The sequence below is a fragment of the Methylovorus mays genome, assembly GCF_020531915.1.
GTDB classification, from domain to species: Bacteria; Pseudomonadota; Gammaproteobacteria; order Burkholderiales; family Methylophilaceae; genus Methylovorus; species Methylovorus mays.
On the sequence record NZ_JAJAVG010000008.1, the window covers coordinates 286419 to 342501 of the forward strand.

Sequence of the window (56083 nt, forward strand, 5' to 3'; positions counted from 1 at the left end):
AGGCAGATTCAAGTCGCGCTGAATACGATAAGGACGGGCATTTTCCATTAAGCCTTTATCGTAAATTGGACGGGATGGTGGAGTCTGCCCCACAACACCGATAATGCCTTTACGCAAATCAGGGGAGTCCCAATCCGTGATATTGAGGTTACTTTCCTTACGTGTAACAAAGACATACCCTGAGCGGTAGTAAGGCTTTGACGTCAGCACCATATCATTGCCAGCCACGGTTCCCATGATGACATCGCATCGATGTGCATTCAGAGTATTACGGATATAACCCATGCGGTCATACCAGAACTGATACGATAATTTCTTACCCAGATCCTGGGCAATAAGTTGTGCAATCTTGTTCTCAAAACCTTCTTGTCTTGAGTTTGAATAAGGCAAATTATCCTGGTCTGCACAGACCTTGAATTCTGTTGGATCATCAATCCGGGAAGGTTCGCCACCACGGCCAACGTTTGGATCGACTTCCAGAGTATTATCATCTGCGGCAAATGCACCATTTGCCAGGGCAGTGAAGAGTAAAACCAGCGATACTTTTTTCAAATTAATCAGCATTACCTTTGTCCTCGTGTCTGTTAGCGGCCTATTTTATCTTCTTATAATAATAAAAAGCACCCCGCCGAAGCGGGGTGCTTATGTGACACACTAACTAACGGTTAGTTCTGTAAATATTTGAATTTCTTCAACTATTACAGGCTGAACACGTTCAGTGCACCGCCGCCAGGAGCAGCGTTGTACTTGGTCAGTTCCTTGTAGCCACCAGCTGCACCCAGTGCATCGGTGTCATTGGTCATACCAAGGTTCATCGCCACGCCAGCCCAACCGCCGATACCGGACAGTACGCCAACGTATTGCTTACCCTTGTGGCTGTATGTGAAGGCATTGCCGATCACACCAGAACCCACTTGGAACTTCCACAACAGCTTACCAGTTTGTGCATCAACTGCCTTGAAGTCACGTTCCAGTGTACCGTAGAACACCAGGTCAGAAGCAGTAGTCAGAACACCACCCCATGACGAGAACTTCTCTTTGTTGTACCAAACTGCTTTACCCTTCAATGGATCCCAGGCTTCGAAACCGCCCATTACGCCATCTGGACCAGCAAACATGGTCAGAGTAGCGCCAACCCATGGTTGACCAGCAACGTACTTGGACTCAACTGGCTCGTAAGTCATACATACGTGGTTCAATGGGATGTACATCAGACCAGTGCGTGGCGAGTAAGCCATTGGCTGTTGGTCCTTAACACCCAAAGCTGCTGGGCAGATGCCCTTGGCATTGTAGTCTTGGTGAGTAGAAGCCTTAGCATCCTTATGAGGAACGCCAGACTTCAAGTCAACATGGGTAGCCCAGTTGATGAAGGGGTGAGCTTTTTCAGCAACCAGCAGGGTGCCGTCAACAGCGTCAAATGTGTAGTTGAAACCGTTACGGTCAGTGTGGAATGCGTACTTCTTGCCACCCTTTTCGAACAGAACAACTTCGTTGATGCCGTCATAATCCCACTCATCGTGAGGAGTCATTTGATAACCCCACTTGGCCATACCAGTGTCCAAGTCACGTGCGAAAATAGTCATGGACCACTTGTTGTCACCAGGACGTACGTCTGGGTTCCAAACAGATGGGTTACCAGTACCGTAGTACACCAGGTTCAACTTAGGATCATATGGCCACCAGCCCCATACGGAACCGCCGCCGTGTTCCCAGCCGTTTTTAACAGCTTGTGGCTTCAACCAGGTCTTAACGCCCAGGTCTTTTTCAGGGAACTTCAGTTGGTCCTTGGACAGAGCCTTGAAAGAACCGCCTTCTTTGTTACCACCGTTTACGTCTTGGTATACAGACAGAGCGCTGTAGTGTGGGTTAGCGCTGTTGAAATCAGCACCAATCAGCACTTCGCTGTCAGGACCAGTGGAGTAGGCCTTCCATGCCAGGGAGCCGTCTTTCAGGTTGTAAGCAGCGATAAAGCAGCGAACACCGAATTCAGCACCGGAGCAACCGGTCAGAACCTTGTCCTTGATAACATGAGGAGCGTTGGTGTTAGTAGCACCGACCTTAGGATCAGTGTTCTTAACATCCCAAACCTTGGCGCCAGTCTTAGCGTCAAGAGCAACCAGCATGCCGTCATTTTGTTGCAAGAAGATCTTGCCGTCGCCGAAGCCCAGACCGCGGCTTACGTTATCGCAGCACAGAACAGCTTGTACGGATGGGTCTTGCTTAGGGAAGTACGACCAGATGATCTTTTGGTTGTCGTTCAGGTCCAGAGCGTAAACGTTGTTTGGGAATGCAGTGTGAACATACATAACACCGTTAACAACGATTGGGGAACCTTCGTGACCACGGTTAACACCGGTAGCGAATGTCCAGGCAGCCTTCAGGTTCTTAACGTTACCCTTGTTGATTTGGTTCAGGGTACTGTAGGCTTGGTTGTTGTGCTGACCGCGGGGGTGTGCCCAGTTGTTTGGGTTGGCCATCGCAGCCTCTTGGTCTGCAGCAGCAGAAGCAACCATAGGAAGAGCCATGCTCATACCGATTGCCACGCCCAGAGCCAATTTAATCTTGCTCATCTCCATTTTAAATCTCCATAGTTGTTACTACTAAGGGTTTAATCAAAGCGCTAACTAGATAACTGCCACCTATTTATTGTTATAGGTTTTTACGGCATATTTAGTTGTTGCTCTCACTCACCTTATAAGTGAGTTGATCCGAATATTAGATCACTCCAAAATGTTTTGCAATACTCTATTTACATTTTATTTACAATTAAGTTTTTCCCTTGTGCAGAATGAGTTTTTCCCTAAATTACAAAATAATCATCACTAAATAAAACAAAGAGTTACCATAAACCACATGAATAATTCGCACACTTACAATTTGTTTCCAGAAATCCTCCCTTACCGTAGCGACTGGCTAAATGTATCTGCCAGGCATCAGATTTACTTTGAGGAGTGCGGCAATCCCGCCGGCCCTGCGGTGGTCTTTCTGCATGGCGGACCAGGCAGCGGCTGCAACCCGGCCCAGCGGCGCTATTTTGACCCAGCCTATTACCGCATTATTCTGCTGGACCAGCGGGGCTGCGGCCGCAGCCTGCCCCATGGCTGCACGGAAGAGAACACGACGGATCTGCTCGTAAGCGATATTGAGCAGCTACGCGAGCACTTGAGCATCGAGCGCTGGCTGGTATTCGGTGGCTCATGGGGCAGCACGCTGGCACTGTGTTATGCCATCGCACACCCTGACAAGGTTCGCGGCCTGATACTTCGCGGCATATTCTTGAGTCGCCCATCAGAGCTCGATTGGTTTCTGGGCGATGTGAAACACTTTTACCCAGAGGCATGGCAAAAGCTGCTTGCGTATCTGCCAGAAGAAGATCGTGGTGACGTGCTGCAGGCTTACGGAAAACTGGTCTTCAATGATGATCCGGCGATTAGTGCCCCAGCTGCCGTGCGCTGGAATGCGTTTGAAGGCAGCATCATGACACTGCTGCCCGGCAAGAACGAAAGCTCAGCCAGCAATGAAGTACACATTGCGCGCGCCCGGGTGCAGATTCACTATATAAAGAATCTGTGCTTTGTCGGTCAGCGGGATTTGCTGGAAGAAGCCAAAGCTCTGGCACACATCCCTTCCGTTATTGTGCAAGGGCGCTATGACATGGTCTGCCCGCCGATTAGCGCCTATGAACTGCATGCCGCCATGCCTCATGCATCGCTGCATATGGTGCCGGATGCGGGACACTCAGGCATGGAAGCAGGCACGCTTTCGGCACTGGTCGCTGCCACCGAAGAGTTTAAAAAGCTGTAAGCATGCCGAGCCAGCTTGTAGACTTGCGGCTGGCTCGCTATCTAAGGTTTAATGCAGCAGCACTCCCCCATTTAACTACGCTCTATTTAACTCACGAACTATTTAATTTGCGCAATATCCAGGTGGCGATAAAACAAGTTGGCGATCAAGCTCAATCAAGTTAAAGACATAGGCAACCACCCGGCACTTGCCATGCCGCTCAACGCCTACGCCAGGCGGCGTTATCGCACGCCCTTTTTCATCTTTCGCGAGACCCTGAGCGCATTTCAGCTGCATAACGGCTTCAGCATTTCGGCATCGTTATCCTTTTATGCCATGTTTGCGCTGATCCCCATGGCGCTGCTGATTTTTTTCATGCTGAGCCATCTGGTGGTGTCATCCAACTACGCCATCGTCAAGCTAGCCATCCTCACCAGCAACCTGGTGCCCAAGTTCAGCCACCGGATCATGATCGAGGTCTATAACGTTTCCAAACACCAGGCAGTGTGGGGAGCGTTTGGCATGTTCGCGCTATTCTGGATTGTGACGCCACTGGCCGGGGCCTTGCGCTCGGCCTTTCACACGATTGCTTCCATGGTGGAAGAACCCTCGTTCATCAAACGCAAGATCAAGGATGTGTTTGGCGTTCTCGGCATCTTGCTGCTGTTCTTCATCTTTACCCTCATGGGTCTGGGGCTGGAAAAAGTCATCGACTTCGTTAATCCGTCCGCACGACATACGCAGCTGATCGACACTCTCAGTTCCATTGCTATCTGCACCGTACTGATCGCCATTTTTTACCGCATCTTCTTCCCGGCGCGCATTTCGCTCAAAAACATCCTCATCGGTTCTGCCATTACCGGCATCATGTGGATCGCCATGCGTCCCGCCTTCGGGCTTTTTCTTTCGCTTAATCAATCTTACGACACCGTATTTGGCGGCATGAAAAACATGTTCATCTCGATTGGCTGGCTGTATTACACCTTTGCTGTGTTCCTGCTGGGCACCGAGCTGATCTCCACTCTGCATAAAAAAGACGTTTTATTGCTACGTGGTTTGTTTGGCGAATTACCAAAAGACAAAGAACACTACTTACAGGAACTGATGAATCGCTACGGCAAAATCTACCAGCGCGATGAATATGTTTTTCGTCAGGGCGAGCATGGCCTGGATCTCTATTACATTGTCATGGGCAAAGTGCAATTGATTTTCCCCGGCGGCACCATTCGCGAGATCGGCCCCGGTGACTACTTTGGTGAAATGGCCCTGCTAACCGATAGCCCGCGCGTGGCCGATGCCAAGGTGATCACCGACCATGCCGATATCGTGATTATCAGCGCCGACAACATCGAAACTCTGCTCATGGGTGAACCCAAGGTCGCCATGCGTTTTCTCAAGCACATGGCACGCCGTCTGCAACACAGCAACCACACGCTCTAAGCCTGCGATTTTTCAATAGAAATTCCGGTAAAATGCCGACCTTAACCCGCCAAACCATTTAACCTTGTTTCAAACATGGATTATCATAGCGGGATTACGCAGGAGACCTTCGCAGTGCCCGATATTATTGTTGCCGCCCTATACAAATTTGCCCCGCTGGATGACTACCAAACCATGCAGCCCGGCTTGCTCGATCTATGTAACGCCCAAGGCCTGAAAGGCACATTGCTGCTCGCCGCCGAAGGCATTAATGGCACCGTCGCCGGTAGCCGTAAAGGCATAGATGCCATGCTCGCCTACCTGAAATCAGACCCACGCCTGGCTGATCTGGAGCATAAAGAATCCTTTGCCAACGAAATGCCGTTTTACCGCATGAAAGTACGCCTGAAAAAAGAAATCGTCACCCTCGGCGTGCCTGGCATAGATCCCAACAAAAAAGTCGGCACCTATGTGAAGCCCGAAGACTGGAACGCGCTGATCAGCGACCCGGATGTCATCGTCATCGACACCCGCAACGATTACGAATACGACATCGGCACCTTTAAAAACGCGCTGGATCCGCACACCACCACCTTCCGGCAATTCCCCGAGTATGTCAGCCAGAACCTCGACCCCAGCAAACATAAAAAGGTCGCCATGTTCTGCACCGGCGGCATACGCTGTGAAAAAGCCAGCGCCTTCATGCTGGAGCAAGGCTTTGAGAACGTTTACCACCTGCAAGGCGGCATTCTCAAATACCTGGAAAACGTCCCCAAGGAAGAAAGCCTGTGGGAAGGCAAATGCTTTGTGTTTGATCAGCGCGTCGCCGTCGGCCATGGCCTGGCACTGAGCGAGTACGACCAGTGCTACGCCTGCCGCCACCCGATCTCGCCCGAAGAAAAAGCATCCCCACACTACATGGCTGGCGTGTCTTGCCCGCACTGCTACGACAAAATCTCAGACGAGAAAAAAGCCCGCATCCTGGAGCGGCAAAAGCAGATAGAGCTGGCAAAAAAACGCGGTGAAGCCCATATCGGCGACGCGGCCAAAACCAAGCTGGAGCAAATCAAGGCCAAGCCAGCAAAACAGGAAGGCTAAGTTGATCACCCCCGGCAGATTGAGCAACCCAGCCGGGTAAATACAAACGCCCCCTGAAACCTGGCATTCAGGTCAGGGGGCGATCCTTGTCAAGCTTGCTTATTCATCCACAAGCGTGGCGACTGTCAGACATACACATCCACGCCATCCCCCGTATCTTTCTGGCTAGCCTTCACCGTGGAAGACTCGACCATGCTTAGGGGATCCGCATCCTTATCCTTGTTTTTGCGCGCCTCCAGCTCAGCAATCTGCTGCAACACCATCTGAATTTTCTGCTCCAACAGCTGCTGCATCTTCTTCTTGGCCTCGGGATCCATACTCGTATCCTGCGCCAAATCCTTCACCTGCTTGTACAACTCCTTGAGCTGCGCCTTCAGTTCCGCAATCGAAGGAGATGCACTGGCGGAGGATTTACTGCTGCTGGCAGACTGCGACACCGTCGAACTTGCCGGGCTTATATACATATCTGCTCTATCCATTTAACCAAGGCTCACTCTATTTATCGGTTTGCATTACCCAATCCTTTAATGCCTCAGCAGTATATAAAGCTGCCTGGCGCAGAACCACATAAATCACGGCGTAGTAACCGGAGGCGCACTCGGGTCGCTCGTCACAGGTGGCGCACTGCCATCCGGTGATGTCACCGGCGGAGCACTCCGAATAGTAGACGTCGGGGGCACTGTTTTACCCGACACCGGCGGCGCGCTAGTCCCTGAGACGGGAGGCGCACTTGCTGGAGCCTGATTGGAAGGAGTGGCCTTTGGATTGGCAGGTGAAAAAGTATCCGGTGAGGTAGAGTCTGTCCCGGGCGAACGCTGCGAGCCAGCAGGCGCAAAAGTATCGGGGGAAGAAGGCTCAGTACCCTGTTGAGTGCTTGCCCCCGTAGGGTCAACACTATTTGGCGAAGAGGGAGATGTCATTGGTGCCGGAGAAGTAGTCGTCCCTGTGCCAGCACCACTTCCACCAGATGGGGCCCCTGCCGCGCCACCGCCAGCTTGCAGGTGGGCGCCCCATATCAACATCATTGCAAAAGACCATATGCGAATCAACTTCACGCTTAGCTCCTTGAGGATTGGTTTCGTAAAAACTAAACCTGAAGCGGTTTGACGGGCATAAGCAGTTTACTGAAGTTGACGTCAGAAAGTTATTAGCACGAGAGAGACTTTTCACATCTAAATACATTGATAAATGCCCGCCACTCTCTGCTGAGGCTTATTTACTTTCTCAAGCAAAAAAAGATTAGAAATAACGCCATTCCCTTAACCTTGATGTGGCACCTCCGAGTCGAAACAACCAACGGAGAACGATCTTTACTGTGTATTCGAAGATTGGATCAATATCTTAGCCATATCTTTTGCATGCCGAATAGCACCTTTGCGATCCCCTGAGATGCCTGAAATCGAGGCTCCTTCAATTATGAGCTGCAGTTGCATCGCTAAGGCATCCGAATTCTTCAGACCCGCTTTTTTTGCCATATGAGCAAGTTTGGCTTTTAGATCTCTAGAGAATTCTTGGGAGGTTTGATGCACGATGCTTTCAATCTCCGGAAATTCAACTGCGGCATTGATCGACGCAAACCCCCTAAAGTCCTTCTCAGCGATCATATCCAACAGTGAATTCACAAAGCTTTGCAAGTCAGCAGAAGCATTTTTTTCGTGGGGTATTTCCTCAATACGTTTCCATAGTTTTGTATTGTGATCACGCAGATATTCAATAATCAAAAGTTCTTTTGACGTGAAATACTTATACAAGGTCACTTTGGCAATCTGAGCCTGAGCCACAATCTTATCTACACTGGTCGAATTAATCCCCTGACGCGAAAATAGATCACTTGCCACATCGAGTATGTATTGGCGCATGCGTGCTGACATTATTTGCTCATTCCTAAAACAATTTTTTGATTATTTTCTGTTTTACATTCCCTGGCCATGTATTTGTCATACCAGTTTAGAAAAGCATTCAGTTTTTCACTTTCATATGCAGATCTATCAGAAAAATTTGCGTTTACAACATTGATATACCCATTTACCCGATCTGGCGGCATGTTGATGAGTTGTGGCGCCGGACAAGCGCCTGTATCAAATTTGTCCTTAAGGGCGATACTACGTCCCATTAAATCAGGACTCATCGTTGAATAACTTTTTGGCTCAACGAAACTTTGGGTTACCTGCAATTGATGCGGGCCTGTGGTTGAGGTTGAGTGTGGAATTGGTGCCAATAAAGTTATCATGAGACAAAGCATACCGGCTGATAATACGAAGCCCGGCATTGATGAGTACTGAATTGCTCCAGAAGATTCAGATATGCGTACATCCATAATGCATTTAGCGGCATCACGAGCTTTGAGAAATGCACCAGAGCCTGGATGCCTGAGCTCCTCTGCGATGGCGCCCTGCACCAGTATTAGCATCTGCTCCACATAGATGGTTGGAGCATCAACCTTTGCTTTGTATGCTAATACAAGAAGATATGCAGGGAACTCCGGCCAGGAGTCAGCCAAAGGAATCTCAGGGGTGAAATTGTTAACGATGGTCTCACGTACACCAGGCGAGTTTAACCATATCTCCAAGCATGAGTATACGCACAGTAGCTTAGCTGCTGGTGAACATGCACTACTCTCAATCAGATAAAATAAGCTCGTACTATCAGCTTTCAGCATTCCTTCAAATCCAATCAAAGAGTTAACCTCTGTCATTCGTAAGATTAATAAATTTAACTAGCAAAATCAAAACATACTGTTTAGTATATAAATGTACTATTTAGTACATTTATATCAACAGGGTGTGCTGTATCCACATCTACTTTTACCAGAAGGAGTCTGTCATGAAGGCAGTATGGTTGATTTGCGGTCTACTTTTCAGCTTTGTAGCGAATGCCCAAGATTCGATTGAGCGTATGTATGCACAGAAAATGGAATCTTTTCGATCTGCGGACCTACAGTGGAAGGATGAACCCATTCTGCCTAAAGGAGCTAAGAGCGTTCTGCTGGTGGGCGATCCCACAAAAGCTGGAGTATTTATTGTTCGATTGAAGTTTCCCGCACATTATCCCATTCCCGCTCACACTCATCCTTTTACAGAAGTCATTACCGTGCTCAAAGGCAAGCTTGGAAACGGAATGGGAAATAAACTAAACAAGAAGCACGGTGAAATATTGAATGTAGGGGACAGCTTTGTATTACCCACTGATCATGCCCATTACGTTTGGACAGAAGATGAAGAGACAGAAGTCGAGCTAATAGCAACCGGCCCTTGGGATATTACATATATTGATCCCAAAGACGATCCAAGAAAAACCAAATAACGCGCAGCCCAACTCCAATAGGACTGAAGCCTTACTATGACTATGCGATATGCGCACTTATCTCCGGATCATCTTGAAGAGGCAAGGCGATTGAACCAATTGCTCTTTTGGGCCGTTGAACCTTCGTTGAACCTTTAATAAAAAAGGGGTTACGAATTATCGTAACCCCTTGATTTTTTGGTGGGCCTCCTCGGAGTCGAACCGAGCACCAACGGATTATGAGTCCGCTGCTCTAACCAGGCATGAGCTAGAGGCCCTGTAACTTAGGCGTTTAGTCGTTGCCGGTTTCGAGGAAGCTGCGCAGGCGCTCGGAGCGCGTTGGGTGGCGCAGCTTGCGCAGGGCTTTGGCTTCGATCTGACGGATACGCTCGCGGGTGACGTCGAATTGCTTGCCGACTTCTTCCAGCGTGTGGTCGGTGTTCATTTCAATACCGAAGCGCATGCGCAGTACCTTGGCTTCTCTCGCGGTGAGGGATTCCAGCACTTCCTTGGTGGCTTCACGCAGGCTGGCGTAGACGGCGGCGTCTACCGGGGCGAGCGTGGTCATGTCTTCGATAAAGTCGCCAAGATGGGAGTCGTCGTCGTCGCCGATCGGGGTTTCCATGGAGATAGGCTCCTTGGAAATCTTGAGGATCTTGCGAATCTTGTCTTCCGGCATTTCCATTTTTTCTGCCAGGGTTGCTGGGTCTGGTTCCAGACCGGTTTCCTGCAGAATTTGGCGGCTGATGCGGTTCATCTTGTTGATGGTTTCGATCATGTGCACCGGAATACGGATGGTGCGGGCCTGGTCGGCGATAGAACGCGTAATGGCCTGACGAATCCACCAGGTGGCGTAAGTTGAGAACTTGTAGCCCCGGCGATATTCAAATTTGTCCACGGCCTTCATCAGGCCGATGTTGCCTTCCTGAATCAGATCTAGGAATTGCAAGCCGCGGTTGGTGTATTTCTTGGCGATGGAAATCACGAGACGCAGGTTGGCCTCAATCATCTCGCGCTTGGCACGACGTGCACGGGCTTCGCCGGTGGACATCTGCTTGTTGATTTCCTTGAGTTCCTTGATGGGGATACCGACGCGGTCTTGCAGGTCGAGCAGGCGTTGCTGCTGATCGACGATGGAGTGCTTGAAGCGCTCCAGACGCTCAACGTATGGCTTGTTGACAGTCAGCTCGCCAGCGAGCCAGTCCAGATTGCCTTCATTGCCAGGGAATACCTTGATGAAGTGCGCACGTGGCATGCCGGATTTGTCGACGCAGAATTCCATGATCTTGCGTTCGTGGCCGCGGATGTCTTCCACAATGGTACGCACCTGGTCACACAGGGCTTCAACCTGCTTGGCAGAGAAGCGGAACGCGGTCAGCTCTTCCAGAATGGCGTTTTGCAGGGCTTGATATTCTTTATCCTGAGAGCCGCGTTCTTGCAGGATGATCGTCATTTTCTGGTGTGACTGACGGATAACGGCAAAGCGGGTCAGCACTTCTTCCTTCAGCTTGGCCAGTGCCTCAGCGGAGATGGCAGCAGCCTTGGCGCCGTCTTCGTCGCCGTCGTCTTCTTCGTCCTCTTCCGCCTCTTCTTCTTCGGTTTCAGCCGCTTCAACCGGGATGTCTTCTTCCAGGCCGACGTCGGAGTCAATCAGGCCGTCTACCAGGTCATCAACACTGAGTTCGTCTTTTTCAACTTTTTCCACCATGGCCAGCAATTCGGCAATGGTGGTAGGACAGGCGGCAATCGCCTGCACCATGTGCTTGAGGCCATCTTCAATGCGCTTGGCGATCTCGATTTCGCCTTCGCGGGTAAGCAGATCTACCGTGCCCATTTCGCGCATGTACATACGCACTGGGTCTGTAGTTCGGCCAAACTCGGAATCCACAGTAGAGAGGGCCTGCTCGGCTTCTTCCACGGCATCTTCATCCGCAACTGGCGGTGGAGCATCCGACATCAGCAGCGCTTCAGCATCAGGGGTCTCTTCGTACACCTGAATACCCATATCGTTAATCATGCCGATAATGCCGTCGATCTGTTCAGAATCCTGAACGTCGTCCGGCAAGTGGTCATTGATTTCAGCGTAAGTCAGGTAGCCGCGTTCTTTACCCAGAACGATCAGCGACTTAAGCCGTGTACGACGTATATCAGCATCGCTGATCTGCGTTTCTACTTTATCGTTGACCTTATCGTTTTGCTCATTAGCCATGCTTGACCTCAAATCCATTAAACCTGTTAAATGCGGTTACGGAAAAACCCGGCATTATACCTTAAATCACGACCTATTTTTAGTCGCGCCTACCATCGCTTTCAGTAATTCCTTTTCCTGCTCGGTCATCTCACTGATTTTCTTTTCCTGCATGCGCGCCAGTAAAGTTTTGCCTTGTCGCTCGGCGTACATATCCCTTAATTGCTTGCGCGCGCCCTCAAATTCAAGGGAGTAATCGACTTGCTCATCCAACAAATGAATCTCGCGCTCCAGCTCGCGCATCAGCCTGGCGTCCACCCGATTTTGCAATTGCAGCAACAAGCCTGCAGGCTTTGCACTCGGGTAGGCGATCGCGGCTTCCAGCGCGTGTTTTACCAGGGCATCTTCTTCACTCTCATGCAGAACCCATGCCAAGTCATCGGGGCTCACCAGCGCGGGCTGCATCAGCACCATCAACACAAAGCGGCGCTGCAATGAGAGCGTGCTGCGTGTCTGCCGTGGCTGGCTGCGACGGGGGCGCTGCACCTCGGGCAAGCGGATCATGCTGCGCATTTCTTCATCCGAAAGCCCGGCCAATTCAGCCACGCGCTTGCGCAATAACAGTGCAAGCCGCGGTGCCTGTATCTGCGCGAGAATGGGTTCTGCCTCATTCAAAAAGCGCACCTTGTCTTCCTGCGATTGCAGTCCGTTATCTTCACTCAAATGCTGTATGAGGTATTGCGACAAGGGCAATGCGCTTTGCATTGCCGCCTCAAAGGCTTCTTTGCCGTATTCACGCACATAGCTGTCCGGGTCATGCTCGGCCGGCAAAAACAGAAAGCTTAATCGCAAGCCATCCGTCAGCGCTGGCAAGGCATTCATGGCAGCGCGCCAGGCAGCTTTACGGCCGGCGGCATCGCCATCAAAACAAAACACGATTTCGTCCGTCTGCCGCATGAGCTTGGTGATGTGAACCGGCGTAGTAGCGGTGCCCAAGGCAGCGACGGCATACTCAATACCATATTGGGCCAGCGCAACCACATCCATATAGCCCTCCACCACCAGCACACGCCCTGCATCGCGAATCGCACGACGGGCCAGAAAAAGGCCATATAACTCCTGACCCTTCTGAAACAAAGGAGTTTCGGGAGAATTCAGGTATTTGGGGCCATCATCGTCACCTTCAGTACCCAGCACCCGACCACCAAAGCCTATCACCTGGCCTTTTTGATCATGGATTGGGAACATGACGCGATCCCGAAAACGGTCATAGCGCCGCCCTTGCTCGTTTTCAATGACCAGCCCGATGGACTTCAACACATCGTCCTGATAATCACTGAACACTTCCTGCAAATTTTGCCAGCCGGATGGGGCATAGCCCATCTGAAACCTGGCGGCAATCTGGCCACTTAATCCGCGCCCTTTCAAATATTCAATGGCGCGCTGGGATTTCTTGAGCTCGCCACGGTAATACAACACGGCCTGCTGCATGGCTTCCACCATGCCGGGCACGGCTTTTTTCTGGGGAGCATCCGCATCGCGCTCACGCGTCTCTTGCGGCACGATCATCCCCACTTGCTTGGCCAGCTCGTTGATCGCTTCCACAAAGCTGAGGCCTTGATACTCCATCACAAATCCGATGGCAGAGCCGTGCGCCCCACAACCAAAGCAGTGATAAAACTGTTTGGTGGGACTTACCGTAAATGAGGGTGATTTTTCGTTATGAAAGGGGCAGCAGGCAGAATAGTTGGCCCCGGCTTTTTTGAGCGGGACACTACGGTCGATGACATCGACGATATCAACGCGATTGAGCAACTCTTGGATAAACGACTCAGGAATCATTTAAAGACAATCAGCACCCAAAAACCGTAATGCAGAAATCATAGCCTAAACCCATTCCATTAAAAGCAAAAAAGGAGCCAAAGCTCCTTTTTTAAATTACCAAGCTGTCAGGGTCAGGCACTTAATCTGGATTTGATCAACCCGGATATCTTGCCCATGTCGGCGCGGCCTACAACCAGCGGCTTCACCGCGGCCATGACCTTGCCCATATCCTTGATGCCAGATGCGGATGTCTCCGTCACCACCTGCTCAAGTATCGCCTTGATCTCGTCTTCGGTCAGCGCTTGTGGCAGATACTCCTGCAGCACGCTTACTTCAAACTTCTCGACATCTGCCAGATCATGCCGATTGGCTGCCTCGTACTGGGAAATGGAGTCGCGACGCTGCTTCAGCATCTTTTCAATCGCCTCGATGACTTGCATGTCATCAAGCTCGATGCGTTCATCCACTTCGCGCTGCTTGATAGCAGCCTGCAACAGACGAATGGCACCCAGTCGCGCGCTATCTTTGGCACGCATAGCCGACTTCATATCCTCGCTAATGCGAACCTTCAACGACACAACAGTCACTCCCTATAAACCAGTACAACCAATGCTACACAGCACACTATAAAACTCATAGCCGAATATACGGCCCAAGAATCTTAGTAGAGCTTAGGTGCCAGAGTCTGGTTGCGAATACGACGATAGTGACGCTTAACAGCAGCTGCAGCCTTGCGCTTGCGCTCCCAGGTAGGCTTCTCGTAGAACTCGCGAGCACGCAAGTCGGTCAACAGACCAGTTTTTTCAATCATGCGCTTGAAGCGGCGGAGAGCCACGTCAAACGGCTCGTTTTCTTTAACACGTACGCTGGACATTAGATCACTTTCCTTGAGAAAGGGCGAAAAAGTCTGCTATTCTAGCGGCACATTCCGGTTTTATCAATCGTTATATTGTATTTTTGCCTCAATCTCAGCCCCTTATCCCAGCGTACTGCAAGCCCAGCCCACTATGATTATCCTCGGCATTGAATCCTCCTGCGACGAAACCGGCATTGCCCTGTATGACCAGGAGCATGGCCTATTGGCCCATGCGCTTCACTCGCAGATAGATATGCATGCCGAGTACGGCGGCGTGGTACCCGAGCTGGCATCGCGCGACCATGTGCGCCGCACATTGCCGCTCATACAACGCGTGCTGGATGAAGCCAAACTGACGCTGGCGGATATTGGTGGCATTGCTTACACGCAAGGCCCTGGCCTGGCTGGCGCGCTTCTGGTCGGCACCAGCATTGCCGAATCACTGGCGTTCACCCTCAATGTACCCACCGTAGGCGTGCATCACCTTGAAGGCCATTTGCTGGCTCCGTTGCTGGAAGCCAATCCACCTGCATTTCCGTTTGTAGCTCTGCTGGTTTCTGGCGGCCACACGCAATTGATGCGCGTAGGCGGCATAGGCGATTACACCTTGCTGGGCGATACGCTGGATGATGCAGCAGGCGAAGCTTTCGACAAAACGGCCAAACTGCTGGGCCTGAGTTACCCTGGTGGCCCGGCAGTATCGCGCCTGGCAGACCGCGGCACGCCAGGACGTTTCAAACTACCGCGCCCCATGCTGAACAGTGGCGATCTTAACTTCAGCTTCAGCGGACTTAAAACCGCGGTATTGACCCTGGTAAATGACCACAGCAATGCCGACGGCATATTGGATGAGCGGACCAAGGCAGATATTGCGCTGGAATTTCAGGAAGCCGTCACGGAAGTATTGACCGCCAAATGCATGGCCGCTTTGCGCGAGACTGGGCTGGATCAACTGGTGGTTTCTGGCGGCGTAGGCGCCAACAGGCAGTTGCGCGAAAAACTCACGCGCGCCACCAAACGACGTTTATGCCATGTGCACTACCCGCGCTTGGAATTCTGCACCGACAATGGCGCCATGATTGCCTTCGCTGGCGCCATGCGCATGCAACACGAGAGCAATGGCGACCATGGTTTCAGCGTGCGCCCCCGCTGGGATCTTGCCAGCTTGCAGCGCCCACCCGCCTGAGCTTAAAGGCTATTTTTTGCCGAACCCTGCTTCGGTACCCGCCAGCAACTTGCTGATATTGCTGCGATGGCGCCAGATCAGGAGCAGGGCCAGCACTAGTGCAGTCCATACATAACTCTCGCTTGGCAATAGGTACCACGCATACAGCGGCGCCATCGATGCTGCGACCAATGCCGCCAACGAGGAATACCGCCAGATGGCAAACACAAGCGCCCAAGTCACCAGCACCGCCAGCCCCAACCAGCCCGAAAATGCCAGCAGCACACCCAGTGCCGTTGCTACGCCCTTGCCGCCCTTGAAACCGTAATACACGGGGTAAAGGTGGCCGATGAACACTGCCAGCGCAACAAGACACACCATCTCTGCATTCAACCCCCACTGCTGCGCCACGAAGACTGCAATCCAGCCTTTGGCCGCATCGCCCAGCAGGGTAAGCAGCGCTGCCAGCTTTTTACCGCTGCGCAATACATTGGTCGCCCCCGGATTGCCTGAACCAACCGTGCGCGGGTCGGGCAAACCAAACAGCTTGCTGATGACAATGCCAAACGAAACTGAACCCAGCAAATAGGCTGCCAGAATAAAAGCGCTATCAATCATCATAAATACTTTAAAATTCCTGAAATTTTACGGTGCCAGTGCGCATGAACCACGCACAAAAGCAGGAATATACTGGATTCCCGCACCGCCGTGAACGCAAACCTCGATGCAACAGCCTGAACCGGTGCCAGATTCGCCAGAAACAGGCTGGAATCAACCAAGGAAACCTCAGCATGGATATGATTTTCTTAAGCGAAGTCAAAGTGCAAACCAAACTCGGCGTGCCGGAGTGGGAACGCATGGTCCCGCAGACCATCTTGCTGGATCTAGAAATCGCCATGCCGCACAACCGCTCTTGCCAGACGGACGAAATCGACGACACCATAGACTACGGCATGGTGGTGGCACGCATACGCGAAACCCTCAGCGAGAAGTCATTCAAACTGGTAGAGGCACTGGCCGAGCACATCTGTCAGATTGTGCTGAATGAATTCGGCGCCCCCTGGGTCAAGATCAAAGTTGCCAAGCCTGGTATTTTGCCGGGACTAAAAGCATTGGGCGTTGTGATTGAGCGAACGAAATAGTATTAAGCCAGCCCAAGGCTCAAGCTCAACCTTATACTTCATCATGTTTATGTCCACCCGACTTACCAATATAGGCCTGCTATTCTGCCTCGCATGCCTGTTATCGTTCACCGCACTCGCAGCGCCCATGCCGACACGACTGGGACCTGCGAATCTTGCCGTGATTGTCAATGAAGCCGACGCCAACAGCGTGGAGGTCGGCGAGTATTATCTCCAGGCCCGTCAGACTCCCCCACAAAACCTGATCAAGGTAAAACTGCCCACCGGCAAGGTCAAATTAAGTGCCTGGGAATTTGCCGGTTTGCGTAGCAGCATCCTGCCCCGGCTTGGGCCGGAGATACAAGCCATGGTACTTATCTGGACCACCCCGTACGCGGTGGAGTGCAACAGCATTACGTCTGCCATGACCTTGGGCTACGACGCCGATCAGTGCAAGAAGACCTGCGACCCTGGCAAGCCCAGCCCCTACTTCAACAGTTCTGTCAGCCAACCCTACACTGCTCTTGGCATACGCCCCACCATGCTGCTGCCAGTCGAGTCTGTGGAACAGGCAAAAGCCCTGATTGATCGTGGCGTATTCAGCAGTTTCCGCTTGCTGCCCAGTAGCGCGTATCTATTGACGACTTCGGACCATGCACGCAATGCACGCGTACCCATGTTCCCCAAACCCATGCAGATTGCCGCCAGCCAGCTGACCATTCAGCGCATAGAGGCAGACAGCATCCAGGATCGCAAAGATGTGATGTTTTACTTCACAGGCAAAATCTCCGTGCCGCATCTGGATACGCTGACATTCAGGCCAGGCGCCATTGCCGACCACCTGACATCAAGTGGTGGCGACCTGCTGGGAAAATCTCAGATGTCCAGCCTGCGCTGGCTGGATGCAGGTGCCACTGGCAGCTACGGCACAGTATCCGAACCCTGTAATTACTGGCAGAAATTCCCAGCACCCAGCATTGTGATGAAGCATTATCTTGAGGGCGAAACCCTGATCGAAAGCTACTGGAAAAGCGTGGCATGGCCAGCACAAGGGCTCTTCATCGGCGAACCTCTGGCTGCCCCTTATGCCAGAACACGAGGCGTACCCAACCCGTGAAGCCCTTGCCATGCCCTTGCCATAGTGGCGCGAACTACCATGAATGCTGCCAGCGCTGGCATACGGGCAAGCGTGAGCAACAAACGCCTGTAGAACTGATGCGATCCCGTTATGCGGCTTACGCGCTGCTGCTGGAAGATTACCTGCTGGCGACCTGGCACCCCGAGACTCGTCCTGCCCGACTTGGGTTAAGCAACGAAGTACCCACCAAATGGATAGGCCTGCGCATCTTGCGCGATGCAGTGCAAGGGGATAATGCGATCGTGGAGTTTGATGCGCGCTACAAGATCAATGGCAAAGCAGAAAAGCTGCATGAAATCAGCCGCTTCATCAAGCTGAATGGTGACTGGTACTATCTGGATGCAAGCGGCGAGTAACACCTGAATTACTTCGGGAGCACACCCTAGCCGCGCGGATGGTGCATGGCATGCAGCTGTTTCAGGCGCTCACGCGCCACATGCGTATAAATTTGCGTGGTTGAAATATCCGAGTGCCCCAGCAGCATTTGCACTACCCGCAAATCCGCTCCGTGATTCAACAAATGCGTGGCAAAGGCATGGCGCAACACATGGGGCGACAAGGGTTTGTGTATGCCGGCCTGCAAAGCATAGCGCTTGATCAGGTACCAGAATGCCTGGCGCGTCATCGCCTCGCCGCGTTGCGTGACAAACAGACTATCCGACACACGCTGCTGCAGAATCTGCGGCCGGCCTTCGCGCACATACCGCAACAACCAATCGACGGACTCTTCCCCCAAAGGGACCAGGCGCGTCTTGCTGCCTTTACCCGTCACCCGCACCACCCCCTCATTAAGGCTGACCTCGGTATAGCGCAACCCCACCAGCTCAGAAACGCGCAGACCACAGGCATACAAGGTCTCAAGCATCGCCCGATCGCGCAGGCCAATGGCCTGGGCAATATCCGGTGCATTCAACAAGGCAACTACCTCGTCTTCATTCAGGCTTTTTGGCAATGAACGCGGCAGCTTGGGGGTATCAATCAGCAGCGTGGGATCCACGCTAATCTGCCCCTCACGCAAGCCATGGCGATAAAATCGCCGCAAGCTCGCAATCAGGCGGCTGACACTGCGCGGCTTGCTGGTTGGAAAGCGGAAGGCGAGATACTGCTGAAGATCGCCCTGGTCCGCCTGATTAAGCAACTTGGCATGTTCAGACCATAACCAGTCAGCAAACAAGGCAAGATCGCGCCGGTAACTTTCCAGGGTATTTCTCGCCAGACCATCCTCCAGCCAGAGATGATCCACAAATCTATCCAGCAATGCTGCATTCGCTGCACTCATGCGAAGCCCTCATGCGCCAGCAGCCATTGCTTGATGGCAAGACCTTGCGGATTGCCCTGCATGAAGCCACCCAGGCCACTCTTGGCGATCACGCGATGGCAGGGAACCAGCAAGGGTACCCTGTTCGCCCCGCATACGTTAGCGACGGCCCTGGGACCTGAGCTGACGCGTTGGGCAAGCTGGCTGTAGCTTAAGGCTGCTCCCGCGGGGATATCGGCAATGGCGCTCCAGACGCGTTGCTGAAACAAGGTGCCACCTGTGACATAGGGGAGATCGATCGTGAGCCTTGCATCTCGTAGATACCGCTGCAGCTGATGCACGGCGTGCTGCACAAACGGTGTGGGCGCGGCATATGTCGAGCCGCTCTCACTTAACAATTTGATGGCAACCACAAAGTCATCCTGAACGCGCAGGCCTATGGCGCCAAACGGTGCGGCAATCAGAGCATCGTAATCGCGTGGGCTGGATTCGGAATTCATCAGGCTATGGTAACGCAATCCTTTAGGGCGTATCCAGTTCGCTCGCCATGGGCTAGACAAAAAAGCAAAAAGCCCCTTGCGGGGCTTTTTGCAGACAGCTCAGGCTGAATTTATTCAGCGCTAACTGGCTTTTCGCGCAGCTTGAGCTTTTCCTTGATACGTGCAGACTTGCCTGAACGCTCACGCAAGTAGTAGAGCTTGCTGCGACGTACGTCACCACGGCGCTTCACTTCGATAGAAGCGATCAGTGGGGAGTATGTTTGGAATGTACGCTCAACGCCTTCACCGGAAGAAATCTTGCGAACGATGAAAGAAGAATTCAGGCCACGATTGCGCTTGGCAATCACAACACCTTCGTAAGCCTGTACGCGCTTACGTGTACCTTCAACCACGTTCACACCAACGATGACGGTGTCACCAGGTGCAAATTCAGGGATATTCTTGCCAAGACGGGCAATTTCTTCCTGTTCCAACATCTTGATAATGTCTGCCATTTTTCAGTTCCTTTTAATTATGAGGATTCTTGTTCCTGCTTCAGCGTTTGCTCAACATCAAGCTCCGCCAGCAGCCGAGATTCCTCTTTCGTCAACGACCTTTCGGCCAGTAAATCCGGGCGTTTAGCCCTTGTTTGCGCTAGCGACTGCTTGAGCCGCCAACGCTTGATCTTTGCATGATGCCCGGACATCAGAATCTCGGGCACCGCCACGCCTTCGTATACTTCCGGGCGGGTATAGTGGGGGCAATCCAGCAAGCCATCCACAAATGAATCCTCGAGTGCGGAATCCATATCGCCCAGACTCCCGGGCAATTGGCGCACAATCGCATCTATCAACACCATGGCGGGTAACTCACCGCCCGATAGCACATAATCGCCTATCGAATATTCTTCGTCGACCACACGGTCAAGCAAGCGCTGGTCTACACCTTCATAGCGGCTGGCCAGCAAGATCAAGCCAGGCTCCTGCGCCAGCTGCATCACTGCAGCATGGGTGAGCGGCTTGCCTTGCGGTGACATGTGTATCACCTTGGGCACAGCCACTCCGGCTTTCTCTTGCCTGACCCTGGCAGCACCAATCGCTTTTTCCAGAGGCTCGGCCAGCATCACCATCCCGGGGCCGCCACCATATGGTCGGTCATCCACTGTACGGTAATTGTCGCTGGTGAAGTCGCGCGGATTCCATACATGCAGGGCATAAATGGCTTTTCCCAGTGCCCTCGCCGTAATGCCAAACTGACTGACGGCTTGAAACATCTCCGGAAAAAGGCTGACCACGTCAAACTGCCTGGTGGCGCATTGTGTGGCTGCAGGCTCCTGCACCGACATTAAAACTCCGGATCCCAATCCACCAGCATGGTGCCTGCCTCAACATTCACCTCAGGCACGGCTTCTGCGGTAAACGGCACCAGACGCTCACGTCCGGCATCATCTTTCACCACGACCACATCATTGGCACCGGTTTCGAACACATCCACCACGGTGCCAAAATCTACCTGCTGCAAATTGCTGACGCGCAAACCAATCAGATCGGACCAGTAATACTCGCCCTCTTCCGCTTCCGGCAACTGCTCGCGCGGCACTGACACCTGTTTGCCTTTGGCTGCAAATGCCGCATCACGATCGTCAATGCCGACCAGCTTGACCAGCAAGGTCTTGCCATGCACTTTCGCTGCTTCGACCGGATATTCCTGCCACTTGGGGTCACGCCCCAACCACCAGTTATCGTAATCGAACAGGCTATCTATGGTCTCGGTATCCGGCTGAATTTTCAGCCAGCCATAAATGCCATAAGGGGCGACAACGCGCCCCATGACGACCATATCCTTCACAGTTGTTATCGCCTGCTAAAAGGCGATACCCCGCTTAGGCAGCTGCTTTGGCAGATTGCTTGACCAGACGTGCAACGCAATCAGACAGCTGTGCGCCATTGCTTTGCCAGTGAGCAATACGCTCACCGTTCAGGCGCAGGCCTTCTTGGCCTTCTTTAGCCAGAGGATTGTAAAAACCTACACGCTCAATGAAGCGACCATCGCGACGATTGCGCGAGTCAGCTACCACTACGCTGTAAAAGGGGGATTTCTTCGCGCCACCGCGTGCGAGACGAATGATCACCATAATAGTTGTTCTCTTTTAATTGACACAGAAAGGCGCGGATTTTACGTTATTTATGAGGGGCTTGGCAAGGGGAATATCAGATTATCTGCATTCTTGCGCTGTCAGCCCCTGCTATGCGGGCTGGTAGCGTGTAGGGTCCGCGAGGCCCGCCGCCAGAAAACCATCGCGGCGGAAGCGGCATGAATCACACTTGCCGCAAGCCCTGCCCTCTTCATCGGCCTGATAGCAGGAAACCGTCATACCATAATCAAAGCCTAACGCACTGCCGCGCTTCACAATATCCGCCTTGGATAAATCAATCAGCGGGGCATGCACGGTAATGGTGTCGCCTTCGACGGCAGCCTTGGTCGCCAGATTGGCCATGGCCTGAAACGCGCGTACATATTCGGCTCGGCAATCAGGATAACCGGAATAGTCCAGCGCATTGACGCCAATAAAAATATCACGTGATTTCAACACCTCGGCCCAGGCCAGCGCCAATGACAACATGATGGTATTGCGTGCTGGCACATAGGTCACCGGTATGCCTTCCGTGGGGGACTGTGGGACATCAATCCGATTATCGGTGAGGGCAGACCCGCCAAACAGGGAGAGATCCAGTTGCACGGTCTTGTGCTCCGCTGCACCCAGACATTCGGCTACACGCTGTGCCGCCAGCAGCTCGGCAGAATGACGCTGATGGTAATCCAGGCTAAGGCAATAGCACTCATAGCCCTGGCTACGTGCAATCGCCAACACAGTGGCGGAATCCAGTCCACCGGATAACAGCACAACCGCTTTTTTACTCATATCAAACTCCGGGCCTTTCGCCCCACAATATCTTGTGCAATTGCACCTGCATGCGCACGGGCAACTTGTCAGCCAATATCCACTCAGCCAATTCTGTCGGATTCACCTGACTGTAAACCGGCGAGAACAGCACACTGCAGGTACGATGCAGAGGCTGTTTATCCAGCAGTTCTTTGGCCCAGAGATAATCCGCATGATCGCAAAGCACGAACTTCACTTCATCCTGCGGCTTGAGATGCGCAAGGTTGCCCCACAAATTCTTTTCCAGCTCGCCTGAGCCTGGGGTTTTAATATCCAGGATGACGGAAACGCGTGGATCGACGTTGGCAATATCCATGGCGCCGCCAGTCTCGAGCGACACGCTATACCCCGCATCGCACAGACGCGTCAGCAGCACATGGCAATCGCGTTGCGCCAGGGGTTCGCCCCCCGTTACCGTCACATAATGCGCACCGTACTCGGCCACCTTCTGCATGATGTCATCAATCTCCATGCTGCCGCCGCCATGAAAGGCATAAGCGGTATCGCAATAAACGCAGCGCATGGGGCAGCCTGTCAGCCGCACGAATACCGTAGGCAGGCCAACGCGCGATGACTCGCCTTGCAGCGAATGGAAGATTTCGTGAATTCTAAGTTTCATGGCCGTATAAATGGACAATAGCCGACAACGAAATGTTGTCGGCCATCAATAGACGTTATTTTACTTGAAGTTAGGCAAGTTCTGGCGAATTGCCTGCGCGTTTAGCGCTTGATGGACTCCAGCACCTTCAGACGGCTTTGTGCGCGAGGAATGACATCGCTCTTGGGATACTGGCTGATCAGGTCGCGCAATGTCTTCTTGGCGCCATCAATATCCGCCAGTTGAATCTGGCTATTCGCAATGTTAAAGCTGGCTTCTGGCGCTTTGGCACTGTCAGGATACTGCTTCAGCAGCTTCTGCTGGGTAGCAATCGCAGCCTTGTAATTCTTGAGCGAGAACTGCGAAAATCCCAAGCCATACATCGCATCTGCGGCGTGAGTGCTGGCAGGATATGTCTGCAGAAACTTCTGGTAGGCATCAAATGACTCTTTGAACTTGCTGGACTGCAGCAAGGCATTGGCGGCGTCGAGATCTTTGCTTTCAGAGGTGCTGGCAGGTGCGGCAGATGTATCTGCGACAGCACCGGATGCTGGCTGTGTCGCATCGGTAGTGGCGGCTGGCGCCCCACTCTCCAGTTTGCGCAGACGACCATCGGTGTCTGCGTACAAATCCTTTTGACGCTGTTGCGTCATGTCAATATTGTGATTGGCCACTTCCAATTGGCCTTGCAGACGACTGATCTGCTGATTGAGCGCATCAATCTTGCCCAGCATGTCAGTCAGGCTCTGGGTGTAGCGTTGCTCCAGAGCCTGCTGATTTTTCTTCAACTCATCTATCGCAGCTTGCGTGGCCTGATTCTGGGTTTGCACCTGTTGCTGAAGGTCAGCAATTTTCCTGCGTGCCTCGTCATCCCCAAACAGCGCAGCATGCGCCACTTGAGAAACACCCATCAACAGCCCCAAACCTACTATCAAACCACGCATTGTCAATTACTCGCCTTGGTAAACGATGTCAGCACGACGGTTCTTGCTGTAAGCAGCCTCGTCAGAACCAGCAGCTTGAGGCTTTTCTTCGCCATAGCTGATGGTTTCGATTTGCTTGTCAGAAACACCTTGCAGGTTCAGCACTTGCTTGACAGCAACAGCACGACGTTGACCCAGCGCCAGGTTGTACTCACGGGTGCCGCGTTCGTCGGTATTGCCTTGCAGGATTACCTTGGCATCTGGATGCTCAACCAGGTACTTGGCATGGGCATTCACCAGATCACGGTATTCAGGCTTGACTTCATCCTTGTCGAAGTCGAAGTAAACACTGCGCTTGGACAGGATGTTGTTTGGATCAGTCAGCGGGTTAACCGACATGCTGCTGTTTTGCACGCCGCTGGTAGAAGCAGAGTCAGAACTTTGGCTGGTAGTGGTTTGCGCTGGACTCTTGTCTTCAACAACAGGGGCATTCTTTACAGGCTTGCTTGAGCAAGCAGCCAGCATCATAGCCAGCAATACGCTTGTTACTAAACTTTTATTCATGTTTTTCTCTCCTTAAAAATCAATAAAATACAACCAAAATTCACTACTAAAAAATCTACTCCATCACAAAACGGCTAATTCGCTGCGGGCCCCCAGGCGGGCTCACGCACATCGCCGCCGGTTTCGCTCAGACGCTGCTTGACGCGACCATCTGCAGACACGGCAGCCAATGCACCACGCCCACTGATACTAGTTGCATACAAAATCATGCGGCCATTGGGAGCAAAGCTGGGAGACTCATCCTGCGCAGTATCACTCAGAACCTGCACCTGGCCGCTGGCAACATCCTGCACCGCTACGCGGAACTTGCCGTTATCCTGCTTGATGTATGCCAGCGTCTTGCCATCAGGCGAGATGCGCGGGCTTACGTTGTAATTGCCATCGAACGTCACACGCTTGGCGTCGCCACCGGTGCTGGCCATGCGGTAGATCTGCGGGCCACCACCACGGTTGGAGGTAAAGTAAATGGCAGATCCATCAGGCGTCCAAACAGGTTCCGTATCAATGGATGTTGTATAGGTCAGCTGCTTCAATCCGGTGCCATCGGCATTAATGACATAGACCTGCGAGTTGGCGCTATGCGTCAGCACAATGGCCAGGCGATTGCCATCAGGCGACCATGCCGGGGCGCTATTGTTGCCCTTGAAGTTTGCAACCACATTACGTTGACCGGTCACCAATGACTGCACAAACACGATGGGTTTCTTTTTCTCGTAAGAAACGTAAGCCAGTTTCGTGCCATCGGGAGACCAGCGTGGCGAAATCACAGGCTCATTCGAAGACATGACGGTTTGCGGATTGAAACCATCGGCATCAGCCACCTGCAAGGCGTAACGCCCTGCGGTCTTGGTAATGTAGGCAATGCGCGTGGAGAACACACCCGGCTCACCGGTCAGCTTTTCATAAATGATGTCAGCGATCTTGTGTGCCGTGGCACGCTGCTGCGAAGCCGCAATGTTGAATTCAAGCCCTGCCAGCTGATTCTGTTTCAATACATCCAGCAAGCGGAAAGACACCTTCAGGCGACCGCCAGGCAAGGTTTCCACGGAACCGATGGTCAGTGCCTGCGCTTGAATCGCAGCCCATTCCGGATATTTCACCTCGGGTAGATCGTGCGGCTGATTCACCACACCACGCGTTTCCAGCACACGGAACAGGCCGCTGCGGCGCAAATCAGCCCCCACCACCGTGGCAATATCGTCCTGCGCTCCAGGCGTCTTGGCGAAAGGCACGACAGCAATCGGGATTTGCTGTGCAGCGCCGCCAACGATTTCGATTGTCAATGCGGCTTTACCGGCAAGCGGCAAGGCCAAGAGGAAAAAGCTAAGTAGTAGGCGTAGTTTGTTCATGGGTAATTAGGGTAAGTATGTGTTGCAAAGTTCCCTTATGCAAACTCCTGTCATTCTAGCAAACTTATGCTATTCGTTCGGCCTGAACTTGAGTTCCAGGTTACGAAATTGTGCAAGCAGGTCAGGCTGCGTAGGCAGGGGCAAGGGTTGAGACTGCAAAATGGCCCGCTCAACCGCGTCGTCACAGGCAGGAATGCCGCTGCCCTTCACCAAGCGCGGCGAGCCAATCAGCTCCCCGGTCGGCATCAGATTAAGATTAAAGGTTAACTCTGGCTTGCCGCTGCCGCACAATTGCGAATTCACATTGCGGCGGATCTTGTTCGTGATCAGGCCGATATATTTGGCGACTTCGCTAGGATCCACCTTGGGGGAAGCCGAAGCCGCTGGCCCTGTCTTTGGTGCGGCTGCCTGTGTCGCCTTTGCGTCCTCCTCCAGCATGGCCTGCTGCAGTTTTTTCAGCATGTCCTCTTTAGGTTTTTCGTCCTTCTTTTTAGGCTCAGGCTTGGGCTCTTCTTTCGGCTTTACCGGCTTTTCTTCCTTGGGTTTGACCGGTTCCTTTTTCACCTGAATCTCAGCCTTGGGCTGTGGCTCAGGCGCGGGATCCGGTTTAGGCTCTGGCTTGGGTTCAGGCTTTGGCTCGGGCTTGGGTGGCTCTGGCGTCGGCTCGGGCGTCGGCTCGGGCTTGGGCGGCTGCACCGCTTTTTCAGCGGGAATTGCTTCCCACAGCTCCACCTGAGCCACGCTCATGGGCTGTACGGTTTTCCAGTGAAAGGAAAACAGCAGCAACATCAACAACAGGCCATGCACCAGCACCGACAAGGCACCAGCACGTATGGCAAATGAATTTTCACGCTTGCGTATCATGCCAACCTATTTTGCGGGTTTGAGCAGCAGCCCAACCTTGTATTGCTTGAGGCCATCCATCAGGCTGACCACCTGGTCGTATTTCACATTTTTATCGGCGGCGATCACAATGGCCCGTTCTGGCGTTTTTTCCAGCATGGTGCGCACTTCAAACAGCAGTTGATCGCGCTCCAGCGCCTTGCCTTCAATTTCGACCTGATCATTGGCCTTGACCGTAATCACGAGTGGCGCTGCGGTTTGTTTGAGCGTCTGGCCAACCTGCGGCAACTCCACCACGCCAGGATTGGTCATGGGTGCCGTGACCATAAAGATCACCAGCAGCACCAGCGTCACGTCGATATAGGGAACGACGTTGATCTGGTTCATCATGCGCCGTTTACGGGTTCTCGCCATGATGCCCCCTTACTTGTTGCGCTGCAGGATGTTGGTGAACTCTTCCATGAAGCTTTCATAGCGCACGGCCAGCCTGTCCACCGCGGAGGCAAACCGGTTATAGGCGATAACAGCCGGGATGGCGGCAAAGAGGCCAATCGCCGTTGCCACCAGCGCTTCGGCAATCCCCGGCGCGACATGGGACAAGGTCGCCTGCGCCATATTGGATAGACCACGAAATGCATTCATGATGCCCCACACCGTACCAAACAGACCGATGTAAGGGCTGACCGAGCCCACAGATGCCAGGAAGGGCAGGTGCGAATCCAGATCATCCATCTCGCGGTTGTAGGCCGCACGCATGGCGCGCTGTGCACTTTGCGTCACGTCGCTGATTTCCAGGCCACCCTGGCGTTTCAGTTTGGCATATTCCTTGAACCCGGCCTCAAAGATGCTGGCCATCCCCTGCGCGTGCCGACGGCCCGCGTTCACACTGTCGTAAAGCTTGTTGAGATCTCCACCGCGCCAGAATTCCTCTTCAAATGCCAGCGCATCGCGCTCGGCACTGCGAATGCTGAACACTTTGATGAAGATGTACCACCACGACACCAGGGAGGTGAGAAGCAAGATGGCCATGACAATCTGCACCGGCACGCTGGCGCCGGAAATCAGGGTATATAGGGACATATCCTCGCTGAGGTTCATTACTGCTCCATTTTTTTCATTGACTGTTGGATGGGGGCTGGAATCGTCACCGGCGTGTAGTTGACCGCATCAATGCAGACGACTTCGATGCTGGCTTCGGTAAGGACTTGCCCGTCACGGAAAATTTTTTGTTCAAACACCATGCGGCTGCGACCCATGCTGGCAAGCTGGCTATGCACCATGATGGCGTCATTGAAACGAGCGGGCTTTTTAAATTTGATCTCGATATTACGCACAACAAAGATGATGCCAAACTGCGCGGTAAGTTCCGTTTGTTCAAAGCCGAGACTACGCAACCACTCGGTGCGGGCACGCTCCATGAAGTTGAGATACTGGCTGTGATAGACAATGCCGCCTGCATCGCTATCTTCATAGTAAACCCGGATCGGCCATTCAAACTGCTTCGCCTGCATGGTGTCGCTCACTCCTGCCATAAGCTTCCATTTTGCATACTGGCCGGGGTTGGCAACCCAAAATGCTGGTATGACTGCTGGGTAGCGACACGACCGCGTGGCGTGCGCATCAGGTAACCCTGCTGAATCAGATAAGGCTCGAGCACGTCCTCAATCGTGTCGCGCTCTTCGCCAATGGCCGCGGCCAGATTATCCAGTCCAACGGGCCCGCCACCGAATTTCTCCAGCACGGCGAGCAGCAGCTTGCGATCCATCACATCAAAGCCCAGTTTGTCGACATCCAGCATTTGCAATGCGGCATCGGCGATCGCCGATGTCACGATGCCATCGGCCTTGACTTGCGCATAATCGCGCACGCGGCGCAGCAAGCGGTTGGCAATACGCGGCGTGCCGCGCGAGCGTTTGGCAATCTCCAGCGCACCCGCCTCCTGCATGCTGACATCGAGCAGCCCCGCAGAGCGATGCACGATACGCGCCAATTCATCGGCCGTATAAAACTCCAGCCGGGACACAATACCGAAGCGATCACGCAGCGGATTTGTGAGCATGCCGGCGCGCGTGGTGGCACCCACCAGCGTAAACGGCGGCAGATCAAGCCGCACCGAACGCGCGGCCGGACCTTCGCCTATCATGATATCGAGGCGGTAGTCTTCCATGGCGGGGTAGAGGATTTCTTCCACCACCGGGGACAACCGATGAATCTCATCGATGAACAGCACATCGTTGGGCTCAAGATTGGTCAGCAGCGCAGCGAGGTCGCCCGCGCGTTCCAGCACCGGGCCGGAAGTCTGGCGCATGTTCACGCCCATTTCGCGGGCAATGATGTGCGCCAGCGTGGTCTTGCCCAAGCCGGGCGGGCCAAACAGCAGAACATGATCCAGGGCTTCGCTGCGGCCACGCGCCGCATTGATGAAGATTTCGAGCTGACCGCGAGCCTTTTCCTGACCGACGTACTCGTCCAGCACCTTGGGGCGCAGGGCACGCTCCAGCGCTTCTTCCTCCCGGCCCAGCGGCTCGGCGGCGATCAGTCTGTCGGTTTCTATCATGGGCCTGTCAGGCGGTCTTTAATCAGGATTTGGAAAGGGATTTGAGCGCCAGACGGATACCGTCGGCCACCACGACATCGGCTGGCAATTGCTTGACGGCTGCCATGGCTTCCCGCTCATTGTACCCCAAGGCGAGCAGCGCGTTGAGCACATCGCCACTGGCGGATTTTGCCTGACCTGCGGGCGCGGTAAGACCATCGACGCTGAACTTGTCTTTCAGCTCCAACAGCAAGCGCTCGGCCGTTTTCTTGCCTATGCCCGGTACGCGGGTCAGCAGCGCAGTTTCCTGCAAGGCTACCGCTTGCGCCAGATCATCTACCGACAAGCCACTGAGTATCGACAAGGCTGACTTGGCACCTATGCCATTCACCTTCAGCAACTGGCGGAATGTCTGCCGTTCGCGGTCGGTGCCAAACCCATACAGCAGCTGGGCATCTTCGCGCACGATGAACTGGGTCAGCAGCACTACTTTTTCGCCCAGGGCAGGCAGATTGTAAAAGGTGCTCATGGGCACCTCGCATTCATAGCCAACGCCATGGCAATCAATCACCACTTGCGGCGGTGCCTTTTCGATCAGGACTCCGCTGATTCGGCTAATCATGAACAAACTCCCACAGGTGTTGCCGCTGCAACACGATTAAATTTTAAATGCCGTGCCAGAAATAAAACATGACTCACACCAACCGTCCACCCCGTACGCGGAACCCGGCAGTTGCCAGCAACCCCAAGCCCTGACCGCCATGTGCATGGCAAATGGCACATGCCAGGGCATCGGCTGAATCCGGCTTGGGCACGCCAGGCAGCTTCAGCAGACGTTTCACCATCTCCTGTACCTGCTCCTTGGCGGCATGACCATTGCCCACCACTGACTGCTTGACCTGCAGAGCGGTATATTCCGCCACCGGCAGATTCTGGATCACGGCCGCACAAATGGCGGCACCTCGCGCCTGCCCCAGCAATAACGTGGATTGGGGATTCACGTTTACAAAGACCTTTTCAATCGCCACCTGCTCCGGCGCATAAGTGGCGATCACCTCGGCCAAGCCATCCAGTATGATTTTCAGCCGCGAGGGCAGATCTTCAATTTCGGCGCCCTTGCCCTGCGTGGTCTTGATCGTGCCACTGGCGACATAACTCAGCTTTTCACCGGTTTTTTCAATGACGCCAAAACCGGTCAAACGCAAGCCTGGATCAATGCCAAGAATGCGCATCAACAATGTCCTGTCGCCAATAACGGCGTCACTCTTCAATCACCGCCGTGGTGTAAACGTCCTGCACATCATCCAGGTCTTCCAGCGCATCCAGCAGCTTTTGCATTTTGGCAGCATCGTCGCCAGTAAATGCAGTTTCATTGAGAGGCTTCATGGTCACCTCGGCCAGCACAGCCTTGAGGCCTGCTGCTTCGAGGGCTTCTTTGACGGCGGTAAAATCTGCAGGCGACGTAATCACTTCAATACTGCCATCGTCATCGGTAATCACGTCTTCTGCACCGGCTTCCAGCGCGGCTTCCATTACCTGCTCTTCACTGGTGCCTGGTTCAAATACCAGAGTGCCGCAATGCTTGAACATGAAGGCCACACAGCCATCGGTGCCCAAATTGCCACCATTTTTGGACAGGGCATGTCGCACATCGGCCACGGCGCGCTGCTTGTTATCCGTCATGCAGTCGATGATGATGGCGGCGCCGCCAATGCCATAGCCTTCGTAGCGGATTTCTTCGTAGTTCACGCCTTCCAGCTCACCCGTACCACGCTTGATGGCGCGGGTGATGTTTTCTGCCGGCATGTTTTCTTCTTTGGCTTCCGCCACCGCAGCACGCAGGCGCGGGTTGAAGTTGACATCACCGCCACCCAGACGGGCCGACACGGTAATTTCCTTGATCAGCTTGGTAAAAATCTTGCCGCGCTTGGCATCCTGACGGCCCTTGCGATGCTGAATATTGGCCCATTTGGAATGACCTGCCATGACTAAATCCTCTAACCCTTTAAATTCGCCGGATTTTACCATAGCCAGGCCGGCTGCTGGCAGTCGCTAACGCAAGCAATACTCGATAAGACGGGAAGAAAGACGAGGCTAATCCTGCCCCATGGCGGGGTCTATGGTCTCGCGACTGCGCATGCTGCGCAGTGAAATAATGACCAACGCAACACCGATGAGCAGCATGCCGATAGCCTCACCTGAAGTCGGGCGTTCACCCAATTGCCACCAGGCAGCGAGTACGCCGATCACGGGCGCCAGCATGGAGGTCATGCTGGCAATACCGGCAGGCAGACGCTGCAAGGCATATAGCCACAGCATCCATGCCAGGGCATTACAGAGTATGGCATTGAAGGCCACGGCACCGATAAACTGAGGCGTCCATTGGATAGGTCCAGCGGGCACGATCAAGGCCACCGCCACCAATGGCAACGAGCCGAAAAACATCTGCCAGGCTGTGAGTGAGAGTAAATCAAGCTCCGGTGAGCGCTGATGCAGCTTCTTGGCGACGATCACCGACAAGGCCCAGAACACCCCACCGAGCACCGCCAGCGTCATGCTGAACAGGTCAGCGCCCAGATGCAACGGGTCCAGAATGAAGAGCAGGCCCATGATGGAGCTGGCCACCGCCAACCACTGAGTACCGCGGATTTTCTCACCGAGCAAAGGCCAGGCCAGAATCATCACCCAGAACGGCATGGTGTAAGTCAGCACGGCCGTCTTGCCGGCGCCGCCTTCCACCAGCGCCCAGATAATAAGGCCGGTAAATCCGCAGGTTTGCAACACGCCCAGCAACAGCAAGGTGGGAATTTGCCGTGGACGGATCGGCCGCCGCAAGATCGGCAGCAGGATCAGCAGACAGAGCGCGCCCAGGAATGTGCGGAGCGCGCCAAACTGGAAGGCGCCCGCATATTGCAAGGCATGCTTCATGACCACCCAGTTATACCCCCACAGCACCGCGAGCAGAAGCAAAGCCAGGAAAGCGCGCACCGTGGCGCTGACGGAGGTATTCATCTCTGCAAAATCAATTCCAGGTGTGGGTATACAGCTTCCAGCTGCCATCGGCCTGACGGCGATACAGCAAGTGCACATTGCCACTGAATTCCTGACGCTCACCCGCAGCATTCACGGCGGCAGCGCTCCAGCGGCCACGTTGAAAAGCGAGCGTTTCATCCGCGCCCACTTCCAGCAGTTCCAGCTTGTGGTCAACCACACCCTGGCCGATCAGGTCACGCCAGAAATCCAGAATAGCCTTGCCGCCCGTCACTTGGGCAGCACCCGATGGCAAAAGACTGGCTTCGTCGTCGTAAAAAGAGGCTACCAGGGCAGGCTGCTGGCTGTTGAAAGCCGAATCCCACGCCTGGTTCGATGTGGTGAATTGCGCCTTTAATGCGTCATTGGTGTGCATGGTATTGCTCCTTGGGTTAGTAACGAATCGAATTCAGCTAGTGTGAAATGTCAGGCCTGGACCATGGCGGGAACACCCGCCACGATCAGATGTAGCATCTCATGCAGGTGGTTGCGCCCGGCCTCATCGAGACCGGCCATACATTGCTTGAGGCGGCTATAGTAATCCGGCATCACCTGGTCCAGTTTGGCTTGGCCGGCTGGGGTAAGGCGCACGCTAATGTTGCGACGATCTTCACCGGCGTAGATGCGTTCAACCAGGCCATCACGCTCTAGGCCATCAATCAGGCCGGTCATGGTGGCGCGTGAAACGCCCGCCTTTTGCGCCAGCACCGAGGGCGTCGACGTCAGGGTTTCTTCCCGCATCAGCAGGATCAGCACCCACCAGCGCCCTTGCAGCAAGCCATGCCGACTGAGGCAGGTATCGAGCGCAATGGACAAGTCCGTGGCTACCCGCAACAAATGCAGGAAAGACGAAATCGCCGAGACATCAGCCTCGGGATAGCGCTGGGCAAATTTATCCAGCACTTCAGGGGTAGGAAGATCGCGTAGTTGCAACATGATTAGGGTCATTATAGTTAGCTGGCTAACTATGTCAAGGCCGTAATGGGATTTTAGGTTCAACTACGCAGCTGATAGGTGTATATTCAAATTTCGAAACAAGCCCTTGCGTGCATCAAGCGCGGGCCGAAAAAAAGAACAGGCAGTTTTAATAAGCCTTAAAAACGTTCGAGGAGGATGTATGAAAACAGTACGGCAGTTGCTGGAAGAAAAAGGTAATACCATCTTATCCGTCGGCCCCGATAGCCTGGTATACGACGCCCTCAAGATCATGGCCGAGTATCGCGTGGGTGCTCTGCTCGTCATGCGCGGACAGGCCCTGGTTGGTATTTTTTCCGAGCGGGATTATGCGCGGGAAGTCGTGCTCAAGGGCAAGACATCCAAAACCACGCCGGTCTCCGACATCATGTCGCATCAGGTGATTACAGTGTCTCCAGACCAGACCGTGGATGAATGCATGAACCTGATGTCAGGCAAGCGCATTCGCCACTTGCCGGTGATTGAGCATGGCCAGGTCGTGGGCGTGTTGTCGATTGGCGATCTGGTCAAGGCGACCATCGAATATCAGCAATTCCTGATTCAGCAGCTGGAGAGCTATATCCAGAGTTAAGCATCGCCCGACCAGAGCACCAGCCGGGCAAAGCCACGGCGTGAAACTCAGATGCGGTCTGTCTCAGGCCGTCCCACCTGCTCCCAGCCCTGGTTGATGCGTTCGCGCTTGTCATCACCCTGCTGCTCTTCCGTCAGGATACGGGTGAGGTCATTGCGCATGCGCAGGCTGTTGACCACTACTTGCTGCATGTCATTGCGTATCGGATGGCTCGCCCACATCAGCTTTTCATCGTGCTGACGGAAACGCCAGGCTGTGCGGTAGGCATGAAAACGGCTGTAGCCCAGCTCGGTCAGCACCTTTTCGCCCAGCTGCAAGGCGCCGGCAAAGGTCTCCCGCACAAAGTCCACTTCGAGATCCATATACTCAAACGCATAACTGCGATTACGGGCTCGGGCCAATATCGTCACCTGCGGATAGTGTTTGCGCACATAACGTGCCGTCTCCAACGCGTCTTCGGCATTATCAATCGCCAGTATCAGCAGCTTGGCCTTGGCAATGCCCGCCGCCCGCAATACATCGGGCCGGGTGATATCACCGTAATATGCCTTGTGCCCAAACTGCCGCATCAGGTCTATCTGGTTCGGGTCAAAATCAATCACGGTGGGCGGCTGGCCCACGCTGCTCAGCAAACGTGTGATCACCTGCCCGACACGTCCAAATCCGGCCACAATCACCGCGCGCTGCTCTTCAAATGCATCATGGCGGGATGATTTCCGGTTGAGCCGCTTGCGCTGGTAAATACCATGCAGCAGCATGAATAACGGCGTGGTCAGCATGGAAATCGCCACCACGGAATTCAGCAGGCTGGCCGTATTGTCCGTAAAAATCCGCGCATCGGCGGCCGCATTGAAAATCACAAAGGCAAATTCGCCCACCTGCGACAATGTCAGCGCAAACAGCAGCGCATCCTGCGACTTATGACCGAACGCGCGCGCCAGGCCAAACAGCAAGACCAGCTTGAGCAGCACAAACCCAAGTCCCAGGCCGAGCACCAGCCAGGGTTGCTGCATGATCAACGGCAGGTTAACCGACATGCCGACCGCGATAAAAAACAGCCCCAGCAGCAAGCCCTTGAATGGCTCGATATCCAGTTCCAACTCCTGCCGATATTCGGAATCCGCCAGCAGCACGCCGGCAATAAATGCACCCAAGCCCATGGACAGGCCTACCGAGGTCATGAGAATGGAGACGCCGATGATCAGGAACAGGGCAAAGGCGATGAAAATCTCGCGCAAGCCGGTATTGGCGATATAACGCAGAATAGGCCGCAGCAGATATTTGCCGCCGACGATCAATACCACCACCAACGCAATCGCCTTGGTAATGGCAATCCAGTCCATATGAAAGCCTGTGGCCGTTTCGGTACCGGGGGCAATCACCAGCAGCAGGATCATCAGCGGGATCACCGCCAGATCCTGGAATAACAACACAGCAAACGCCGAACGGCCCGAGGGCTGCGCCAACACGCCCTGCTCCGCCAGCACCTGCATGGCAATCGCGGTGGATGACATTGCCACGCCCATGCCCGCCACCAGCGCCAGACGCCAATCCAGATGCAGAAAGAGCCCCAGCGCGACCACCAGGCCTATGGTCAGCACCACCTGCAAGCCGCCCATGCCGAAAATCGGCGTGCGCAATTCCAGCAATTTATCCAGTTCGATTTCCAGCCCGATGAGGAACAGCATCATCACCACGCCAAATTCGGAAAAGTGCAGCACGGTTTCGGGCTCGGCAATCAGCCCCAGCCCCCATGGGCCGATGAGAATACCGGCGATGAGATAGCCCAGCACGGAACCCAGCCCCAGACGTTTGGACAAGGGTACGGCCAGTACGGCAGCGCCCAGATAGACAGCGCCCTGAATAAGCAGGGCCGGGATGTGCGCGTCAGCCATGCTTAGACTCCTGCCAGAAAATCAACTTGCGGTGCATGCGCGGTATGTACCACGGGCGGCAGATCACCATCCACCATACCCTGTATCCATTGTGCATACTGAGCGGCCCGTTTTTGCAGGGCGATTTCATCAAGCTGATTCACGTCCTGCGTTAAAAATGGCTGCAAATATGGCATGCCACACAAGGTGGCTGTCTGCTCAAAAGGACGCAGCAATTCGGCAATCGAAAACTGGTTGTATGCCATGCGCTGATAGACATTGGCGGCGCCACCGCTGGTGATGGCATGTACCCATGGCTTGCCATGCAAGGCATCGGCATCATCGCCATACGCCCAGCCAAAGGTCAGCACCGTATCCAGCCAGTTTTTCATCAGCGCCGGGCACGAATACCAGAACAGCGGATGCTGAAACACCAGCACATCATGCTCCGCCACCAGCGCCTGCTCATGCTCGACATCAATCATCTGCTCCGGATAGTGCTGATACAGGTCATGCACGGTGACATCCGGCAAGTCGAGCACGGCATTCAGCAAGGCCCGGTTCACCCGCGAGGCTTCGGCGTAGGGATGCGAAAACAGGATGAGGACACGTTGCGCCATCAAGGGGCTTCCTTCCTGGGCATTTCCATGCGGTAACTGTCATAGCTGCGATTAGCGGCATCCATGCAGTTCTGCCATTGAATCGGATCGGTGAACAGGCGGCACTCTGCCTGGCGGGTGGCTTGCGCGCTATCGTAAAGCTGGCGTCCAGTACAGCCAGCCAGTAGCGCAATGAGCATCAGGCAGAGGATACGCAGCATATCCGTTACTCGCCGATGATCTTGACCAGCACGCGTTTCTTGCGGCGACCATCAAACTCGCCGTAGAAAATCTGTTCCCACGGGCCAAAATCCAGTTGACCTTCAGTAATCGCCACCACCACTTCGCGGCCCATCACCTGACGCTTCATGTGAGCATCGGCATTGTCTTCGCCGGTGTCGTTATGGCGGTAATTGCGGATAGGCTCGTGCGGTGCCAGACGCTCCAGCCATTCTTTGTAATCGTGGTGCAGGCCGGATTCATCGTCATTGATAAACACACTGGCGGTGATATGCATGGCATTCACCAGCGCAAAGCCTTCGCGCACGCCGCTTTCCCGCAGGCACTCGCGGATTTGCGGGGTGATGTTGATAAAGGCAACGCGGGTGGGAGGGTTGAACCAGAGTTCTTTGCGGTAGCTTTTCATGGAAGCGCCTTTCTGCAATGGAGGATTATTCAAGCTGCATTATAGCCAGCGCTTCTGGCGAGTAAACACGCACAAGAGGCCAGCGCGGCCTCCTGCTTGTGTCTAACGAGGGAAACCCGAACGCTAGATTTTGCCGTCCAGGCCCATCTGGTAGTACTTGTGCACGATCTTTTCCTGGTTTTCCAGCAGCCAGTCGATGCTGGGTTCATTGCTCATGGCTTTATGGATGGCCTGGGCTGTCGCCTTGCGGTGCAGCTCAAACAACACCTTGTGATCAAGGTCATCCTTGTCCGCCACGCTGGGGTGCAGCCAGACCGAGACGATAATGCCGATGTCGTTCACCTTGTCCTTGGGGATATCGCCATTACGCACAGCATCCAGCACGCCATTGGCAATCGCCGCCTGCACGGTGCCCATCAGGATATTGGTGTAGCGGGAGTTATCCACCGTCACCTTGCTCACCATCAGCGTAGCCGGACGCACCATCACATCGGTATTCAGAATCGCCAACACCCGGGTATGCCCCTTGACCTGGTCTCCCAGCAAATTGGCAAACGCCACGCCCATAGGCCCGCTCATTTCGCCAATAGCCACTTCCGGCTCGGCCGCCGTACCCGGTGGGCCACCGGCCACCAACGCTTCACCTACCCGCATAACAATCGGATCACTCATACCCTGCTCCTTGAGATGGATTGAAAAAAAAGAAAGCGGGCCCGCCCGAGGCAGGCCCGCCGACAAATGACGCATTGTTTCGGATACGACGCTGGATGCGGCGCGAAGTTGCAGCGCTACTGAGCGAGTTAGTGCTTGAGTCCGGTCAGCCAGCGGCTATACACCGCACTTGCCACCTGATTGAGCGCAGCCACCTGATCAGGTGCAGCCTCCATGATGGCCTGAGGGGCCTGTACACTGGGCTGGTGCAACGCAGCCTCAATCTCCTGCGCACTGGTGGTGCACCAGGTATTGACCAGATCCACCGTCATTTCAATATGGCACTGAAAACCAATGTGCTTGCCCAAGACAAATGCCTGGTTGCAGCACTGTGCATTGCCGAGCAAGGGCGTGGCGTCGGGCGGCATGCTGAAGGTCTGGTAATGCCATTCAAAGGTCGTGAATTCGCGTACGCCTCCCAGCCACTCCTCTGCCAGCTGCGCATCTGCCGCCTGCACCGCATGCCAGCCGATTTCGGCGCAATGGTTATCGGTAATCTGCCCGCCCATGGCGCGTGACAGCAACTGCCCCCCCAGGCAATGCCCCAGCACAGGAATATCCTGTGCCACGGCATCCTGAATAATCTCCAGCAAGGGCGGAATCCACGGCAATGGATCATTCACGCTCATGGGGCCGCCCATCATTACCAACCCACTGTATTCGGTAATGGGCTGCGGCAAGGCATCGCCTGCGTGCACGGAAATGCGGCGCCAGGGGATTCCCATGCGATTCAGATAATGCGCAAAAAAGGCGGGCGTATCATTGGCGGTAAACTGGACAACGGCAACGGGCTTCATGACGAATTCGATTAAAAAACAATAGATGAATGATACACCCAAAGCATGCACGAATCGTGCCGCAAAGGGCTTTTAGCAGAGGGTTTAAGATGCGCACCGATAAAAAATGCACCGGGGAGTGTGCATTTTTTATCGCCTGCCTAGTTAATGGCAAACCGCACTTTATGCAGATGGTAGCCCTGCCGGTCTATATCCTTGATGGCATCGGCCGCCAACGAATCCTCACCAATTTCAACGCCGGTTTTTTGCCGGATCAGCTTGGCGTAATCCGGGTCATCCACGGCAATTTTGGATACATCTGCGCCTGACAAGACGGAAAGATATTTCTGGCTGCTGCTGGCGCTCTGGTAGATATCGATTTTCATGTTTACCTCTCCTTGAGTATTCAAGACAAACAAAAAACTGCATAAGTTTAGAGACTGGAATGGCAAGAGGGTTCACAAAAACCAGCTGACACATCGCATCAGCCCCTACCAATGACAAAAGCCCGCTTGCGCGGGCTTTTGATTTCACGCCATCCAGACAGCAAGCGGTAGCTGCCGGGATGAGATGAACTAGTACTGCACCTGGCCAGGAATCCAGCTGGTACCTGCCAGCGGCACTTTGGCCATGGCAGCGGATTCCACGGTCAGTGCAACCAGGTCTTCCGGCTCCAGGTTGTGCAGATGCGATTTACCGCAGGCACGGGCGATCACCTGAGCTTCCATGGTCATCACGGCCAGGTAGTTGGCGAGGCGGCGGCCTGCCTTAACCGGGTCGAGACGCTTCATCAGCTCGGGGTCTTGCGTGGTGATGCCTGCAGGGTCCTTGCCTTCGTGCCAGTCGTCGTAGGCGCCAGCGGTGGTGCCCAGGGCCTGGTATTCGCTTTCGAGGCGTGGGTCGTTGTCACCCAGCGCCACCAGTGCAGCGGTACCAATCGCCACGGCATCGGCACCCAGCGCCAGCGCCTTGGCGACGTCGGCACCGTTACGGATACCACCAGAGACAATCAGCTGCACCTTGCGGTGCATGCCCATGTCCTGCAGGGCTTGCACGGCGGGGCGAATGGCGGCGAGCGTGGGGATGCCGACGTGTTCGATGAACACTTCTTGCGTGGCGGCAGTACCGCCTTGCATGCCATCCAGCACCACGACATCGGCACCAGCTTTCACCGCCAGCGTGACATCGAAGTAGGGACGAGTCGCGCCCACTTTCACGTAGATGGGTTTTTCCCAATCGGTAATTTCACGCAGCTCGGCGATCTTGATTTCCAGATCGTCCGGACCGGTCCAGTCAGGGTGACGGCAGGCAGAACGCTGGTCCACGCCCTTGGGCAGGCAGCGCATCTTGGCAACACGGTCACTGATCTTCTGGCCCAGCAGCATGCCGCCGCCGCCCGGCTTGGCGCCCTGCCCGATCACGACTTCAATCGCGTCGGCCTTGCGCAGGTCGTCGGGGTTCATGCCATAGCGCGATGGCAGGTATTGATACACCAGAATGGAGGATTGACCACGCTCTTCTGGCGTCATGCCACCGTCACCGGTGGTGGTGCTGGTGCCAACGGCGCTGGCGCCACGGCCCAGTGCCTCTTTGGCAGGGCCGGACAAGGCGCCGAAGCTCATACCGGCGATCGTGACTGGGGTTTTCAGATGAATCGGCTTCTTGGCGAAGCGGGTACCGAGCACCACATCGGTACCGCATTTTTCACGGTAGCCTTCCAGCGGATAACGGCTGACCGAAGCGCCGAGAAACAGCAGATCATCAAAATGTGGCAGCTTGCGCTTGGCACCGGCACCGCGGATGTCGTAAATACCGGTCGCGGCAGCGCGGCGGATTTCAGACAGGGTGTAAGGGTCGAACGTCGCGGAGAACCGAGGCTGCGTCTGAGGGGTTTTGGGGGTATCGCTCATATTAGTAAGCTCCTGCGTTATCGACATGGAAGTTATACAGGGTGCGGGCAGAGCCGTAGAGCTTGAAGCTGTCCGGGCTGACATCGGCATGGCCGGATTTGGCCAGCAGGTCCACCAGAATCTGGCGGGCTTCGTCATCCATCGGTTTTTCTTCGCAATCAGCACCCAGGCTCTTGACCTCGCCGCGCACAAACAGGCGGGCTTCGTACAGGGAGTCGCCCAGCGCTTCGCCAGCATCGCCCAGCACAACCAGATTACCGGCTTGTGCCATGAAGGCGGAGAAGCTGCCGACCGAACCACCGACCACGATATCGGCGCCCTTGAGCGAGATACCGCAGCGCAGGCCAGCATCGCCATCAATAATCAGCAGACCACCTTGTGCCGTGGCACCGGCTGCATTGGAGGCAAAGCCTTTGACGTGCACCACGCCAGACATCATGTTTTCAGCGACACCGGTACCAGCGCTGCCGGTTACCACCACATTGGCCAGCTGGTTCATGCCTGCGGCGTAATAGCCAGCGTGACCATCAATCGTCACCTTAATGTCAGACTTGAGGCCGACGGCGATATTGTGGGCGCCATTCGGGTTATCAATCACCACATGCTTGCCATTCAACTCGGAAGCCGGGCTGTGCAGGTACTGGTTAACCTCGCGCAAAGGCGTTGCCGCCAGATCAAATTTTAGACTTTCCATACATACATCTCCTTGGGCGAAGGTTCAAACACGTGCGCATTCTTCACATCGGGCAGGTGGGCCAGCGAGCGGAACTCGGAGGCAATCGCCACGTAATCATCATGCTCAGCCACCACGGCTGGTTTGCAGGCAAACGGATCGCGGATCAGGGCCAGCTGGTCCTTGGTGCCCATCAACAGGGTGTAGAAACCATCCAGCTCGTCAAAACCATGCTCCAGCGCGGTCTTGAGATCGTCGCCTTCACGCATGCGCCATTCCAGGAAACGGCAAGCAGCTTCGGTATCGTTATCGGTTTCAAAGTCGATGCCCTCGTGCTGCAGTTTGCGGCGCAGGCTGTTGGCGTTGGACAGTGAACCGTTGTGCACCAGGCACCAGTCACGGCCAGCGGTGAACGGGTGGGCGTGGGCCGGGGTAATGGCAGACTCGGTGGCCATGCGGGTATGGCCTACCAGATGGGTACCGCTGACATGTGGCAGGTCATAACGGGCGGCGACGTCCGCAGGCAGGCCGGTGTCCTTGTACACATCAATCGACTGGCCAACGGACAGCATGTGAATCTGGGGATAATGTTCCTTGATCCAGGTCTTGATGGTCGGGGTTTCCAGATGCGAGATCAGGATGGCGTGGTTGCCCTTGGTGCTGAGGCTGACCTTGCTGCCCAGGTGCGCATCAAAGTCATGTGCGAGCCCCTGCCAGTTGAAGTCCATGGTCGGGGCATACAGGCTGTACTTCAGCTCGTTGCCTGCCACAGGCGCCGTAAACACCGCCATACCGGCAGAGTCAGGGCCACGTTCTGTCATGCCGATCAGCATCGGCATCATCAGCTCGCCAATGTTGGCGCGCATGCTGGGGTTTTTAACCAGCAAACCTACAATTCCACACATGATGTTGCTCCTTTCAAATTCATTCATCAGGTGGCGGATATAGTTAACTCCGCCATGCGCTGCCGGGCAGCGCGCTCAAAGTCCAACCTAGTAAAACTGTACGTAGCGATTGATTTCCCAATCCGACACATGGCGCATGTAATCCACCCACTCCATGCGCTTCAGTTCGACGAATTCCTTGCTGAGACCGGGGCCCATGGCATCCATGATCACCTGGTCGGCTTCCAGCGCATCCAGCGCTTCGCCCAGGTTTTGCGGCAGGATGCCAATGCCGAATTCGGCCAGCTGTTCCAGGCTGTAGTCGTAGAGGTTGTCATCACGACCGGTGCCGGGGTCAAGCTCGCGGGCCACGCCATCCAGACCGGCGGCGATGACCGCTGCGGTCGCCAGGTAAGGGTTGCAGCTGCCGTCCGGCAGACGCAGTTCCAGGCGGCCGTAGGGAATCCGCACCAGCGTTGAACGGTTGTTGTTGCCATAGGCGATGTACGCCGGTGCCCAGGTGGCGCCAGACAAAGAGCGTCCCACCACCAGGCGTTTGTACGAGTTAACGGTCGGTGCGCACACGGCCGCCAGCGCCGGGGCGTGCGCCAGAATGCCGCCGAGGAAGTGGTAGGCCAGCTTGGAAAGCCCTAAGCCGCTAGGGTCACTGTCGTCCTGGAATAGGCTCTTTTTGCCGTCGCCGATGGACATGTGCATGTGCATGCCATTGCCAGGACGATTGCTGAACGGCTTGGGCATGAAGGAACAGATGATGCCCAGCTCGTTGGCGATCTCGCTCGCCGCCATCTTGAACATGATGTAGTCGTCGGCGCTCTTCAGGCAGTCGGCATAGGTGTAGTTGATTTCAAACTGGCCGTTGGCATCTTCGTGGTCGATCTGGTAAATATCCAGGCCCACTTCCACCAGCGATTCGGTCAGTTTTTCCAGAAAGGGCGAGTGGCGGGTAATGCCCTTGTAGTCATAACAGGGCTTTTGCAGCGTGTCGCTGTCATCAAACGGATGCACCGCACCATGTTCGTCTTTTTTCAGCAGGGAGAATTCGGGCTCCAGACCGGTGTAAAGCGTCCAGCCTTTTTCAGCCAGGCGGGCAATCTGCTGTTTCAGCACGACGCGGGTATCAAATTCGTAAGGCTTGCCATTCACATGGCCATCGCACACCAGGCGGGCATAACCCGGCTGCCAGGGGATCAGGCTCAGGGTGCTCAATTCACCAATCGCCATGTAGTCAGGGCCGTTAGGCGCAATGCCTGTACCCCAGATGGCGCCACCGGCAAAGCCGGCGCCGGTGGTCAGGATATCGTTCAGATGCGAGGCAGGCACCGACTTCACCTTGGCCACGCCATGTATATCGACAAACTGCGCCAGCACGTATTTGACGTGGTGGTCTTCCAGAAACTTCTGTGCTTCTTCCAGTGACTTCATCGTGTGATCCCCTTGTAGATGCTGCAATGTTTGGTAACTTGAATATGCTTACTTGAAATAAAAGGAGAGGCCCACCGGACCGCCTCCGAACTCTTGGGCCATGGCGGTCAGTTCGTGCCACAGATAGGGGCCGTAGGTGCCATCGCACCACAGGCGGTAAACGGTTTCGCCATTCAATGTCTGGCTGAGCAGGGTGACCGAAATATTGGCGACTTGCGTCATCAGCAGGCGCTGGTTATTGGCCAGCTCGGCGGCCACATCCAGTGCGCATACTTCGGCCAGTATCGACAGCGCATGCTGACCGCTCAGCACCAGGGCTGCATCGCTACGCGCCACGGGGTAAAGCTTGGCACCCACCGGGGCTGGGCCTTGCGCCAGACGGCTGGCGTGACCTGTGACAAACTGGTCTTCCAGCAAGTACTCGCTATTGCCCAAACGCAGCACCAGCGTGGAATCCTGCATGAGCCAGCTGTTGGCTGCCGGTGGCAGTGTGATGCCCTGCGCGCTCAACCATTCGGCAGCGCCAGCTCCCTTGACGGCGAAGCGGGTAAAGGCGCTGAACTCGGCGACACCGGCCACCGCTGCCTCGGCTTGCTGGATTTGCGGGGTACCAAATTCCAAGGCGATTTCCATGCCATTCAGGCTGCCCATGACCGGGTATGCATGGTGCTGAGCGTGGCTGACAGGAGAGGTCTGGATAAAAGTCATGATCAGGCTTCCGATTGCAGTTGAACGAATGGCGTGGCCGCAACACGGGCCATGACCAGACTGCCGCTATCTGTGCGGATATTGAAGGCTGCGCCCTCGGCGACATTGGCCGGATCTACATAGGCAAAGCCGATAAAACGGCCGACCGTGGGGCTGAAGGCGATGCTGGTCACGCGGCCCTTGATGTTGCCGTCAGCGCCTATCACCAGATTGCATTCGTTGATGGTCTCGCCCTGATAGCCTTCGGACAAAGTGAATGGCACCAGACGCTTGTTGAGCGGCTTGCGGGCGATGATCTGCAGGCTGCGCTGACCGATGAAGAATGGCTTTTCAAACTGGATGGCGCCTTCACTACCCGCTTCAAACGGCTGGGTCAGGCCATCGGTGTCCTGGCCGATCAGGTGATTGCCCATTTCCAGGCGCAACAGACGCTGGGTATCGGTACCAAAGGGACGCAAGCCCTCAGCCGCGCCGTTTTCCAGCAGGGCATTCCACACATGCTGGGCACTGCCAGCCGGCACGTGCATTTCAAACGCGAGGTCAGATACAAAGCCCACGCGGATCAGGCGGGCCGGAACCCCGGCAATCTCGGTATCGCATACCGCGCCAAATGGCAGGCTGGCGTCGTCCAGCGGGCGCAAGGTGAGTCTGGACAAAATGCCACGCGCAGCCGGACCAGCCAGGTTGATGCCACCATAGGCACCGGTGACATTCACCAGCCCAACATCCAGTTGCCAGATTTGCAGCCAGCGCTGCATCTCGCGATAAACGGCGGCGGCATTGGTGGTGCTGGCGGTGATGTAGAAATAATCCTCGGCGATGCGGCAAGCAATGCCGTCGTCGACCATCACACCGGCTTCGTCCAGCAACAGGGCATAACGGGTGCGACCAATCTTCTGCGTCTTGAAAGACCCGGTGTAAAAGCGCTCCAGGAACTCAGCCGCATCCGGGCCACGCACTTCCAGCTTGCCCAGGGTGCCCACATCAATCATGCCGGCGGCTTTGCGCACAGCCAGGGCTTCTTCGTAAATGGCCTGCTGTTTTTCCAGACCGGCACGGCGATACCAGGCAGGCCGTTTCCACACGCCCACATCGGTGAACTCGGCGTCATGCGCTTCGTGCCAGCCATGCAGCGTGGTCAGGCGATGCGGGTGCAAGCCACGTCCGGCCAGATGCCCGATCGGCGTTGGATGGAAGAATGGACGCGCGGTGGTGGTGCCAATGCGTTCCACCGGCAATTGGCGGATACGCGCCAGAATGCGAATGGCATTCATATTGGAATGCTTGCCCTGGCTGGGGCCCATGCCGACCGTGGTAAAGCGCTTCATCAGCTCGATATTGTCAAAGCCTTCCTGCGCGGCATGCACAAAATCCTTGATGCTGATGTCTTCGTCAAAGTCGACAAAATTCTTGCCCTTGGGATGCTCCACCATGGGGTAAGGATGGCTGGGGCTGGCGATGTATTCGCGGTCCACGGTGACGCTGGGCACTTGCTTGCCCAGGTAAGTCAACGCTTCGGAAGCCGCGCGGGCACCATCCTGCAACCGTTGCGCCAGATCAAAAATGCCATTCACCTTGCCCGCGGCAAACATGCCGGCAGGCAGCTTGGCAGGCACGAACTGCTCGGCAGACTTTTCATAGCGCATGCCAGTGCCAGCCTGATACAGCAAGGCAGCGGCTGGTGCCCAGCCTGCGCTCATGATGATGCCGTCACAAGCGAGGGTGAAGCGGTCATGCAGCAGCGGCTTGGCGCTGGCTTCGTCGTAACTGCAGATCACGGCACCCTTGACGCCAAACTTGTTGGCCGCAGGCAGCACTTCATAGACACACGCGCCGTTGTAGATGGCGACGCCACGGCTCTTGATGGCATCCACCAGGCTGCAGGGCTCACCCTCAGCACGCAGGTCGACAATCGCCTTGACGGTGACACCGGCATCAAGCAGATCCATGGCGGCACGGTAGCCTTGCTTGTTGGCGGCAAACACCACGGCGCTTTCGCATGGCTTGGTGGCATAGCGGGCCAGCAGGCGTTGGGCTGCCGTTGCCAACATGACGCCAGGCAAATCGTTATTGCGGAACACGGGAGGCTGTTCAAAGGCGCCACTCGCCACGATCACGGCTTTGGCACGCACCTTGGTAATGCCGGTGGTTTCCACAATCGGAATCAGGTGGTCGGTGTAATAGCCAGCGGCATAAGCGCCCGTGCGCAGCGTGACATTCGGGTACTTGGCCAGCTCGGCCAGCAGGTCGGCCAGACGCTTGGCAGATTCATCAGAACCACCCAGGTCATAGCTCAGGCTGCCACCCGCTTGTGCATTTTCATCCACCACGATGATGTTCACACCATGCGGAGCCGCCATCAGCGCCGCGGTCAGGCCGGTGGGGCCAGCGCCGATGATCAGCAGATCGCAATGCGTATGCAGCTTGCGCTTGAGCTCACGTGGGTAGTTGAAATTGACCACGCCCAGGCCTGCCGACTTGCGGATGATGTTTTCCCAGAAAGGGAACAGGCTGCGTGGCGTATGGAACGCCTTGTAATAAAAGCCCACCGGCAATATCGATGAAATCGCATCAATAAAGCGCTTCTTGTCGTTCTTCACACCGCCATCGGTATTCACCACGGTCAGCTGCATGCCATCCTGCACCGGCAAAACATCGCCGCGCATATTGGTATCGGTACCATCAGCCAGCATGACGTTGACGTCATGATTGGCCAGGCTCAACACGCCACGTGGGCGGTGGTATTTGAAACTGCGACCCAGCACGGTCTCACCGGCGGCCCACAGGGCACTGCTGATGGTATCGCCTTCATAGGCCTGGTATTTCTGGCCTTCAAAATAAAAGCTGATGGGCTTGTCGCGCTTCAGCCATTCACTGGCACGCTGAGGTAAACGCTTGCTCATGCCTTGTCCTCCTGGCCGTAAAGATAGGTACGCGCCACCTGATCGGTCAGGGTGTTGCGCTCGGCTACAAACCAGGTGCCGCTTGGGCTGTGATACCACCATTCCTTTTTCAGGCCGGGGGCGCCAGTGCGGTTGTACACATAGGCGGCCCAGGCGCTATCGCTTGCCTGCGCAGGGTCAGGCATGTTGCGAATCTCGCCACCGAAGACAAATTCGCTCAGGGGACGGGTTCCATTCACGGGACAAGTCAGTAATTTCAAAACAGCATCCTTAACTTAACAATTCGCCAAACAATCTGCCCCGTGCCTAGTGGCCGACGGAAGCAGCGCCCTTTTCGCCTGTCAGGTCGTAATCTTCAAACCGGCTCAAGCGGAATGGCTTGATCAGTTCGGGAGCCTGGTCGTTGGCCATGGTGGCGGCCATGGTCTTGCCGCTGATCGGCGTGGCCTTGAAGCCCCAGGTACCCCAGCCAGCATCCAGGTAAAAGCCTTCCACCGGGGTCGTGCCCATGATGGGTGAGAAGTCAGGCGTCATATCCGCCATGCCTGCCCACTGGCGCACGATCTTCACGTTGGAAAGGAAAGGGAACATATCGAGCATGTGCGAGGTGAGGCCTTCGACAAAATCCAGCGAGGAACGCGTGGAATGCACTTCGTAAGGATCGAGCGAAGACCCCATGACCAGCTCGCCGCGCGAGGACTGGCTGACATACACATGCAGGCTGCCGGAGACCAGAATCGTGTTCAGCCAGGGCTTCATCGGCTCACTGACACAGGCTTGCAGCGGATGAATGACAATAGGCGTATCGACACCGGCCATATTGGTGATGCGCGGGGTAAACCCGGCCACGGCCGACAGCACCTTGTTGGTGGCGATATAACCGCGACTGGTGTGCACGCCCTTGATCTTGCCGGACTGGATGTCGAGGCCGGTGACTTCGGTATTCTGGAAAATTTCCACGCCCATGCTGTCTGCACCGCGGGCATAGCCCCAGGCTACCGCATCGTGACGCGCAATCGAGCCCGGTCCGTGGTACAGCGCCCCGACAATCGGTGCCTTGCCACTGCAGCTGATATCCAGCTGTGGACAGGCTTTGGAAATCTCGTCCGGTCCGACGACATAACTATCCACACCGACATGCTTGTTCACCTCGGCACGCCAGCGCATGGTGCGCAAGGCAGATTCGGTATGCGCCAGGGTAAAGTGACCGCGGGTGGAATAGAACAGGTTGATGTCCAGCTCTTCGGACAAACCTTCATATATCTTGACGCTGGCGTCGTAAAAATTGACGCCTTCAGGGGTCAGGTAATTGGAACGCACAATGGTGGTATTGCGGCCGGTATTGCCGCCGCCGATATAGCCTTTTTCCAGCACCGCCACATTGGTAATGCCATGGTCCTTAGCCAGGTAATAGGCCGCTGCCAGGCCGTGGCCGCCACCACCAATAATCACGGCGTCATAGCTTTTCTTGGGCTCGGTACAGTCCCGGAAAAAGCGGGGGGCCGGGTGCTTTCGGCTCAGGGCGTATTTCAGCAGTCTTAAGGGCATCGATTGTCTCCATTGCTTATGCTGTACATAAGCAATAAATATTCCTGTTTAATAACTTTGTTTACTGTGGTGAAACATTTGTTGCTATTTAAGCATTCCTGGAATTTCGCCGTCAACAGTTTTTTGAAACTTTTTTTCTCCGCAGGAAACTTACCGTGGCTAGCCCTCTTTTTTTCTTGTACACTGAAGCCTGATTTGCAACCCCGGAGAGCCCATGGCAACCCCATCCACCACTGCTTCCGCCGACATTGCGCCGGTGATGAGCGACAGCGACGCCAGGTCGCTGGGTCGCCATCTGGGCAATGTCATCCGCCAGATTCGCCTGCAACATGGCCTGACCATTGCGGATATTTCCGAGCGCGCCAACATCAGCCGCGGCATGTTGAGCAAGATAGAAAATGGCCTGGTCTCCACCAGCCTGGAAACACTGGAACAGATTGCCAATGCGCTGGGCGTGACGCTGTCGCGGCTATTTCGCGACTACAACGTACAGACCAGCAGCGCGCAGCTGGTAAAACACGGCCAAGGCATGGAAGTGGTGCGCCGTGGCACCAAACGTGGGCACACCTACCACCTGCTGGCTTATGATCAGGGCCCGAAAAAAACCTTCGAGCCGTTCCTTATTACATTGGAAGATCCGGGCGAGGAATTTCCGCCCTTCGAGCACAGCGGCACCGAATTCATCCATATGCTGGAAGGCGAGGTCGAATATAAAGTGGGCAATGAGACCTTTCTGCTGCAGCCCGGTGATTCACTGACCTTTCGCGGAGAACAGCCGCACCGCCCCGAGCGGCTGGTGAGCGCGCCAGTGAAGTTCCTTTCCATCATCCATCACGATTTCCCAGAGACGCCGGAGGAATAGGCATGCAGCTGCAAGCAAGCAGTATCACCATTGATAACGCCGTTGCCGCCGACATTCCCACGCTGTGCCTGCTGCTGGAAGACCTGTTCGGCATAGAGGCGGATTTTGAAGCGGACACCGAAGCCCAGCGGCGCGGGCTTGCCATGCTGATTGCGGCGCCGGATCGCGGCATTATCAAAGTGGCACGCACGGCCGAAGGCAAGGTGATCGGCATGGTCAGCGCGCAGCTCATCATCTCCACCGCCCAGGGCACCCCTGCCGCCTGGCTGGAAGACATGATCGTGGACAAGGACTACCGCCATGCCGGCATCGGCCGCACCCTGATCGATGCCGTATTGCAATGGTGCAAGGAGCAAGGCGTCACCCGCGCGCAAATCCTGGTCGATACTGAAAACACGCCCGCCGTCGGCTATTACCAGCATCTTGGCTGGCAACCCACCCAACTGCAGGCACGCCGCATGTTTTTATAGGCGCTCCGTTTCACTGCCCGCCTCTGCTCGCCTCCTGCCTGTAGGACAATCCCGACTTGTCGCGTTCCGCCAAGTCGGGCATTGTTGAGCCCATAATGTTGAACCAGTGTCACATCCCGCCTGTCCCTTGAGGTGAGGCAATACCTTCGCCAGCCGGATGACTGACAACAACAAGACACATCTCCACCTGTATACGTTTTGCAATGCGGCACCCTGCTTTCTGGGCGTTCGCAAGGGGTAAACATGGCAGCAGCCAGTTTCGAAATTGATCAGGACACACAAGGCCGTCGTCGCGTACGCCTGCTGGGGCAATGGTCTCTGCGAGCGCTGGACAACGACTTTGCCGAACTCAAACAGGCCTTGCAGCCTTTCTTCTCCGACCCGTTCACGCAATGGGATCTGCTGGCCACCGAACAACTGGACACGGCGGGCGCGACCGTTCTTCTGAATGGCTGGGAGGGCAAGCTGGATGCCCGCATGCAGGTAACGGACGAGCAGCGCGCGCTTTTCACCACACTGCAGGGATTGCGCACGCCACAACGCACGGGTTCCCGCATGGACTGGGCGCTGCCGCTGGTGGCAATCGGCGAGCTGGTCATGAAATTTGCCCAGCATTTGACCGATTTCGTGCAGTTGATCGGCCTGCTGTTGCTAGAGATGCTCTATCTGTTGCGCCGTCCATCGGCGTTTCCCTGGCGCGAATTCATGGCCAATATCTACAAGAGTGGTGTCACCGCATTGCCGGTGACTGGCCTGCTGGGTTTCATGATCGGCATCGCCATGAGCTACCTGATGTCCTCGCAACTGCGCACCTTTGGCGCTGACATTTTCATCGTCAACATTCTGGGCCTCAGCATGATCCGCGAGCTGGGGCCTATCCTGATGGCGATTCTGGTGGCTGGGCGCTCCGGCTCCGCCATGACGGCGCAGATAGGCGTGATGCGGGTAACCGAGGAAATCGACGCGCTGACCACCATGGGGGTCTCGCGCATCTTGCGCATCGTGCTGCCCAAGGTGCTCGGGCTGACCTTTGTCGCACCATTTCTGGTGTTGTGGACCTCCTTCTGGGGCCTGGCAGGCGGCGCCCTCTCGGCCAATACCGAGCTGGGCCTGAGCTTTCGCTTCTTTTTCGATTATCTGCCCATGGTGGTCGAGCCGGTCAACCTGACCCTGAGCCTGTTCAAAGGCCTGCTGTTTGGCTTTGTGGTCACGCTGGTGGCCTGCCATTTTGGCCTGCGCATCATGCCCAATACCGAAAGCCTGAGCGCCAGCACCACCAGCTCGGTGGTCACCGCCATTACGTCCGTCATCCTGCTGGATGCGGCATTTGCCATTTTGACCCGTGGAATTGGCGTATGAGCGACAACGCGAATAACAAACCCAGCCCGCCGCCAGCGCCGGTATGCGAAGCGCGCAATGTCTGGACCGAGTTTGGCGATGTGGTGATACATCGCGATCTCAACCTGGTGATGGAGCGCGGCGAAATCATGGCGCTGGTCGGCGGCTCCGGTAGTGGCAAGACCACCTTGCTGCGCCATATTGTCGGGCTGACCGAACCGTCACGCGGCGATATCTTGCTGTTTGGGGAAAATCTGCACGCGCTGGAGCGTGAGCGGCGGCAGCGCCTGATGACGCGGCTGGGCATGCTGTTTCAACAGGGCGCGCTGTTTTCGGCATTGTCGGTATTCGACAATATTGCCTTCCCCCTGCGCGAGTTGAAGCAGTTTGACGAGGACACCATACACACCCTGGTCATGCACAAGCTGACCCTGGTGGAGCTGGAGCCGCAGCATGCCAGCCTGCTGCCCGCCCAGCTTTCCGGCGGCATGATCAAACGCGTGGGTCTGGCACGCGCCCTGGCGCTGGAGCCTGAGCTACTGGTGCTGGATGAACCCACCGCCGGGCTGGACCCGGATCGCAGCAGCAAATTCGTCGCCCTGATCAAGCAGATCAAGCAAACACTGGGGCTCACCGTGCTCTTCGTCACCCACGATATCGACACCCTGATCGCCATGAGCGACCGCGTCGCGGTGCTGGCGGACAAGCACATCATCACCGCCTGCTCGCTCCAGGCGCTGGGCGATGTCGACCACCCCTTCGTCACCAACTTCTTTCAGGGCATACATGCCCGCATGGAAAGGTCTTAATCAACCATGGAAAATCGCTCGCACGCCATTGCCGTCGGCCTGTTTACCCTGATTCTGGGGCTCGCGGCCATCTTCGCCTTCTGGTGGCTTTCCGGAGCGCGCGAAGAAAAAACGCATTACACCATCAACTCCAATCGCCCGGTCAGCGGCCTCAACCCGGAAGCCTCGGTCAAGTTTCGCGGCGTGGAAGTCGGCAAGGTGCTGCAGATTTCACTGGATGACAACACGCAGAATGACATCCATGTCGAGATTGAAGTCACCAAAACCCTGCAACTGAGCAAGGCCGCCTATGCCGAACTGCGCCTGCAAGGCGTGACCGGTCTCGCGTATATCGACCTCAACGATGATGGCAGCAGCCAGCAGCGACTGGGGCCAGACGACACCATTCCGCTACGGCCCTCGTTTGTGGACCGCTTTACCGAGCATGCACCGGAGATCATCGAACAGGTGGAAACCCTGGTGAAAAGCAGCAGCCAGCTCGCCGCCACAGCGCATGAGATGATGCAGAAAATAGACACCGACCAACTCAACCGCACCATTGCCAATCTGGAGAAAGCCTCGGCACAACTGGAGCCGCTGCTGCGCACCAGCACCGCCACCATGAACCGGCTGGGCAGCTTTGCCTCCGAGCGCAATCGCCAGCAACTGGAAACCACCCTGCAAAGCCTGCAGCAAACCTCGGACGCCGTACGCCCGCTAATGGATACCCTGGGCCAAAGTGCGCGTGATTTCAGCAGCATGACGGGCACGCTCACGCAAAGCAGCCAGCAACTCAGCGACAGTCTGCAGCAAGACACCCTGCCCCGCCTGAATGCGCTGACCGACAGCCTGCAGCGCGACTCCCAGCAGTTTGAGCAATTGATGGAAATGCTGGAAGACCACCCGCAAAGCCTGCTGCTGGGCAAACCCAAAGCCCAGCCCGGCCCCGGCGAAGCTGGCTTCAAGCCTTAACCCCAATAAGGACAAATGAGGAACTGACATGCAACGATGGATCACATTACTGATACTGGCAGGCAGTCTCAGCGCCTGCCTCAGCCTCAATGGCAACAAGCCACAAAGCGGCCCGCAGACCTTTGACTTTGGCCTGGGCGAACCCGGCGAACGCATCGCCACCCAGACCAGCATTGAAACCATACGCAGCGGCGATGCGCTCAATAACAAGCGCATACGTTACCGGATGGCCTACCAGAATGCCCAGCAGGTCGCCTACTATGCCGACAGCCGCTGGACCGCCCCGCCCGCCGAACTGCTGACGCAATCACTGCGCAACCGGCAAGCGCCCGCCGCGACCAGCAACGGTTGCCTGCTGACACTCTCACTGGATAGTTTTGATCAGGTATTTGACAGCCCGACCGCGAGCCATGGCCTGGTACAGATCAGCGCCAGCCTGCAGCAAAAGAAATCGCGCCAGACCGTGGCAAGCCGCACATTTCAAGCCAGCAGCCCCGCCCCCACGGCCGACGCCGCTGGCGGCGTTGCCGCCCTCAGCAAGGCCAGCAACCAGCTGCTGGGCGAGCTGTTGACCTGGACCGAGAGCCAGGCCGCGTGCAACTAAACTCTTGTCTTGCTTAGGCTCTTTCCGGCAACGCAATCCCGCGTTCACACGCCCACATCAGCCGCCAGCGAATGACTTGGTCAGGGGTTTCCAAAGGCAAGCCCAGCCTGGCGGTGAGCGATGGCAAAGGCTCGCCTTGTACCACAAAGGATTGATGGCGCCAGGCCTCGCTGCTGAATCCCGAGTTAAATCGTTTGTATAGCGCATGGTCTTTTACCGTGACCACGGGTTGCCAGATGCCGCTCTGGGGGCAAACGTCCCCCTCCCCACAAAACGTCCCGGTGGCACTGGCTATCGGCAATACCGTACCTTGCCTCGCCAGCCAGTCGGTGGGCACGTATTGCTTGTGCGCTTCGCCCACAAACAGCCACTGGATGTCAGCATGGCTTGCATCATTTTCAAACCAGAACTCTTCTGACACTTGCCCGGTCAGCCGCATGGGCTCGCCTGCTTCATAAAACAAGGGGGCGAGGCCGCTGATGGCTTGCTGGCGCACATAGGCATCTACCCCATATTCCTGCGGGGTGAGCACATGGTCAAACACACTGCTGGCCTGGTAGTAGCCTGAGCGCTGAGCCCGGACGATGCCCACGCGGACCTCAGGGACCGATAGAATGCTATTGAACCCGACAAAGGGCCGGGGGCTGATGTTGGGTAGCATGAAGATGGCATGGCCTTCGGGGATATGGGCACGCCCCTTGGCGCCGTGAGCAGGCAGACTGACGGGCTTGGGGGTCACGCGCAGCCCCTGGGCTGCATCGATCAGGGTTTTGGGGTTGCTATCCCACTGCGGCAGCTTGGCAGGCGGCAGGGGCAGGACTTTGTCCAGATTGGGGAAACGGCGGTCGGGGTCGTTGTAGAGGGCATCGCCCAGCGTGCTGTACCGGCGGGCGCGGGCGGGGTCTTTGGCGTACTGCACCAGGGCGTCTCCATTATCAAAGGAGGAAAACAGATAGTTGGCCGCATCCTCACTCCCGAACTTCACGCCATCGTGCAGCACTTGCAGCGCACGGCGGAATTGGGCGTCAGTGTCGCCGTTGACGGCGCGTCCATGCTCGGCGTCCAGATCCAGCCAACGGCCCAATTCTATGCTGGCGGGGCCATAGCCTTGGGCATGGGCGCATTCCAGCAGTTTGTACATGAGAGGGCGATTTGCCCACATGCCATTAAAGTCGCGTTGTCCTTCCATATCTCGACGTATCAGTTCCAGTGTCAACGCTATCTTGGTCTGCGCCTTGGCACTGCCCATGTCGGCGGCCAGTTGCCAGAAGGCCCAGGCGCGGTCGGCATCGCCTCTCTTCAGTCCGTAGCCAGTGCGGTGGTAATCGCCCATCCAGAAGAAGGCGTCGGCCACCCCTTGCCGCATCAGGGCTTCGGTGCCTTTCAGCACAGTTTCCGGCGGGGCGGGAGGTACATAAAACGCGCCTTTGCTGCTGTTGATGCCCACACCCGTCCGGGCATTCTGCAGCCACATCAGCGCGGCTTTCCAGTGGCCCATTTCCGCTGCCTGCTGCCAGAGCTTCATGGCGGCGGGCCAGTTCTGCTCTTCTGGCCACAAGAGGCCGCTGGTGAGCGTCATGGCCTGCTCGTGCAGGGCTTGCGCCTGGGTGGTGAGGGCTGGCGCATGGTCAGCGGCATGGCGGCAGGTGAACGCATTGCTGTCGCGGTGGGGGTCGAAGGCCAGCAGATTGATATTGCGTGGCAGTACCTCAGGCTCGCTTAGCAGGGCCAGGTCGGATTGGGCGGTAAAGGGCTGTGCGTAGGCTTGGGGTGTGGGCATGATGGGATAAAAGTGAAGCAACAAAAAAGTGCCGCCGACGAACACCGCCAGCAGCAGGGTAATGGTCACGGCCTTGACAAGGCGGGTGTGAGGGGGGCGGTTATTCATCATCAACCCACTCTGTCCTTGGCCACGCGATCGTCTTTGAAAGCCACGATGAAGCCATCGAATTTTTTATTTTCTTTAATCTGACGAGCATTGAACGCCGCCAATTTTTTCCAATTTTCAAAGGTATCGTCCATGCTGTCGGAATAGGCGTTGCCGCCGTCGTACAGGCCGCCGGTCTGCAGGCTCCAGATGCGCTTGCGCAGTTCGCGGTTGTGCGGAATGCTGTCGGTCGCCACATTGATCTCGCTATCGGCGGCCATGGAGCGCAGGTTGAGGTTGGCACTGCCCAGGGTCATGAAGTTGTCATCAACCAGCATCAGTTTGCTGTGGATGTAGATATCGCGACTGCTACCCAGCTTGCCGCCCGGCGGATTGGCGGTGGCCATTTTGGCGATCAGGACTTTCATGCGCAGGCTTTTGCCGTCCTGGATCAGCACGCCTTCCTTATCCAGCGTGGGGGGCTTGACCTGCGCCGCATGGGTGGCAATATCGCGTTCACTGGCGCTAATGCCATGCTGATCTGGCTGGCTCAGGATGTGGTC

The 56083-nt window shown here is 55.5% G+C and carries 64 protein-coding genes and 1 tRNA gene (2 of these 65 only partly in view); 15 read left to right on the forward strand and 50 right to left on the reverse strand.

Annotation, left to right across the window (positions count from 1 at the left end; all coding sequences use genetic code 11):
* Window positions 1-564: the 5' portion of a substrate-binding domain-containing protein gene (locus tag LG203_RS11795; RefSeq protein WP_230345947.1), read on the reverse strand. It extends 351 nt beyond the left edge of the window; only the first 564 of its 915 coding nucleotides appear in the window; it begins with the start codon at window positions 562-564; its stop codon lies beyond the left edge, outside the window.
* A gap of 134 nt (window positions 565-698) precedes the next feature.
* Window positions 699-2576 (reverse strand): methanol/ethanol family PQQ-dependent dehydrogenase, encoded by a 1878-nt coding sequence (locus LG203_RS11800; RefSeq protein WP_328487053.1) that lies wholly within the window; start codon window positions 2574-2576, stop codon window positions 699-701.
* Window positions 2577-2853: 277 nt separating this feature from the next.
* Between LG203_RS11800 and pip the strand changes: the two genes are divergently transcribed.
* From pip to trhO, 3 genes are all read left to right on the forward strand, one after another.
* A complete protein-coding gene (gene pip / locus LG203_RS11805; RefSeq protein WP_230345949.1) occupies window positions 2854-3804 on the forward strand; it encodes a prolyl aminopeptidase in 951 nt (316 codons plus the stop codon).
* 138 nt (window positions 3805-3942) lie between these two features.
* On the forward strand, window positions 3943-5223 hold the full coding sequence (locus LG203_RS11810) for a YhjD/YihY/BrkB family envelope integrity protein (RefSeq protein ID WP_230345950.1): 1281 nt from the start codon (window positions 3943-3945) through the stop codon (window positions 5221-5223).
* A gap of 114 nt (window positions 5224-5337) precedes the next feature.
* Window positions 5338-6300 carry an oxygen-dependent tRNA uridine(34) hydroxylase TrhO gene (gene trhO, locus LG203_RS11815; RefSeq protein WP_230345951.1) on the forward strand — a complete coding sequence of 321 codons (963 nt, stop codon included), beginning with the start codon at window positions 5338-5340 and terminating at the stop codon, window positions 6298-6300.
* A 125-nt stretch (window positions 6301-6425) separates the two neighbouring features.
* Here the strand turns inward: trhO and LG203_RS11820 are convergent, their stop codons facing one another.
* The 3 genes from LG203_RS11820 to LG203_RS11830 form a co-directional block, all read right to left on the reverse strand.
* A complete protein-coding gene (locus LG203_RS11820; RefSeq protein ID WP_230345952.1) occupies window positions 6426-6779 on the reverse strand; it encodes a FlxA-like family protein in 354 nt (117 codons plus the stop codon).
* A gap of 831 nt (window positions 6780-7610) precedes the next feature.
* The gene (locus tag LG203_RS11825; RefSeq protein WP_230345953.1) at window positions 7611-8171 is read right to left on the reverse strand and encodes a TetR/AcrR family transcriptional regulator; all 561 of its coding nucleotides are present in this window, start codon (window positions 8169-8171) and stop codon (window positions 7611-7613) included.
* Window positions 8171-8959: a hypothetical protein gene (locus LG203_RS11830; protein ID WP_230345954.1), complete on the reverse strand. Its 789-nt coding sequence runs from the start codon at window positions 8957-8959 to the stop codon at window positions 8171-8173. Before LG203_RS11830 ends, LG203_RS11825 begins: the two co-directional genes overlap by 1 nt.
* 164 nt (window positions 8960-9123) lie before the next feature.
* On the opposite strand from LG203_RS11830, the gene LG203_RS11835 reads away from it, so the two are divergent.
* Complete coding sequence (locus LG203_RS11835; protein ID WP_230345955.1) at window positions 9124-9603, forward strand: cupin domain-containing protein; 480 nt, start codon at window positions 9124-9126, stop codon at window positions 9601-9603.
* 178 nt (window positions 9604-9781) lie between these two features.
* Here LG203_RS11835 and LG203_RS11840 read toward each other — a convergent pair.
* The 5 genes from LG203_RS11840 to rpsU form a co-directional block, all read right to left on the reverse strand.
* Window positions 9782-9860 (reverse strand) — tRNA-Ile (locus LG203_RS11840).
* A gap of 14 nt (window positions 9861-9874) precedes the next feature.
* Entirely contained in the window at window positions 9875-11791 is a 1917-nt protein-coding gene (gene rpoD / locus LG203_RS11845) for an RNA polymerase sigma factor RpoD (RefSeq protein ID WP_230345956.1), read from the reverse strand.
* A 66-nt stretch (window positions 11792-11857) separates the two neighbouring features.
* Window positions 11858-13612 carry a DNA primase gene (gene dnaG / locus LG203_RS11850; RefSeq protein WP_230345957.1) on the reverse strand — a complete coding sequence of 585 codons (1755 nt, stop codon included), beginning with the start codon at window positions 13610-13612 and terminating at the stop codon, window positions 11858-11860.
* Between the two features lie 113 nt (window positions 13613-13725).
* Window positions 13726-14172, reverse strand: a complete 447-nt coding sequence (locus tag LG203_RS11855) for a GatB/YqeY domain-containing protein (RefSeq protein ID WP_328487058.1) — start codon at window positions 14170-14172, stop codon at window positions 13726-13728.
* Between the two features lie 83 nt (window positions 14173-14255).
* Complete coding sequence (gene rpsU, locus LG203_RS11860; RefSeq protein ID WP_013443087.1) at window positions 14256-14468, reverse strand: 30S ribosomal protein S21; 213 nt, start codon at window positions 14466-14468, stop codon at window positions 14256-14258.
* A 133-nt stretch (window positions 14469-14601) separates the two neighbouring features.
* Between rpsU and tsaD the strand changes: the two genes are divergently transcribed.
* Window positions 14602-15636, forward strand: a complete 1035-nt coding sequence (tsaD, locus tag LG203_RS11865) for a tRNA (adenosine(37)-N6)-threonylcarbamoyltransferase complex transferase subunit TsaD (protein WP_230345959.1) — start codon at window positions 14602-14604, stop codon at window positions 15634-15636.
* A 9-nt stretch (window positions 15637-15645) separates the two neighbouring features.
* Here tsaD and plsY read toward each other — a convergent pair whose 3' ends face one another.
* Window positions 15646-16236 (reverse strand): glycerol-3-phosphate 1-O-acyltransferase PlsY, encoded by a 591-nt coding sequence (gene plsY, locus LG203_RS11870; RefSeq protein WP_230345960.1) that lies wholly within the window; start codon window positions 16234-16236, stop codon window positions 15646-15648.
* Window positions 16237-16406: 170 nt separating this feature from the next.
* On the opposite strand from plsY, the gene folB reads away from it, so the two are divergent.
* Genes folB through LG203_RS11885 form a run of 3 tightly spaced genes read left to right on the forward strand, consistent with a single transcriptional unit; the run spans window position 16407 to window position 18230 of the window.
* Window positions 16407-16757 (forward strand): dihydroneopterin aldolase, encoded by a 351-nt coding sequence (folB, locus tag LG203_RS11875; RefSeq protein ID WP_230345961.1) that lies wholly within the window; start codon window positions 16407-16409, stop codon window positions 16755-16757.
* A 43-nt stretch (window positions 16758-16800) separates the two neighbouring features.
* Window positions 16801-17853: a TIGR03790 family protein gene (locus tag LG203_RS11880; protein WP_230345962.1), complete on the forward strand. Its 1053-nt coding sequence runs from the start codon at window positions 16801-16803 to the stop codon at window positions 17851-17853.
* Window positions 17850-18230, forward strand: a complete 381-nt coding sequence (locus tag LG203_RS11885; RefSeq protein ID WP_230345963.1) for a YchJ family protein — start codon at window positions 17850-17852, stop codon at window positions 18228-18230. Before LG203_RS11880 ends, LG203_RS11885 begins: the two co-directional genes overlap by 4 nt.
* Window positions 18231-18256: 26 nt before the next feature.
* Here LG203_RS11885 and xerD read toward each other — a convergent pair whose 3' ends face one another.
* From xerD to LG203_RS11995, 22 genes are all read right to left on the reverse strand, one after another.
* Entirely contained in the window at window positions 18257-19153 is an 897-nt protein-coding gene (xerD, locus tag LG203_RS11890) for a site-specific tyrosine recombinase XerD (protein ID WP_230345964.1), read from the reverse strand.
* Window positions 19150-19692, reverse strand: a complete 543-nt coding sequence (locus LG203_RS11895) for a methylated-DNA--[protein]-cysteine S-methyltransferase (protein WP_328487063.1) — start codon at window positions 19690-19692, stop codon at window positions 19150-19152. Before LG203_RS11895 ends, xerD begins: the two co-directional genes overlap by 4 nt.
* A 50-nt stretch (window positions 19693-19742) precedes the next feature.
* Entirely contained in the window at window positions 19743-20126 is a 384-nt protein-coding gene (gene rplS, locus LG203_RS11900; RefSeq protein ID WP_230345965.1) for a 50S ribosomal protein L19, read from the reverse strand.
* Between the two features lie 17 nt (window positions 20127-20143).
* Window positions 20144-20956, reverse strand: a complete 813-nt coding sequence (gene trmD / locus LG203_RS11905; protein ID WP_230345966.1) for a tRNA (guanosine(37)-N1)-methyltransferase TrmD — start codon at window positions 20954-20956, stop codon at window positions 20144-20146.
* Complete coding sequence (rimM, locus tag LG203_RS11910) at window positions 20956-21450, reverse strand: ribosome maturation factor RimM (RefSeq protein WP_015830917.1); 495 nt, start codon at window positions 21448-21450, stop codon at window positions 20956-20958. The genes trmD and rimM overlap by 1 nt, the downstream gene beginning before the upstream one ends.
* Before the next feature lie 43 nt (window positions 21451-21493).
* The gene (gene rpsP / locus LG203_RS11915; RefSeq protein ID WP_013443098.1) at window positions 21494-21745 is read right to left on the reverse strand and encodes a 30S ribosomal protein S16; all 252 of its coding nucleotides are present in this window, start codon (window positions 21743-21745) and stop codon (window positions 21494-21496) included.
* A 111-nt stretch (window positions 21746-21856) separates the two neighbouring features.
* Window positions 21857-22534: a 7-cyano-7-deazaguanine synthase QueC gene (gene queC / locus LG203_RS11920; protein ID WP_230345967.1), complete on the reverse strand. Its 678-nt coding sequence runs from the start codon at window positions 22532-22534 to the stop codon at window positions 21857-21859.
* Between the two features lies 1 nt (window position 22535).
* Complete coding sequence (gene queE / locus LG203_RS11925; RefSeq protein ID WP_230345968.1) at window positions 22536-23174, reverse strand: 7-carboxy-7-deazaguanine synthase QueE; 639 nt, start codon at window positions 23172-23174, stop codon at window positions 22536-22538.
* Window positions 23175-23275: 101 nt separating this feature from the next.
* A complete protein-coding gene (gene ybgF / locus LG203_RS11930) occupies window positions 23276-24097 on the reverse strand; it encodes a tol-pal system protein YbgF (protein WP_230345969.1) in 822 nt (273 codons plus the stop codon).
* A gap of 6 nt (window positions 24098-24103) precedes the next feature.
* The gene (gene pal, locus LG203_RS11935) at window positions 24104-24640 is read right to left on the reverse strand and encodes a peptidoglycan-associated lipoprotein Pal (RefSeq protein WP_013443102.1); all 537 of its coding nucleotides are present in this window, start codon (window positions 24638-24640) and stop codon (window positions 24104-24106) included.
* 74 nt (window positions 24641-24714) lie between these two features.
* The gene (tolB, locus tag LG203_RS11940) at window positions 24715-25989 is read right to left on the reverse strand and encodes a Tol-Pal system beta propeller repeat protein TolB (RefSeq protein ID WP_041362382.1); all 1275 of its coding nucleotides are present in this window, start codon (window positions 25987-25989) and stop codon (window positions 24715-24717) included.
* A 69-nt stretch (window positions 25990-26058) separates the two neighbouring features.
* Entirely contained in the window at window positions 26059-26853 is a 795-nt protein-coding gene (locus LG203_RS11945) for an energy transducer TonB (protein WP_230345970.1), read from the reverse strand.
* Window positions 26854-26859: 6 nt separating this feature from the next.
* Complete coding sequence (locus LG203_RS11950; protein ID WP_015830922.1) at window positions 26860-27246, reverse strand: biopolymer transporter ExbD; 387 nt, start codon at window positions 27244-27246, stop codon at window positions 26860-26862.
* A 9-nt stretch (window positions 27247-27255) separates the two neighbouring features.
* The gene (gene tolQ, locus LG203_RS11955) at window positions 27256-27930 is read right to left on the reverse strand and encodes a protein TolQ (RefSeq protein ID WP_230345971.1); all 675 of its coding nucleotides are present in this window, start codon (window positions 27928-27930) and stop codon (window positions 27256-27258) included.
* Window positions 27930-28364 (reverse strand): tol-pal system-associated acyl-CoA thioesterase, encoded by a 435-nt coding sequence (gene ybgC / locus LG203_RS11960; protein ID WP_230345972.1) that lies wholly within the window; start codon window positions 28362-28364, stop codon window positions 27930-27932. The genes tolQ and ybgC overlap by 1 nt, the downstream gene beginning before the upstream one ends.
* The gene (ruvB, locus tag LG203_RS11965; RefSeq protein WP_230336407.1) at window positions 28352-29389 is read right to left on the reverse strand and encodes a Holliday junction branch migration DNA helicase RuvB; all 1038 of its coding nucleotides are present in this window, start codon (window positions 29387-29389) and stop codon (window positions 28352-28354) included. The genes ybgC and ruvB overlap by 13 nt, the downstream gene beginning before the upstream one ends.
* A gap of 22 nt (window positions 29390-29411) precedes the next feature.
* Window positions 29412-29990, reverse strand: a complete 579-nt coding sequence (ruvA, locus tag LG203_RS11970; protein ID WP_159355021.1) for a Holliday junction branch migration protein RuvA — start codon at window positions 29988-29990, stop codon at window positions 29412-29414.
* A 73-nt stretch (window positions 29991-30063) separates the two neighbouring features.
* Window positions 30064-30600, reverse strand: a complete 537-nt coding sequence (gene ruvC, locus LG203_RS11975) for a crossover junction endodeoxyribonuclease RuvC (RefSeq protein WP_013443111.1) — start codon at window positions 30598-30600, stop codon at window positions 30064-30066.
* A gap of 28 nt (window positions 30601-30628) precedes the next feature.
* The gene (locus tag LG203_RS11980) at window positions 30629-31354 is read right to left on the reverse strand and encodes a YebC/PmpR family DNA-binding transcriptional regulator (protein ID WP_230345973.1); all 726 of its coding nucleotides are present in this window, start codon (window positions 31352-31354) and stop codon (window positions 30629-30631) included.
* Between the two features lie 108 nt (window positions 31355-31462).
* Window positions 31463-32380: a DMT family transporter gene (locus tag LG203_RS11985; RefSeq protein ID WP_230345974.1), complete on the reverse strand. Its 918-nt coding sequence runs from the start codon at window positions 32378-32380 to the stop codon at window positions 31463-31465.
* Between the two features lie 10 nt (window positions 32381-32390).
* Window positions 32391-32774, reverse strand: a complete 384-nt coding sequence (locus LG203_RS11990; RefSeq protein ID WP_230345975.1) for a YybH family protein — start codon at window positions 32772-32774, stop codon at window positions 32391-32393.
* A gap of 50 nt (window positions 32775-32824) precedes the next feature.
* Entirely contained in the window at window positions 32825-33334 is a 510-nt protein-coding gene (locus tag LG203_RS11995; protein WP_230345976.1) for a MarR family winged helix-turn-helix transcriptional regulator, read from the reverse strand.
* A 181-nt stretch (window positions 33335-33515) separates the two neighbouring features.
* Here LG203_RS11995 and LG203_RS12000 point away from each other — a divergent pair, with 181 nt between their 5' ends.
* Window positions 33516-33944 (forward strand): CBS domain-containing protein, encoded by a 429-nt coding sequence (locus LG203_RS12000; protein ID WP_013443116.1) that lies wholly within the window; start codon window positions 33516-33518, stop codon window positions 33942-33944.
* Between the two features lie 47 nt (window positions 33945-33991).
* Here the strand turns inward: LG203_RS12000 and LG203_RS12005 are convergent, their stop codons facing one another.
* The 15 genes from LG203_RS12005 to LG203_RS12075 form a co-directional block, all read right to left on the reverse strand.
* Window positions 33992-35839 carry a monovalent cation:proton antiporter-2 (CPA2) family protein gene (locus LG203_RS12005; protein WP_230345977.1) on the reverse strand — a complete coding sequence of 616 codons (1848 nt, stop codon included), beginning with the start codon at window positions 35837-35839 and terminating at the stop codon, window positions 33992-33994.
* A 2-nt stretch (window positions 35840-35841) separates the two neighbouring features.
* A complete protein-coding gene (locus LG203_RS12010; RefSeq protein ID WP_230345978.1) occupies window positions 35842-36438 on the reverse strand; it encodes an NAD(P)H-dependent oxidoreductase in 597 nt (198 codons plus the stop codon).
* Window positions 36438-36638 (reverse strand): hypothetical protein, encoded by a 201-nt coding sequence (locus LG203_RS12015; RefSeq protein WP_230345979.1) that lies wholly within the window; start codon window positions 36636-36638, stop codon window positions 36438-36440. The genes LG203_RS12010 and LG203_RS12015 overlap by 1 nt, the downstream gene beginning before the upstream one ends.
* 5 nt (window positions 36639-36643) lie before the next feature.
* Entirely contained in the window at window positions 36644-37063 is a 420-nt protein-coding gene (locus LG203_RS12020) for a secondary thiamine-phosphate synthase enzyme YjbQ (protein WP_013443120.1), read from the reverse strand.
* Window positions 37064-37186: 123 nt separating this feature from the next.
* The gene (gene fae, locus LG203_RS12025) at window positions 37187-37735 is read right to left on the reverse strand and encodes a formaldehyde-activating enzyme (protein ID WP_013443121.1); all 549 of its coding nucleotides are present in this window, start codon (window positions 37733-37735) and stop codon (window positions 37187-37189) included.
* Between the two features lie 128 nt (window positions 37736-37863).
* The gene (locus LG203_RS12030) at window positions 37864-38571 is read right to left on the reverse strand and encodes a type 1 glutamine amidotransferase (RefSeq protein WP_230345980.1); all 708 of its coding nucleotides are present in this window, start codon (window positions 38569-38571) and stop codon (window positions 37864-37866) included.
* Between the two features lie 140 nt (window positions 38572-38711).
* The gene (locus LG203_RS12035; protein WP_230345981.1) at window positions 38712-38936 is read right to left on the reverse strand and encodes a hypothetical protein; all 225 of its coding nucleotides are present in this window, start codon (window positions 38934-38936) and stop codon (window positions 38712-38714) included.
* A 189-nt stretch (window positions 38937-39125) separates the two neighbouring features.
* Window positions 39126-40460, reverse strand: a complete 1335-nt coding sequence (locus LG203_RS12040) for an FMN-binding glutamate synthase family protein (RefSeq protein ID WP_013443129.1) — start codon at window positions 40458-40460, stop codon at window positions 39126-39128.
* A gap of 1 nt (window position 40461) precedes the next feature.
* Entirely contained in the window at window positions 40462-41154 is a 693-nt protein-coding gene (locus LG203_RS12045) for a GltB/FmdC/FwdC-like GXGXG domain-containing protein (RefSeq protein ID WP_230345982.1), read from the reverse strand.
* Window positions 41142-42038 carry a class II glutamine amidotransferase gene (locus LG203_RS12050; RefSeq protein WP_013443131.1) on the reverse strand — a complete coding sequence of 299 codons (897 nt, stop codon included), beginning with the start codon at window positions 42036-42038 and terminating at the stop codon, window positions 41142-41144. The genes LG203_RS12045 and LG203_RS12050 overlap by 13 nt, the downstream gene beginning before the upstream one ends.
* A gap of 87 nt (window positions 42039-42125) precedes the next feature.
* A complete protein-coding gene (glnT, locus tag LG203_RS12055) occupies window positions 42126-43460 on the reverse strand; it encodes a type III glutamate--ammonia ligase (RefSeq protein ID WP_230345983.1) in 1335 nt (444 codons plus the stop codon).
* Between the two features lie 48 nt (window positions 43461-43508).
* Window positions 43509-44168 (reverse strand): sarcosine oxidase subunit gamma, encoded by a 660-nt coding sequence (locus tag LG203_RS12060; RefSeq protein WP_230345984.1) that lies wholly within the window; start codon window positions 44166-44168, stop codon window positions 43509-43511.
* 2 nt (window positions 44169-44170) lie between these two features.
* Entirely contained in the window at window positions 44171-47071 is a 2901-nt protein-coding gene (locus tag LG203_RS12065) for a 2Fe-2S iron-sulfur cluster-binding protein (protein WP_230345985.1), read from the reverse strand.
* Entirely contained in the window at window positions 47068-47331 is a 264-nt protein-coding gene (locus tag LG203_RS12070) for a sarcosine oxidase subunit delta (RefSeq protein WP_230345986.1), read from the reverse strand. Before LG203_RS12070 ends, LG203_RS12065 begins: the two co-directional genes overlap by 4 nt.
* 46 nt (window positions 47332-47377) lie before the next feature.
* Window positions 47378-48619 carry an FAD-dependent oxidoreductase gene (locus tag LG203_RS12075; protein ID WP_230345987.1) on the reverse strand — a complete coding sequence of 414 codons (1242 nt, stop codon included), beginning with the start codon at window positions 48617-48619 and terminating at the stop codon, window positions 47378-47380.
* A 214-nt stretch (window positions 48620-48833) separates the two neighbouring features.
* Here LG203_RS12075 and LG203_RS12080 point away from each other — a divergent pair, with 214 nt between their 5' ends.
* The 6 genes from LG203_RS12080 (at window position 48834) to LG203_RS12105 (ending at window position 53653) form a co-directional block, all read left to right on the forward strand.
* On the forward strand, window positions 48834-49481 hold the full coding sequence (locus LG203_RS12080) for a helix-turn-helix domain-containing protein (protein WP_230345988.1): 648 nt from the start codon (window positions 48834-48836) through the stop codon (window positions 49479-49481).
* A 2-nt stretch (window positions 49482-49483) separates the two neighbouring features.
* Window positions 49484-49951, forward strand: a complete 468-nt coding sequence (locus LG203_RS12085) for a GNAT family N-acetyltransferase (protein WP_230345989.1) — start codon at window positions 49484-49486, stop codon at window positions 49949-49951.
* Between the two features lie 243 nt (window positions 49952-50194).
* Window positions 50195-51310 carry an MlaE family ABC transporter permease gene (locus LG203_RS12090; RefSeq protein ID WP_230345990.1) on the forward strand — a complete coding sequence of 372 codons (1116 nt, stop codon included), beginning with the start codon at window positions 50195-50197 and terminating at the stop codon, window positions 51308-51310.
* Window positions 51307-52098: an ABC transporter ATP-binding protein gene (locus LG203_RS12095; RefSeq protein WP_230345991.1), complete on the forward strand. Its 792-nt coding sequence runs from the start codon at window positions 51307-51309 to the stop codon at window positions 52096-52098. Before LG203_RS12090 ends, LG203_RS12095 begins: the two co-directional genes overlap by 4 nt.
* A gap of 6 nt (window positions 52099-52104) precedes the next feature.
* Complete coding sequence (locus tag LG203_RS12100) at window positions 52105-53049, forward strand: MlaD family protein (RefSeq protein WP_230345992.1); 945 nt, start codon at window positions 52105-52107, stop codon at window positions 53047-53049.
* 28 nt (window positions 53050-53077) lie between these two features.
* A complete protein-coding gene (locus tag LG203_RS12105; RefSeq protein WP_230345993.1) occupies window positions 53078-53653 on the forward strand; it encodes an ABC-type transport auxiliary lipoprotein family protein in 576 nt (191 codons plus the stop codon).
* A gap of 13 nt (window positions 53654-53666) precedes the next feature.
* On the opposite strand, the gene LG203_RS12110 is transcribed toward LG203_RS12105, so the two are convergent.
* On the reverse strand, window positions 53667-55544 hold the full coding sequence (locus LG203_RS12110) for an SEL1-like repeat protein (RefSeq protein ID WP_230345994.1): 1878 nt from the start codon (window positions 55542-55544) through the stop codon (window positions 53667-53669).
* Window positions 55544-56083: the 3' portion of a phospholipase D-like domain-containing protein gene (locus LG203_RS12115; protein WP_230345995.1), read on the reverse strand. The gene runs 1512 nt beyond the window's last position; only the last 540 of its 2052 coding nucleotides appear in the window; its start codon lies beyond the right edge, outside the window; it ends in the stop codon at window positions 55544-55546. Before LG203_RS12115 ends, LG203_RS12110 begins: the two co-directional genes overlap by 1 nt.

Coding starts and splice junctions, on each gene's coding strand:
- dnaG (WP_230345957.1), bottom strand. CDS start 13,612: ATGATTCCTGAGTCGTTTATCCAAGAGTTGCTCAATCGCGTTGATATC.
- ybgC (WP_230345972.1), bottom strand. CDS start 28,364: ATGGCAGGAGTGAGCGACACCATGCAGGCGAAGCAGTTTGAATGGCCG.
- LG203_RS12030 (WP_230345980.1), bottom strand. CDS start 38,571: ATGAAGCCCGTTGCCGTTGTCCAGTTTACCGCCAATGATACGCCCGCC.
- queE (WP_230345968.1), bottom strand. CDS start 23,174: ATGAAACTTAGAATTCACGAAATCTTCCATTCGCTGCAAGGCGAGTCA.
- glnT (WP_230345983.1), bottom strand. CDS start 43,460: ATGAAGTCACTGGAAGAAGCACAGAAGTTTCTGGAAGACCACCACGTC.
- LG203_RS12080 (WP_230345988.1), top strand. CDS start 48,834: ATGGCAACCCCATCCACCACTGCTTCCGCCGACATTGCGCCGGTGATG.
- ybgF (WP_230345969.1), bottom strand. CDS start 24,097: ATGCGTGGTTTGATAGTAGGTTTGGGGCTGTTGATGGGTGTTTCTCAA.
- LG203_RS11825 (WP_230345953.1), bottom strand. CDS start 8,171: ATGTCAGCACGCATGCGCCAATACATACTCGATGTGGCAAGTGATCTA.
- LG203_RS11880 (WP_230345962.1), top strand. CDS start 16,801: ATGTTTATGTCCACCCGACTTACCAATATAGGCCTGCTATTCTGCCTC.
- LG203_RS12075 (WP_230345987.1), bottom strand. CDS start 48,619: ATGCCCTTAAGACTGCTGAAATACGCCCTGAGCCGAAAGCACCCGGCC.
- LG203_RS11820 (WP_230345952.1), bottom strand. CDS start 6,779: ATGGATAGAGCAGATATGTATATAAGCCCGGCAAGTTCGACGGTGTCG.
- tsaD (WP_230345959.1), top strand. CDS start 14,602: ATGATTATCCTCGGCATTGAATCCTCCTGCGACGAAACCGGCATTGCC.
- LG203_RS12045 (WP_230345982.1), bottom strand. CDS start 41,154: ATGGAAAGTCTAAAATTTGATCTGGCGGCAACGCCTTTGCGCGAGGTT.
- LG203_RS12015 (WP_230345979.1), bottom strand. CDS start 36,638: ATGCTGCGTATCCTCTGCCTGATGCTCATTGCGCTACTGGCTGGCTGT.
- trmD (WP_230345966.1), bottom strand. CDS start 20,956: ATGTCGGTGCAGGAGCCTGCAGCCACACAATGCGCCACCAGGCAGTTT.
- LG203_RS12085 (WP_230345989.1), top strand. CDS start 49,484: ATGCAGCTGCAAGCAAGCAGTATCACCATTGATAACGCCGTTGCCGCC.
- LG203_RS11835 (WP_230345955.1), top strand. CDS start 9,124: ATGAAGGCAGTATGGTTGATTTGCGGTCTACTTTTCAGCTTTGTAGCG.
- LG203_RS11830 (WP_230345954.1), bottom strand. CDS start 8,959: ATGCTGAAAGCTGATAGTACGAGCTTATTTTATCTGATTGAGAGTAGT.
- LG203_RS12005 (WP_230345977.1), bottom strand. CDS start 35,839: ATGGCTGACGCGCACATCCCGGCCCTGCTTATTCAGGGCGCTGTCTAT.
- LG203_RS11800 (WP_328487053.1), bottom strand. CDS start 2,576: ATGGAGATGAGCAAGATTAAATTGGCTCTGGGCGTGGCAATCGGTATG.
- LG203_RS11995 (WP_230345976.1), bottom strand. CDS start 33,334: ATGTTGCAACTACGCGATCTTCCTACCCCTGAAGTGCTGGATAAATTT.
- LG203_RS12010 (WP_230345978.1), bottom strand. CDS start 36,438: ATGGCGCAACGTGTCCTCATCCTGTTTTCGCATCCCTACGCCGAAGCC.
- xerD (WP_230345964.1), bottom strand. CDS start 19,153: ATGAGTGCAGCGAATGCAGCATTGCTGGATAGATTTGTGGATCATCTC.
- LG203_RS12040 (WP_013443129.1), bottom strand. CDS start 40,460: ATGAGCGATACCCCCAAAACCCCTCAGACGCAGCCTCGGTTCTCCGCG.
- LG203_RS12060 (WP_230345984.1), bottom strand. CDS start 44,168: ATGACTTTTATCCAGACCTCTCCTGTCAGCCACGCTCAGCACCATGCA.
- LG203_RS12105 (WP_230345993.1), top strand. CDS start 53,078: ATGCAACGATGGATCACATTACTGATACTGGCAGGCAGTCTCAGCGCC.
- LG203_RS12000 (WP_013443116.1), top strand. CDS start 33,516: ATGAAAACAGTACGGCAGTTGCTGGAAGAAAAAGGTAATACCATCTTA.
- rpsP (WP_013443098.1), bottom strand. CDS start 21,745: ATGGTGATCATTCGTCTCGCACGCGGTGGCGCGAAGAAATCCCCCTTT.
- rplS (WP_230345965.1), bottom strand. CDS start 20,126: ATGGCAGACATTATCAAGATGTTGGAACAGGAAGAAATTGCCCGTCTT.
- LG203_RS12095 (WP_230345991.1), top strand. CDS start 51,307: ATGAGCGACAACGCGAATAACAAACCCAGCCCGCCGCCAGCGCCGGTA.
- LG203_RS12090 (WP_230345990.1), top strand. CDS start 50,195: ATGGCAGCAGCCAGTTTCGAAATTGATCAGGACACACAAGGCCGTCGT.
- ruvB (WP_230336407.1), bottom strand. CDS start 29,389: ATGATAGAAACCGACAGACTGATCGCCGCCGAGCCGCTGGGCCGGGAG.
- plsY (WP_230345960.1), bottom strand. CDS start 16,236: ATGATGATTGATAGCGCTTTTATTCTGGCAGCCTATTTGCTGGGTTCA.
- LG203_RS11985 (WP_230345974.1), bottom strand. CDS start 32,380: ATGAATACCTCCGTCAGCGCCACGGTGCGCGCTTTCCTGGCTTTGCTT.
- ruvC (WP_013443111.1), bottom strand. CDS start 30,600: ATGCGCATTCTTGGCATTGATCCAGGCTTGCGTTTGACCGGTTTTGGC.
- LG203_RS11945 (WP_230345970.1), bottom strand. CDS start 26,853: ATGATACGCAAGCGTGAAAATTCATTTGCCATACGTGCTGGTGCCTTG.
- tolB (WP_041362382.1), bottom strand. CDS start 25,989: ATGAACAAACTACGCCTACTACTTAGCTTTTTCCTCTTGGCCTTGCCG.
- LG203_RS12035 (WP_230345981.1), bottom strand. CDS start 38,936: ATGAAAATCGATATCTACCAGAGCGCCAGCAGCAGCCAGAAATATCTT.
- LG203_RS12050 (WP_013443131.1), bottom strand. CDS start 42,038: ATGTGTGGAATTGTAGGTTTGCTGGTTAAAAACCCCAGCATGCGCGCC.
- rpoD (WP_230345956.1), bottom strand. CDS start 11,791: ATGGCTAATGAGCAAAACGATAAGGTCAACGATAAAGTAGAAACGCAG.
- LG203_RS11990 (WP_230345975.1), bottom strand. CDS start 32,774: ATGCACACCAATGACGCATTAAAGGCGCAATTCACCACATCGAACCAG.
- rpsU (WP_013443087.1), bottom strand. CDS start 14,468: ATGTCCAGCGTACGTGTTAAAGAAAACGAGCCGTTTGACGTGGCTCTC.
- tolQ (WP_230345971.1), bottom strand. CDS start 27,930: ATGAACCTCAGCGAGGATATGTCCCTATATACCCTGATTTCCGGCGCC.
- queC (WP_230345967.1), bottom strand. CDS start 22,534: ATGAGTAAAAAAGCGGTTGTGCTGTTATCCGGTGGACTGGATTCCGCC.
- LG203_RS12110 (WP_230345994.1), bottom strand. CDS start 55,544: ATGATGAATAACCGCCCCCCTCACACCCGCCTTGTCAAGGCCGTGACC.
- rimM (WP_015830917.1), bottom strand. CDS start 21,450: ATGGTCGTCATGGGGCGCGTTGTCGCCCCTTATGGCATTTATGGCTGG.
- pip (WP_230345949.1), top strand. CDS start 2,854: ATGAATAATTCGCACACTTACAATTTGTTTCCAGAAATCCTCCCTTAC.
- LG203_RS11980 (WP_230345973.1), bottom strand. CDS start 31,354: ATGGCAGGTCATTCCAAATGGGCCAATATTCAGCATCGCAAGGGCCGT.
- LG203_RS12020 (WP_013443120.1), bottom strand. CDS start 37,063: ATGAAAAGCTACCGCAAAGAACTCTGGTTCAACCCTCCCACCCGCGTT.
- folB (WP_230345961.1), top strand. CDS start 16,407: ATGGATATGATTTTCTTAAGCGAAGTCAAAGTGCAAACCAAACTCGGC.
- ruvA (WP_159355021.1), bottom strand. CDS start 29,990: ATGATTAGCCGAATCAGCGGAGTCCTGATCGAAAAGGCACCGCCGCAA.
- fae (WP_013443121.1), bottom strand. CDS start 37,735: ATGAGTGATCCGATTGTTATGCGGGTAGGTGAAGCGTTGGTGGCCGGT.
- LG203_RS11950 (WP_015830922.1), bottom strand. CDS start 27,246: ATGGCGAGAACCCGTAAACGGCGCATGATGAACCAGATCAACGTCGTT.
- pal (WP_013443102.1), bottom strand. CDS start 24,640: ATGAATAAAAGTTTAGTAACAAGCGTATTGCTGGCTATGATGCTGGCT.
- LG203_RS12065 (WP_230345985.1), bottom strand. CDS start 47,071: ATGAGCAAGCGTTTACCTCAGCGTGCCAGTGAATGGCTGAAGCGCGAC.
- LG203_RS12100 (WP_230345992.1), top strand. CDS start 52,105: ATGGAAAATCGCTCGCACGCCATTGCCGTCGGCCTGTTTACCCTGATT.